Below are 57,671 nucleotides of genomic sequence, written 5' to 3'. Positions count from 1 at the left end.
GGATTTTTATTTAGAAGAATTGAGTGAGAATGTCTCCAAAAGAGGCGGTCATGTCTACTTTGCGCAGACAGCAGAAGAAGCAACGGAATATATTCAAAACGTGGTAAAACAGAAAAATGCAAAGAAAATTGTTAAATCCAAGTCGATGGTGACAGAGGAAATCAACTTGAATGCGGGTCTGGAGAATTTGGGCTGTGAAGTTATTGAAACAGACCTTGGCGAATACATTCTGCAAGTGGATGACCAGGAACCGCCGTCACATATAGTAGTTCCTGCTTTACATAAAAATAAAGAACAAATCCGTGATGTCTTTAAAGAAAAACAAGGCTACGATAAAACGGAACAACCAGAAGAGCTTGCCTTGCATGCTCGTGAAAAACTGCGTCAGGAATATCTAACCGCTGATGTAGGGATTACAGGGTGTAATTTTGCCATTGCCGAAACAGGTTCTATCACATTAGTAACGAATGAAGGGAACGCTGATTTAGTTGCCGCTTTACCGAAAACCCAAATTACGGTGATGGGCATGGAGAGACTTGTTCCTACTTTTGAGGAAATGGAAGTTCTTGTGAGTTTATTGACAAGAAGTGCAGTGGGGCAAAAACTGACGAGTTATATTACGACTTTAACAGGCCCAAAAGAAGAAGGAGATGTCGACGGTCCGGAAGAGTTTCATCTGGTCATTGTTGACAATGGCAGATCTGATATTCTGGGCGGAGAATTCCAATCGATTCTGCAATGTATCCGTTGTGCAGCGTGTGTGAATGCTTGTCCGGTTTATCGTCATGTGGGAGGTCATTCTTACGGTTCCATTTATTCGGGTCCTGTCGGAGCCATCTTATCACCGTTGCTTGGCGGGTATGATGATTATAAAGAATTGCCTTACGCTTCTACCCTATGTGGCGCGTGCACAGAAGCCTGTCCAGTAAAAATCCCATTGCACGAACTGCTTCATAAGCATCGCCAAGTCATCGTAGAGAAGGAAGGACGTGCCCCGGTATCTGAAAAGTTAGTCATGAAAGCTTTTGGTCTTGGCGCATCCACACCCGCATTATATAAAATTGGTTCAAAAATGGCGTCACCTGCCATGTCGCCCTTTACAAAGGGAGCTAAAATTTCCAAAGGTCCCGGTCCTCTAAAAGCTTGGACAGAAGCGAGAGAATTTCCAGCACCAAACAAAGAAAGATTCCGGGATTGGTTTCATAACCGTCCAAAAGGAGGGGAATAATCATGAACGGCATGATACAGAATCGTGAAGCCTTTTTAGGAAAAATCGCCAATCGTTTGGGCCGTGACCGAAAAAAGGTTGTAAAAAGACCCGAATGGAAATTCCAACCTCAAGACGAAGTGCTAAAAAATGCTACACAAAATGACTTAGTCGATGTTTTACGAGAACAATGTAAAAATATCCATACCAATTTTGTGCTCACTAATTTAGCGGAGCTCTCCGGCTCATTGAAAGAAGTAGTAAACAACTACGGCGGAGGCCCGGTCGTTTCATGGAAAGATGAGCGCTTTGCTCAATATGGTTTAGGCAAGTTAATGGATGAAGAATGGCCGCAGGACGGCATAGGTCTTCATGTGTGGGACCATACAAAAAAGGAAGTAAATATAGATAAGGCTAATGTTGCAAACGTCGGAATCACGATTAGTGATATCACCCTAGCGGAATCAGGAACAGCTGTCCTTTTTAGTAGTAAAGATAAAGGAAGAACGGTCAGCTTTTTGCCGGCCAATTCTGTCATCATTATTCCGAAAAGCAGCATCGTTCCTCGAATGACACAAGCCGCTCGTCTCATTCGCGAAAAAGTAAAAAGTGGAGAGCAAGTAGCCTCTTGCATCAACTTTATTACAGGACCCAGCAACTCTGCAGACATCGAAATGATCCTCGTTGTGGGTGTTCATGGGCCGATCAAAGCGACCTATATCGTTGTTGAAGATTTATAGAATGGAAAAAGACCTTTAAATCAGATGGTGCATTTTAGCGTTGATGGCACGTTTCACTTGTTGAATTTCTTGGATTTCTACTTTTGTGAATGGCTTTGGATTGAACCAGTTCATGAACGCATTGTCGTAGAGCCCGTTATAGACTTGTTCTTCATAGGAAATGGAGTATGAAAAGCGTTCATGGATTTGGTTTTGGATAAATGCTTTTAAAGTTTGAAGTTGGGTCAACATTATGATTCCCTCCATTATTTGTGTGATGCCGGCCATTGTCTTTCTGTAGTTATAGTGTACTGTTTGTAAATGAAAGACTGATGAGACAAAGATTAGAAATGGATGAGAAAAGAAGTTTGAGGGTCTTAAAAAAAAATAGTAGGGTCATTTCAGGGGACAAATTTTAAATTTGTCTCCTTTTCGAATGGCAAAATTCCATTATCGAAGTGTATATACATTTGCAACAATTTACTTTTAATTGGAAGTGTAATAGGGTAAGGATAGAAGTCAGACAATTCGGTGAGGGGGTGTTGTGGAAGTATGGTGGGGGCGCTAGTATGGGAAAAGTCAACTGATTATAAGGCGGATGTCGTCGATCAGGACGGGCTCTGGAAGAAAGTGATTGGGGAACTGTTTGAAGACTTTTTGTTATTTTTCAAGCCGGATCTGCATGCGCAAGTCGATTTTACGAAAGAAGCGGAGTTTTTGCAACAAGAGCTTTTTCAGAAAATCATGGATAAGAAAAAAGGACGTCAATGGGCGGATCAACTGGTGAAAGTACATTTAAAAGACGGTGAGGAAAAGTGGGTTTTGGTGCACGTAGAAGTGCAAAGCGACAATGAAAAGGACTTTGCCAAGCGCATGTTTCAATATTTTTATCGGATATATGATCGCCATGACAAGGAAATTGTCGCAATCGCTGTCATGACATCGCCGCATGAAAGTACGTTTCCGACTCAATTCAACTACTCTTATTTTGGCACGGAGCTACACTATGCGTATACTAATTGTAAGCTTAACAATTATGACAAAGAAGAGCTGGAGAAATCGGATAAGCTCTTCAGCAAAGTTGTCCTTGCGGCAAAATATATGAACGACACACGGGAAGATGTAGACAAACGATATGCGTTTAAGATGAAACTAATGAAGAAAATTATTACCGATAATAAAAATTCCCGTTCAGAGATTCTGGCTGTACTCTACTTTATCGACTATTTACTACGTTTACCAGAGGAATTATCCAAAAAGTTTCATGAAACAATGATCCCGATAATACAGAAGGAGGCGAACGACATGGTTCAATTTAACGGGGAAGAGTTATCCCCTACAATGGAGGCAATTTTTGCACACTTTCAAGAAGAAGGGAAAAGAAAAGGAATTGAACAAGTAGCGCTTGAAATGTTAAAAGAAGGTTCTTCCGTTGAATTTATCGCCAAAGTGACACGCTTGGATAGAGAGGCGATTGAGAAATTGAGAAAATTGAATGGATAGGAAGTATTGGCATGCTTAATTAGCAAAGGATCCGTTTTAAGGGGCAAATTTTAAATTTGTCTCCTTTTCGAATGGCGAAATTGATTTAGAAGTGTACTATTGTAAGCATGATGATTATAACAATGAAGAGGTGATCATGATGAAAATGATCGTAGCACCGGATTCTTTTAAAGGGAGTCTGACCGCGGTGGAAGCAGCAGAAGCAATGGCTGCTGGAGTGAGGGACTATGATGCAACCATTACGACTGTTTTATTACCGGCAGCTGATGGTGGAGAAGGAACGATGCATAGTTTGGTGGGGGCCACGCAAGGGAAAGAAGTGACTTGCGCTGTCCAAGACCCGCTTGGTAGAACTATTGAAGCAAACTATGGTGTGCTTGGGGATGGGGTAACATGTGTCGTTGAAATTGCAGAAGCTTCGGGTCTTACGCTTTTACATGAAGACGAAAGGAATCCACTCGTTACGTCGTCTTATGGAACAGGAGAACTTATCCGACATGCACTTGCTGCTGGCTTTCGTAAATTCATTATCGGGCTTGGCGGTAGTGCGACGAATGACGCAGGGGCCGGGATGTTACAAGCACTTGGCATGAAATTCCTCTCCAGAGAGGGCGTGGAGCTGAATCCAGGAGGCGGTGCTCTCAATGAACTACATACAATGGACAGTTCTCATTTTGATAAGCGAATTGCGGAAAGCCATTTTCTCATTGCTTCAGATGTTAAAAATCCTTTTGTCGGTCCTACAGGTGCGTCTGCTGTTTTTGGTCCGCAAAAAGGAGCGACGCCTGCAATGGTGGCCCATCTTGATCAAGCACTCAACACATTTGCGAATGTCGTCGAACAACAAACAGGCGTATCACTACACGCGAAAAAAGGGGCAGGGGCAGCTGGTGGAGCAGGTGGTGCATTTCAAGCATTTATGCCAGGGGAAATGCAACAAGGCATTCATGTCGTACTACAAGCGATTGCATTTCACGAACAGCTAAATGAAGCGGATCTGATTTTAACGGGAGAAGGCAAAACCGATGTACAGACGCTATCGGGGAAAACTCCCTTCGGCATCGCGGAAATGGCACGAAAGGAAGGCAAGCCGGTGCTGTTGATTTCCGGGATGGTGGACCAAGAGAGCAGAGCTGCTTTGCAACCGTATTTCACTGAGATACATGAGATATCGGATGGAATCCGTTCGGTAGATGATTTAATGAAGAATGCTACTTATTATTTACAACAAAAAACAAAAGAAGTGCTGGAACAATATTTGACTAGTTAGCCCCCAAAAAGAACGTGGATCAAAACAATTATGATTTGATCCACGTTTTTTATTTATATCTAGTGAAATTAGATTCTAAAATTGTAATAGGTCTGCACAAAGGTTCAGAAAATAGTTTGTACTCTGCGAATTTTTGTGTTAAACTAATTTCTATTCAATTATGAAGTTTACACTTCATTTTGCTAGATAAAAAATGCTGATACTTCAAATGGTGATCAATGATGAAACTAAAAGAGCTCGTGCATGAGCATTTCCATAACTTATCGAAAAGTCAAAAGAAAGTTGCCACCTATGTGTTGGATCATCCCCGAAATGTCGCGGTGTCTTCGGCACAGGAAATTGGCGCGATGATCGGAGTAAGTGAGACGACGGTCATCCGCTTTTGCTATAGTCTCGGGCTTTCCGGTTATTCTGAACTGCAAAAGACCACGCGGGAACAGTTGCTCTTTCAAGAAAGCAGTTTGCACACTTATCAGCAATCCAAGCTTGAGTTGGAACAAGCGCCTAATTTTTATGAACAGGTGATGGAACAGGACTGTCGTACAATCCAGGAAACGATTAAGCAGATCAATGAGACGGATTATGAAACGGCGATCGACCAACTTTCAAAAGCGCAAACGGTATATATATTGGGGCTTCGTTCTTCCCATGCCGCGGCTAGTTGGCTTTCCTATTCGCTTGGGCTGGTCAGGCATGACGTCCGACTCATCCGCACAGAAGCAGAAGATGTCATTCGAACGTTAAGTACGATGAATGATCAATCCGTTTTAGTCGCTATTTCTTTTCACCGCTATTTAAAAGAAACAATCCGCATCGCTGAATTGGCCCGTGATCAGCAAGCCTATGTCATCGCGATAACAGATTCGTTGTTAGCGCCTATCCAAGCGCATAGTGATGTACTGTTTCCCATTTACTCACCGAATAAATCCACACTTGATGCGACGACTTCTTTGTTTTCGTTTATGAATGCGCTGGTTGCCGGTGTGTCTGTGAAAGAAAAGGAGCACTTCGAAAAACGTCAACAAACCTATCAATCATTGAATAGCGATTTTTTATTTGTGGAAGGGGCGGAGAAGCAATGAAAACGGTATTGCAAGAGGTGAAACCGATTGTCGAGAAGGTGTTCGCGCATTTACACGCTCACCCCGAAATCAGTTGGAAGGAAATCGAAACAACGAAGTATTTACAACAATTCATCGAGAATGAAGGATACGAGGTCACGACATTTGATGATTCAACAGGGCTTGTTGTAACTGCGGGAGCTGGAGACTATTGCGTTGGTCTCCGTACGGATATCGATGCACTTTGGCAGGAAGTCGACGGCGTGTACCAAGCGAATCATTCATGCGGACATGATGCGCATATGACGATGGCAGTCGGGACATTACTCGCACTGAAGAAGCTGGGCTATCCGAAGAACGGTCGACTGAAAGTGCTCTTCCAACCCGCCGAGGAAAAAGGGACGGGGGCATTGTCGTTTGTCGACAAAGGACTAGTCGATGACGTCGATTACTTGTATGGCGTCCACCTTCGCCCAATCCAGGAACTCGGCCTTGGTTACTCGGCACCCGCGATTATGCATGGCGCGGCGAAAATGTTGAAAGGGACCATAAGCGGCACCGACACGCACGGGGCTAGGCCGCATCTCGGACAAAATGCCATTGAAGTGATGGCTTTACTTGTACAAGCAATCCGCTCCATCCATGTCGATCCGATGGTACCCCATTCGGCGAAAATGACGATGTTCCAAGCGGGCGGCGAATCGGCCAACATCATCCCGGGAAATGGCGTCTTTAGCATTGATATGCGTGCGCAAACGAATGCGGTCATGGACAAGCTGTTTGATCACGTACAGACTGCAATCGAATCGGTTGCTAAGATGACTGGTGTAGAAATCCACTGTGAATTGCTCGCAGAAATTGCAGCAGCCGAAGTGGATGAAACGGCTGTCGACATCATGGCGCAAGCCATTACCGAAACGGTAGGCGAATTAGGTTTAGTTCCACCGATTGTCACGCCAGGCGGGGAGGATTTTCATTTTTACACATTGAAGCGTCCTTCCGTAAAAGCGACGATGCTTGGACTCGGTTGTGACCTTGCACCCGGCCTCCATCATCCAAAGATGACATTCAACCAAGACGGTATTTTGACCGGTATTGAAATTCTAACACGGGCAGTGATCGAAACGTTTGAACGGTTAGAACAAAAGGAAGTGGCACAATGAATCGAACGATTACAACACGTAAACTGGAAACAATTGAAGAGATGCGTCTCGTCCAATCCCTTGAAACAACCGTATGGGGATCGGAACCGATTCCGGTCCATCAAACCTATACGGCGATCACCAATGGAGGGCTGATGCTCGGTGCTTTTGATGGGGAGACAATCGTCGGCTTCTCCTATGGATTTACCGGATTTGCAAATGGAAAAACTTATTTATGTTCCCATATGCTCGGGATCCATCCGGATTATCAGCTGATGGGAATCGGCAAAACATTGAAAGAAGAGCAACGCACATATGCCATTGAAATGGGTTACGATTTGATCACCTGGACATTCGATCCTTTGGAAAGCCGGAACGCATATTTGAATGTATCGAAGCTATCCGGAATTTGCAGTACTTATTTAGAAAATTGGTACGGTGAAATGGAAGATGGGTTGAACAAAGGATTGCCTTCGGACCGTTTTAAAATCGAATGGTGGATCAAGAGCGAACGAGTGGAAGAGCGCTGGGTTCCGACGATTGACCGTTTTGATCGTCCGTTTCCAGTAGGGAAATCTGAACAAGGAAACCCGATGCTAAATTTTAATGAAGAAGAAATACCGACCAACAGTGCCGGTATCGAAATTCCGATACCCGAACATTTTCAGGTGATCAAGAAAAGTGAGCCGCAACTTGCACTGGATTGGCGACTAAAAATCAGGACGATTTTCCAAACGCTTTTCCGTGAAGGCTATGCATTGGTAAACGTCAATCGGACAACAACTGGCGTCCACTATTATCAAGCGGTCAAAAAAAATACAATTCCATTGAATACGAGTGAAAGAGGAGAAGACGAATGATTATTCAAGAAATTACTATCCGAAAAATGAAAATGATGATGAAGCATCCATTTACGACAAGTTTTGGAACGATGCAAGAAAAGGATTTTCTATTACTGGAGGCAAAAGACGAACTCGGCAATAGTGGTTGGGGCGAGTCGGTTGCATTCAGCGCGCCTTGGTACAACGAAGAGACGCTTGAAACGAATTTGCATATGCTTCAAGATTTTCTGATCCCACTCATACTAGGAAAAGAAATTGGGCATCCCGACGAAGTGAATGGCCTTTTCAGTGCCATCCGCAAGAATAATATGGCGAAATCGACCATTGAAGGAGCCATTTGGGACTTATACGCCAAGCGCAATAAAATGACATTGGCGCAAGCTTTAGGCGGGGAACGTGACAAAATCGAAGTCGGTATCAGTATCGGGATCCATGAACGAGTCGAAGATTTGATTGCCACCGTTCGTGGTTTTGTAGAGGAAGGCTATAAACGCATCAAGGTGAAAATCAAACCGGGCTATGACGTTGAAGTGATGCGCGCGCTTCGGGAACAATTCCCGGATGTTCCGCTCATGGCGGACGCCAACTCGGCTTATACATTGAACGATATTGAATTGTTGAAACAGCTGGACGCGTTTGACTTGACGATGATTGAACAACCACTTGCGTCCGATGATATTATCGACCATGCGACATTGCAGAAACAGATGACGACACCGATCTGTTTGGACGAAAGTATCCATTCGCTGGAAGATACGCGGAAAGCAGTGGAACTGGGAAGTACAAAAATTATCAATATTAAAATTGGCCGGGTCGGGGGCTTGACGGAAGCGAAGAAAATTCATGATTACTGTATGGAACAAGGTATCCCTGTTTGGTGCGGCGGCATGCTGGAATCGGGTATCGGGCGTGCGCATAATATCGCTTTGACGACATTGCCGAACTTCGTATTGCCAGGCGATACGGCCGGTTCTTCGCGCTATTGGGAAGAGGATGTCATTGCGCCGGAAGTCGTCGTAGAAGAAGGCTATATTACCGTACCGACCGCATATGGTATCGGCTATGAACCGAATTTCCGTGCAATGGACAAGTTTACAGTTGACACATATCATTTTAAAGCCGAATAATCAATTACGCCTTGGCGTAATTGCGTCCAGATTTTGAATCGAGCTTGCTCGATTGAATCCTTTCAAAATCTGTGACATCCGCCGGAGGCTTTATCTTCGTTCAGCCGGTGTTTGAACACCTACTGAACAGGAGAACAAAATCGCGTTCGCTTCTTTACCTATAGAGGTGAATTCTTCGGCTGAATGAAGATAAAAGTCGTGTGGGTGGATATCTGCCCACATGGTTTCTTTCGGGGTATTAATTCAGAATATTATAACATATAAACAGCTAGCAATTAGCAGGGGGAACATTTATGAGAAAGAGTTTTCAAATGGGTGCAGCCTTTATCGGTGTTATCGTCGGTGCCGGTTTTGCATCAGGGCAAGAGATTTTACAGTTTTTCACGAGCTTCGGTGCAATCGGCATTGCCGGTTCGATTGTCGCAACGTTATTTTTCGCTTTTATCGGGATGAATTTGACACAGTTGGGGAGCCGTTTACAAACCACTTCTCACCAGAAAGTCATCTATCATATTTGCGGCCGCTATTTAGGGGTTGTTGTTGACGTCATTATCACTTTTTTCCTGTTTGGTGTGACGGTCGTTATGTTTTCGGGAGCTGGAGCCATTTTTGAACAGCAATTTGGCATCCCGAGTGTCATTGGAAGTATACTGATGACCGTTATCACGATTATTTCCGTGACCTTCAGTGTCCAAAAAGTGATTACGCTTATTAGTGCATTTACGCCTTTTCTGTTGTTAATCGTCATCATCATTACGGTTTATTCGGTTATGAATTTCGATTTTGCATCCGCGGATTTGCAAGCGGTCGCCGCGAGCCAAAGCCGTGGGGCATCCCACTGGCTGTTAGGGGCAGTGTTATATGTGTCTTATAATATCGCAGCCGGTGCAGCCATGCTGACTGTCATGGGTGGAACGGTCAAAGATGAAAAAGTGGCGGCATGGGGAGGCATCATCGGTGGATTGGGTCTCGGTCTTCTCATCATCCTTATCAACGTTTCAATGTTAACGCAGTTGAAGGAAATTGCATCCGTACCGATGCCGATGCTCGTGTTGGCTAATAGCATGAGCCCAGTTATGAGTACGATCTTTTCGATTATCTTGCTTGGGATGATTTACAATACCGCGGTCGGTATGCTCTATGCTTTTACAGCCCGTACCGTGAAACCGGAAACGAAGAAATTCAAAGGTGCCGTTGTGTTATTCGGGTTAGCCGCATTCGGAGCAAGTTTCGTAGGGTTTATTACGCTTGTCGGAACGGTCTATCCAACAATGGGCTACTTAGGCTTCACGCTGATAGGCGCTATTATCTTTGCGTGGGCAATGAAAAAACGAGCACCCCAAAAAGTAGTAGAATCGTAATCATTAATTTCAATTGTTTACGATGAAATGCTGTCGGAATTGTACTTCAGCAGAACCATAACCCAAGTCTAGACGGCTTAAACAGCTCTTCAAATGACGTCACTGTCATTTAAAGAGCTGTTTTTTCATGATTTAACTTGATTCAGCAGAAGTCCCCCACTTCCATAAGTGGCGGGATGAATGCCAGAATGCACTTGAATCAGCAGGGAGTTCAAACTCCCTGCTGATTAGAGGAACTCAGGCTAAGGCACCAGCCATTGGAAAGCGCAATTCAAAATCTGGACGCAATCACGCCGAGGCGCGATTGATTTTGTACAACTGAAAGCCGTTGTGCAATTTCTTCGGCAATCTTCAAGCCGTGAAAGCGCCCATCTTCAATGTAAACACGATTGGTGATACCGCCTGTGACGACGCCCGAAAGGAAGACGTTTTTAACATTCGATTCATACGTTTCCGGATGAAAAGAAGGGACCAATGTAGCGGGATCGGTTTCGATGCCGAGTTGTTCCAACATCGATAGATCGGGTTGATAGCCGATCAAGGAAAAGACATAGTCATTCTCTATTAAGACGGTTCCTTCAGGCGAATGGATTTGAATCGTTGTTTCATCAATCGTTGCAACACTGGAATAAGGGTAAAATGCGATATGCCCTTTTTTCAAGAGATTGCGCATATCCAATAATAAGGACGGTTTGATCCCTTCCAATACGGTTTCCCCCCGGTGGACAAGGGTCACATGGGCGCCGTTTCGATAAAGATCAATGGCGGCTTCTACTGCGGAGTTTTTCCCGCCGACGACGGTGACATGTTGTCCGTAGTAAAGATGTCCTTCTTGATAGTAATGGGATACTTTTGGTAAATCGTCTCCGGCTATACCAAGTTGCCGTGGAGTATCAAAAATACCTGTTGCTAGGACAATCATTTGCGCTTCATAAGGAAGTTGGTTGCCATGTCGATCTTCCGCGTGGACTGTGAAGGATTCGCCGTTTTTTATCACTTTATTCACTTTTTGATAGCATTTGATATGCAGTTCTTGCCTTTCTGTTACGAGGCGATAATATTTCAGTAGTTCTGTTCGGTTGGGGCGCACATCTTGGGATACGAATGGGATCTTCCCGATTTCCAAACGATCTGAAGTGCTGTAGAATGTCATATGTAAAGGGCAATTGACAATGGAATTAACAATCGCCCCTTTTTCAAGAATGACATAAGAGAGTCCTTTTTTTTGTAGGGCAAGCCCTGTCGCTAATCCGCAAGGCCCTCCACCGATAATGACAACGTCATATAATTGATTCAATTTAACTCCTCCTCATCGATCATTGGAAAATATGAGCTTCTGCGGAAGTATGTTCAAGCAAATCCTCAACTATACTCATTCCGAGAACTGTGAATACATTTACTTATTGCTTTTGTAAGCACCGTTCCATATAATTAGTATTTGGATGGATTCAAAAATCGTAGGAGTTCGCTCCGTGCATCATGCCGGATGATTGCAGTCAGTCACTTGTCTATCCCACGTCAAGGGAAACGATCGTCTTCCCGTTATTAAAAGCCGAATTTGTCAAGGCTTCCCCTTATCTGGCCTGTGAAAGGTCCACTTCGTTTCATTCTGTTTTGAATTTATTAATTTTCGTGTATAAAAGAAGACTAGAGGATAAGCCGATAAAACAACGTCAGATGATGTTTTATCAGTGGCTAATCTTTTTTTGTTTGGAGACAAGCGTGTTACGTTTTTGATTAAAAGTGGCACGATGGACCTGTCATACATTTAACAAAGACTGCAAAAACAGGCGACATGGTGCGTAATCGTGTTACGAATTATGTGAAATGTGTCACTACTTCAGGAGAGGATGAAAGGTGGTTGCATGATGCAAGACTCAACATTAAAAAGATTTGGCGTTTCGATGGATGGAAATTTGCTGAGGAGGTTTGATCATTTTGTTAAATTGAGAGGGTATGAAAATCGTTCCGAAGCCGTTCGTGATCTTGTCCGGGAGGCGATTATCAAACAGTCTTGGGAAGATGAGGAACAAATCATTGCAGGAAGCATTCTTTTATTTTATGACCATCATCAACGGCACCTGCTTGAAGAAATGACCCATATTCAGCATGGCATGCATGATCTGATCCTTGCAACGACACATTTCCATCTAAACCATGACAGCTGTCTGGAGTTGATTGTTGTCAAAGGAAAAGTGAAGGAAATCCAGGAGTTAAGCCATAAATTGACGAGTTTGAAAGGCGTGACGTATGGAAACTTCACTGTGGCACCAGTAGAACAAATCTGATCTAGAAGGAAAAATTGCATTGCCAATGGAATGTCAATTACTCGGATAAAGGAGTTTTGTAGATGAAATATGGAAGATACATGGTCGCATTACTAGCGATATCACTGTTATTGGCAGGTTGTTTTTCACCAAAATCGAGTCAAACGAGTAAAAGTGAAGACAAGCCGAAAGACGAGCTCGTGCTGGCGTTCGGCTCTGAACCTGAAACGGGGTTTGATCCGATCACTGGATGGGGACGGTATGGATCTCCCCTTTTCCAAAGTACCTTGCTAAAACGGGATGACAAACTGAACATCGTCAATGATTTGGCGGAAAGTTACGATGTCAGTTCGGATGGGAAAACCTGGACCGTTACGTTACGTGACGATGTTACATTTTCGGATGGAGAACCGTTGACGGCGGAAGATGTTCAATTCACATTTGAAAAAGCGGCAACGAGCGGATCAATCGTTGACTTGAATAATGTGGAGAAAGTGGAAGCGGTCGATGCAACAACTGTGAAATTCATGTTGAAAGAAGCTCAATCAACATTTGTCAATAATCTGGTGGCTACGGGGATCGTTCCTAAACATGCATATAATGAAACCTATGCGGAAAATCCTATCGGTTCAGGTCCTTATCAGTTTGTCCAGTGGGATAAAGGCCAGCAGCTAATCGTTCAGGCAAATCCTTCGTATTATGGTAAAGAACCTTATTTTAAAAAGATCACTTTTCTATTTTTGAGTGAAGATGCTGCCTTTGCCGCGGCGCAAGCGGGAACAGTCGATCTTGCAGCGATTCCTGCAGCCTTCAGCAAAAAAGAAATACCGGGCATGAAGTTGGAAGCGGTGAAAACGGTGGACAATCGTGGAATCGTTTTTCCATTTGTGAAGTCAGGTGAATTGACGGAAGATGGGTATCCGATTGGGAATGACGTCACTGCTGATCCGGCCATTCGCCATGCAATTGATCAGGCTGTAGATCGACAAGCATTGATCGATGGGGTATTGGAAGGATATGGTTCGCCTGCTTATACATCTGTGGATGGTCTCCCTTGGTGGAATCCGGAGACGGTCATTGAGGATGCTGATTTGGACGGAGCGCGTCAATTGTTGGAAGAAGCCGGATGGAAAGATACAGATGGCGACGGCATTCTTGAAAAAGGTTCTTTGAAAGCCGAATTCAGCTTGTATTATCTGGCGAGTGATAGTGTTCGTCAATCATTGGCTATTGCTGTTGCAGATATGATCAAACCGCTTGGCATCAATATTAAAGTAGAAGGCGGAAGCTGGGATGTCATCGGTCAGAAAATGTATTCCGAAGCTGTGTTGATGGGCTGGGGAAGTCATGATCCGCACGAACTCTATAATATTTATAGTAGCGAGAATGCAGGGATCGAATATTATAATACCGGTTTTTATCAAAATGAAACCGTAGATGAGTATTTTAAAAAGGCACTACAAGCGAACAGTGAAGCTGAAGCGATTGAGTTTTGGCAAAAAGCGCAATGGGATGGCACGACCGGCTTAAGTGGAAAAGGCGATGCAGCGTGGGCATGGCTAGTGAATATCGACCATCTTTATATCATGAAAGAAAACCTCGATATCGGCGAACAACGGATTCATGTGCATGGGCATGGCTGGCCGGCAACAGATAATATAGCTGAGTGGAAATGGAGTAACTAACGTGCATAAACAGTTCGGTGCAAGGATCGGAATCTTTTTACTTATGAAAGGCGTAAGAATGCTGACATTATTGTTCGCCATCTGCCTGATTTCGTTTCTGTTAATTAAAAACTCTCCGATCGATCCGATTCAAGCTTATATCGGAGCCGATATGATGAAAGTGGGACCCGAACAGCGTGAGAAGATTGCAGCCTATTGGGGGCTCGATCAGCCTGTGATGGTGCAGTTTTTCAATTGGGGTTCCGCTTTGCTGTCAGGCGATCTCGGCACATCCATGATTTTCCGTCGTCCGGTCTCTGAAATCATTGGGGAACGGTTCTTGAATTCGCTAGCACTCATGTTAACTGCATGGGTGTTATCGGGAGTTATCGGTTTTGCGATGGGTGTCGTGTCCGCTATGAAAAAGGACACGTGGATCGATCGGATTATTAAATGGTATTGTTACACATTGGCATCGACACCGACTTTTTGGATGGGGCTGCTCATGCTTATCGTCTTTGCTGTGTGGCTCGGTCGGTTTCCGATCGGTTTGGGTGTACCGGCGGGTGTGTTGGCGGGGGACGTCACTATAGCGGATCGCCTCCAGCATTTATTCCTTCCTGCAATGACGTTAAGCATTGTCGGCGTCGCGAATGTAGCTTTGCATACGCGTCAAAAGCTGATCGATGTGCTTGCAAGCGATTATGTACTGTTTGCGCGGGCAAGAGGTGAACGTGGTTTCATGTTATTTTGGCGACATGGGTTACGGAATGTCGCGTTGCCTGCCATCACCTTACAATTTGCTGCCTTCAGCGAATTATTTGGTGGGGCGGTGCTTGCTGAGCAAGTCTTTTCCTATCCCGGCCTTGGACAAGCGACAGTTGAAGCCGGGTTAAGGGGAGATGTCCCACTCTTATTGGGATTGGTGCTATGTAGCACATTATTTGTTTTTATCGGAAATTTACTAGCCGATTTGATCTACTTCATCGTGGATCCGAGGACGAGGGAGGGACGGTCGTTATGATGCCCCACTTCGATAGCAGGAAGAAAGAAAAGGGATTGAAACGATTTTCATTGAATCGCAGGCAAAGGACGCTCTGGACAATACTAGTAGCAACAGTGTTTCTACTCCTCGTTGTCATGGGCGGCGCTTTGCTGGATGAAGATAGAATAGCAACGAATCTGGGTGCGCGTAATTTGATGCCTTCACTCGATCATTTCTTTGGAACGGATTGGTTAGGGCGGGATATGTTTACCCGTACGATGATGGGGCTCAGTTTAAGTATGGGTGTCGGATTATTGGGGGCAGTCGGAAGTACATCCATTGCGCTACTGCTTGGGATGGCTGCGGCTTCTATGGGGAAAATGGCGGATCGCTTCATATCGTGGCTCATCGATCTCTTCTTGAGTGTCCCCCATTTGGTTACCTTGATTTTGATTGCTTTTACATTAGGGGGAGGGTTCAAAGGGATTGTCATCGGGCTGATGCTCACGCATTGGCCAAGCCTTGCCCGTGTCATCCGGGCGGAAGTGATGCAAATCCGTTCAGCCGATTATGTCCGGATTTCCAGACAGATGGGGAAATCCCGCTGGTGGATTGCATTGCATCATATTTTTCCACATTTGATCCCACAATTGCTGATCGGTTTTATGTTGATGTTTCCGCATGTGATTTTACATGAAGCGGCCGTTACATTTATCGGGTTAGGATTATCGCCCCACGAGCCGGCAATCGGCATCATCTTGTCGGAGTCCATGAAATATTTGTCATCGGGGATGTGGTGGCTCGCCTTTTTCCCAGGGCTTTGTCTGCTAATCATTGTGCGGACATTTGAAACGATCGGGGAAAGTCTCCGATTGCTCATCGATCCGACGAGAGCCCATGAAAAGTAAAAAGGTGCGTGATCTATTTTGGAAGGAGGTCACCAATGTCGATATTAGAAGTGAAAGATTTATCGATCGCATTCAATCAATATACAACGGGTTTGAAACAGGAAACGATCAAGGTCATTTCCAATTTGAGTGTCGCGCTGGAAGAAGGTGAAATCCTAGCGGTCGTTGGAGCGAGCGGTTCAGGGAAAAGCTTGTTGGCGCATGCGATTCTTGGGATTTTGCCAAACAATGCGAATGTCAGCGGGACCATTGCGTATAACGGAGAAGCGTTGACGGCGAAACGCCAGTCTGCCTTGCGCGGCACGGAAATTGCATTGATTCCACAATCGGTCAACTACCTCGATCCATTGATGCGTGTCGGGAAACAAGTCCGTACGTCGGCAAGGGAGGGAGATGCGGTCGTGTCGCAACGTGCGGTTTTTGAACGCTTTCATTTGCAGCCGGATGTGGAGCGCATGTTTCCTTTTCAGCTGTCTGGAGGCATGGCGAGAAGAACGCTTCTTTCTACAGCAATCGTCAGTGGAGCGAAAGTGATCATTGCAGATGAGCCTACGCCGGGACTTGATCCGGCAGTCATGCGAGAAGCATTGAGCAATTTCCGGGAATTTGCGGATCAAGGCTGTGCGGTGATGCTCATTACGCATGACATTGAGTCGGCTTTGACAATCGCCGATAAGATTGCGGTGTTTTATGCGGGGACTACTGTGGAAATAGCGCCGGTAGAGGATTTTACTGGCAATGGCGAAGCACTTCGGCATCCGTATAGCAAGGCGTTATGGCGAGCATTGCCACAAAACGATTTTATCCCGATACCGGGATCGCAACCCCGGCCGGATCATTTGCCACCGGGCTGTCTGTTTGCGCCGCGTTGTCCATTAGCGACTCATACTTGTGATCAAGCACAACCCGAAATGCGCAATTTGCGGGATGGGGTGGTGAGATGTATTCATGCAACTTGAAGCAAACAATATTGGATTTCGCTACGGAGATGGACCATGGCTTTTCCAAGGATTGGATTTGTCCGTTGAGTCAGGGGAAATTGTTGGTCTGACGGGTCCAAGTGGATTAGGAAAAACAACTTTTTGCCGGATTTTAGCGGGATTTGAAAAGCCTTTGACGGGAAGTGTTACGATCGATAGTTTACCGATTTCCCCGAAAGGATTTCACCCGGTCCAGTTAGTTTTTCAGCATCCGGAAAAAGCCGTCAATCCACGTTGGAAGATGGCAAAAGTGCTGAACGAAGGATGGGCGCCTGATCAGGAGTTGCTCGATTTGTTAGGCATTGAACAGGAATGGTTGACCCGCTGGCCGAACGAGTTATCAGGGGGAGAACTGCAACGGTTTTGTGTGGCTAGAGCGTTATCTCCACATACCCGTTTTCTAATTGCCGATGAAATGACAACAATGCTCGACGCCATCACCCAAGCTCAAATCTGGCAGGCCGTCCTTGAAATCGCTAAACAGCGCGAAATGGGCATCATTATTGTCAGTCACGAAGAAAAATTGGTAAAAAGACTTTGCCATCGGGTCATTGATTTAGGAACTAGATGAAAACAGCCCGCCGAATTACACATCTGGTAATTCGGTGGGCTGTTTTATGTTTATTCCTAGTATGAAAGAATTTGAAGTGATCAAAGTCGTTGGGTGTGCGCTCATAAAGTTACGGGAGTGCCCAAAGTGGTTGCGTGGCGCTCATAAAGTTATGAAAGTGATCAAAGAATTTGTTATGCGCTCATAAAGTTACAAGGGTGCTCAAAGAATTTGCTAGGCGCTCATAAAGTTACGAGAGTGCTCAAAGTAATTGCCAGTCGCTCATAAAGTTGTGGGAGTGCTCAAAGTAGTTGTTATGCGCTCATAAAGTTGTGAAAGTGCTCAAAGAATTTACTAGGCGCTCATAAAGTTACGGGAGTGCTCAAAGCCGTTGTTATGCGCTCATAAAGTTGTGAAATTGCTCAAAGAATTTGTTATGCGCTCATAAAGTTACGGGAGTGCTCAAAGCCGTTGTTATGCGCTCATAAAGTTTGAGAGAGCTCAAAGTAATTGCCGGGCGCTCATAAAGTTGTGGGAGTGCTCAAAGTAGTTGTTATGCGCTCATAAAGTTGTGAAAGTGATCAAAGAATTTACTAGGCGCTCATAAAGTTACGGGAGTGCTCAAAGCCGTTGTTATGCGCTCATAAAGTTGTGAAAGTGCTCAAAGAATTTGCTAGGCGCTCATAAAATTACAAGAATGCTCAAAGCCCCTTACCAAGCGCTCATAAAACTTCCGCTTGTGCAAACGCATGCATCTCTACATGTCCAATTTAAATCCCCGGAAAATACAAAGTAGTGTACAATTTCGTAGTAGGGAGATCATTGATAGTTCTTCCTATTCCCTCATTTCATAAGTCGTTCTTAATGCTTTCAACTCGTTCACTAACTTATCCCCGATTGAAGCTGCCAGTGTATCATAGAGGGGATCGAGTTTCGTTTTCCATTGTAGCTTTTCCTGGGCACTCAGTTCATGAATTTGTATGGATGAGTTTTGTTTGATAAGTTCGAGTTGTTCTTCGTTTATTTTGATGGCTTGCCGATCGTTCCAGGCGGTTGTTTCTTCCATCGCTTCAAGTAGGATCTGCTGGGTATTTTTTGATTGCCGGTCCCACACTTTTTGATCCATCATGACGACGTAGCCTAAATAGCCATGATTGCTGATCGTTAAATGCTTTTGGACTTCATAAAATTTTTTGGAATAAATATTTGAAATCGTATTTTCTTCGCCATCGATTTTCCCAGCTTCGATTAAGTGATACGTATCATTAAAGGATTCGGGTTGCGCCTCAGCACCGAGTAACTCATATTGGGCACGGAGAATGTCGCTGGTCATAATGCGGATCGTTTGTCCCTGTAAATCTTGGGGTGAACGGATAGGGCCGGTATTGGACGTGATTTGTCTAAAGCCGTTTGACCAGTGAGCCAGTCCTAAAATGCCCTCTTTTTGTAATGAATCCAATAAATGTGTACCGATCGGACCGTGTATGCCTTCTTCAATCGCTTCATAAGTCGGAAAGGCAAAAGGAAGATCGAGCACAGCCCATTCCGGAGAAAGGCCACCCATTTTTGCGGTGGAAGTCGCGATGAAATGGACTTGCCCTTCTTTTAAAGCTGTAATATCTTCAATATCAGAGAACAAGCTGCCGTTGGGAAAGACAACAATCTTGATCTTGCCGTTCGATTTTTCATTGACGAGTTCTGCAAATTTGTCTGCCGCCCGTCCTTTCGGTGTATTTTCTGCGACAACATGGCTGAAGGTGAAAACGATTTGCTCGCTCAGCCCTTCTTGTTCATCGTCAAAAGGAAGTTCTTCGTCAGGGGAAAGATAACGGTAGCCTACTATGCCTGCAAAAATAATGCCTAGAAGTAATAGAATCACAATTGTATTTTTCACCAATAAACCTCCTCGCTTATTGTAAGCATACTGAGGAAATTACAGTTCGTAAAGACGAAAAGAGTGTATGCAGATTGAAACCTTTATCGATTCGATGGAAAATTATGCTGTTATCGTATATTGTCGTGATCTTTTCGTTATTGATGGGTGGGATTGTCATCATTTCGAGCATCCAGCAAAACGAGGAAAAAGAATTGCGCATCCGGTCGATGAATACGGCGCGGACAGTAGCCGAGTTGACGGATGTGCGAAATGCCATCCAGGAACCGCAGGGCTGGGAAAGCTTGGACCCGATCATTGAAGAAATTAGCGTCATTAATGGAACGGATTATATTGTCGTCATGAATATGGAGCGGATCCGGTATTCCCATCCTGTAAAAGAGAGGATTGGCAAAGTATCGCAAGGGGAAGATGAAAAAGCGGCTTTTGCAGAACATATTTATTTTTCTAAGGCGGAAGGAGAAATCGGTACCTTCATCCGGGCATTTGTCCCAATTAAAGATGCGGAGTTAAATCAAATCGGTGTCGTTGTTGTTGGAAATAAAATTCCGGCATTTCTCGATATCATGATGAATGTATCCAAAGATATCCTATTTATCGTTGTGTTGACATTGCTTTTCGGACTGCTCGGCTCGATCTTGTTGGCCAACCATATTAAAAAGCAGATGTTCCAGTTGGAGCCCTATGAAATTAAACGCATGCATGAAGAAAGAATCGCCACTTTCCATGCGATGAATGAAGGCGTCATTGCCATCGACAATAAAGAAATTGTAACGGTATTCAATGACAAAGCGAAGAAGATTTTTAATGTAAAAGGAAAATTTGTCGGTCAACCGATTCGAACGGTGCTAGCGGATACAAGACTTCCGGAAATTGTCGAAAGGGATCAGGCGGTCTATAATGAGGTCATCCAAGTAAGTGGCAAGGTCATTTTAAGCACCCGCGTCCCGATTCATAAAGATGATGAATTAATCGGGGCTGTAGCCATTTTTCAGGATCGGACGGACGTGGCCAAGCTGGCAGAAGAATTAACAGGTGTAAAAAACTTTGTAGAAGCATTAAGGGTGCAGAGCCATGAACATATGAATAAGCTGCACACGATCGCAGGCTTGATCCAGCTTGGAAAGCCGGAAAAGGCGTTACAACTTGCATTTGAGATTTCAGAAGAACAGGAAGGCGTCACGAAATTTCTACATGAAAAAATTAAAAATGATGCCCTTGCAGGTCTTCTGTTAAGCAAAGTGGGAAGAGGGAAGGAATTAGGGATTTCGGTGGAAATTGATAAGAACAGCTTTTTTTCAACCTTTCCCAATCAATTGGATCAACATGATTTCGTCGTATTATTGGGCAATCTCATTGAAAATGCCTTTGGAGCTTTCGAACAGGTTGGGGTGGAGGATAAGAAAATCGAGTTGAGTATTGAACAGAACGAAAATGTCTGTGCCCTATTAGTGGAAGATAACGGGGCTGGGATTGAGGAAGCTTACTTGCCGAGAATTTTTGACAAAGGCTTTACGATGAACAAATCCGAAGGGACAGGGTATGGACTCTTTCTCGTGAAACAGATTGTTGAAAAAGGGAATGGCTGCATTGAAGTTTCAACCGATAAAGGTGGAGGCACTTCAATACTGATTACTTTCCCGATGGAAATGGGGGCGATATAGGTGGGGAAAGATGAAATCAAGGTGCTGTTGATCGAAGACGATCCAATGGTGCAGGAAGTGAATCGAGAATTTATCGAAAGTGTGAAAGGCTTTCGAATCGTAGGCGTTGCGAACAACGGTGAAGAGGGCATTGCGCTTGTGAAAAAATTGAGTCCGGATCTCGTCATATTGGATATCTATATGCCGAAAAAAGATGGAAAGAAGACGTTGCAGGAATTCAGAAAGCTACAATTGAAGGCTGACGTGATTGTTGTATCAGCTGCCAAGGACAGCGAAACCATTAAACTGATGCTTCAAAATGGAGCGATGGATTATATTATTAAACCGTTTAAAATCCATCGCATCCAACAAGCATTAGAGAAGTATCAGAAGTATAGAAACAGCTTACGCGAGACTGAAACGATATCGCAGGAACAGCTGGATTTATTGCTGCATGCTCAGTCTTCAAACCGCAACACGGGCAATCATTTGCCGAAGGGGTTGAATGAATTCACCTTAAATGAAATTACACATTATATCGATCGTCAAGACGAGCCTCGTTCTGCCGAAGAGGTGGCAAACGCAATCGGCATCGCCCGAGTCACCGCCCGCCGTTACTTGGATTATTTAGAAAAAAGCGGCGGGATCACGCTTGATGTGCAGTATGGTGGCGTCGGGCGACCTGTCAATCGTTACGTCCGCAATAATGATCATAAGTGAGACCAAAAAGACCAAAATAGCCGTTATGACCAGAAACTTCTCACCTCTTGTTGGAAGCGTTATCATTCTAATTAATTAGTGAAATGTTCAGCTTTCAAAAGGGGGAGAAAATATGAAGTTACTTAAGAATCTAACGGTTCAAGTTTTATTAGCAATCGTTATCGGGGTCATCGTCGGGCTTGTCTGGCCAAATGTCGGAAAAGAGATGAAACCGCTCGGAGATACATTTATCAATGCTGTTAAAATGGTTATCGCGCCTATCATATTCCTAACGATTGCTTTAGGAATCGCCAAAATGGGGGATATGAAAAAGGTTGGGAAAGTTGGCGGTAAAGCGCTCATTTATTTTGAGATTGTGACAACGATTGCACTTGTCATTGGTTTAATCGTCGTGAATCTTGTGAAACCAGGAGCAGGTCTTAACTATGATGAGCTGGAAAAAGGGGATGTATCCAAATATACGGCCGAGGGCGGAGCGAGTATTAACTGGATTGAGTTTGTTACACAGATTGTCCCGTCCAATATGGTCGATGCATTTGCTAAAGGGGATATTTTACAAGTATTATTCTTCTCTATTTTGTTCGGAGTCGGTCTTGCAGCACTCGGGGAAAAAGGGAAAATTGTTATTGAGTTTTTGGATAAGCTATCACTTGTCTTCTTTAAAATTATCGGCTATGTGATGAGAGCCGCTCCGATTGGGGCATTCGCGGCGATGGCGTATACAATCGGCCATTACGGGCTCACTTCGCTCGTCCCGCTTGGCAAATTAATGATGTCCGTCTATATTACGATGTTTTTATTCATTTTCATCGTCTTGAATATCATTTGTAAGATGAATGGCATCAGCTTATGGAAATACTTGAAATTCATCAAAGACGAATTATTGATTGTGTTAGGAACGAGTTCTTCGGAATCTGTTCTTCCTAGAATGATGGAAAAAATGGAACGTTACGGAGCTTCCAAATCGGTCGTCGGTCTTGTCATCCCGACAGGTTATTCCTTTAACTTGGATGGTACATCGATTTATCTATCCATGGCAGTCGTCTTTTTGGCACAAGTCTTCGGTGTAGATCTAACAATCGGGCAGCAAATTACAGTCATTCTCATTCTGATGTTAACGTCTAAAGGAGCTGCGGCTGTTACGGGCGGCGGATTTATCGTACTAGCGTCCACATTGGCCGCCCTCCAAATCATTCCGCTTGAAGGGTTGGCATTGCTGCTTGGCGTGGACCGTTTCATGAGTGAAGGTCGTGCGATTGTGAATCTGATTGGAAACGGAATCGCTACATTGGTAGTCGCGAAAAGTGTAAACGAGTTTGATGAAACGAAACATAAGGAAGCCATCACAGAAATGAAAGCATTGAAGAAAGCAGGTCAAGCTGCTGTTTTGAATACGACAATCAAATAAAGAATGCAGTGCTACTATGTATGTTGGCTACCCGCCCGATCACTATGTTGATTGGGTGGGTAGCCTTTTTAAAGCAATAAGTGGAACAAGCCGCTGAACGAGTATCCTACGCCAAAATAGGTTAGAAAAGCTGGTAAAGGCACGGTTCGTATGTATTGCCCAATAAACTCCTTTATACTTGTACAGCCGATTAGACTGATGGACACACCCATGAGTATGCTTTGAATCTTGAGTGATAGAGAGGCTTGTTGACCGATCCAAATGAACGACGCGAAACAAATGGATAAGCCAATAAAACAAAGCGTCAAACTTCCCCATTTATTCCCTGTGGACAGGGCAACTGTCGCAAGGGCAAAACCTTCAGGTAGGTGATGCAGGATGGTGGAAGTTGTCATTGTTAAGCCAAGAGCCGGATCATCCAGTAAACTTCCGATTGTCACGCTGAGCGGAATCGTATGGATGAACAACGCGACGGTTAGCAAATAGAGCGAGGAAGTATGGGAATGATTGCACATGGAATGGAGGACAAGGAAAAAGAAGAAACCGAGAAGTCCTCCAAGCAATAAGCCGAACGGGGAGTAAGCACCCCAAGCGGATGGAATGATATCAAGTGTTAATAAGCCTATTAAAAATCCCCCACATAACAGTGAACATCCTCCAATTTTGTCTTTGAATAGCCCTGCTAACGTCCAGGCGATTATACCTCCGATACTTACACTGAGGAAGAGAAATATACCTAGTACGATGATTGTCAATTTGATCATTCCCAACCATTGTCGTTTTCAAATTATATGCACTGAGTTCCGGTGCACATGCACAAGGTGGGAACAATAGAGATTTAACAATAAAAAACCAAGATCGGGAAAAGCGTTCGATCTTGGCCTTTTCATTTTATTTTTTATAACGCTTGTCATAAGGCCGCACCATGAGCCCCATTTCTTTTCGTTCCTTATCCAGCGCTTTATAAAACGCGATCATCATGAAAATGATGACGAAAGAGAACGGCAATGCGGCTATGATCAGTGCATTCTGCAGTGCGGTCAGCCCATTGGCGGAAAGTAGGATAATGGCAACCGCCGCGGTGGAAACGCCCCAGGTCAATTTCACACCGTTAGGCGGTAATAGCGATCCATAGGAGGTCTGCATCCCAAGCACGAACGTGGCTGAATCCGCGGACGTGATAAAGAAAATCGCGATAAGGATGACAGCTATGATCGACAAGACCATCGACATCGGCATTTCATTGAAAACCGCGAAAAGGGTCTCTTCTGTCAGTAAACCGGACAAGTCTGTTCCTTTCATTTGGACATCCATTGCGGATGCACCGAAAACGGAAAACCAAAAGAAGCTGAGCAATGTAGGTAGCATCAATACCACTACCAGGAACTCACGGATGGTTCGGCCACGGGATACACGGGCGATGAATATGCCGACGAAAGGTGCCCATGAAATCCACCATGCCCAATAAAAGATGGTCCAACTATTGATCCATGCACGATTTTCATCATCAAGCGGAGCGGCACGGAAACTCATGCGCGGCAAATTTTGCAAATAGCTCCCGATTGTATCGGTGAATGTATTGAAAATCAGTAAAGTGGGACCAAGAATGACAACTAAGGCAAGTAGAATGACTGCCAGAACCATATTGAAGTTGGATAAATATTTAATTCCTTTACTTAGTCCTGACCAAGCGGAAGCAATGAACAAGATTGTGACAACGACGATGATGACAATCTGAACGGAAAAACTATTCGGTATATCGAAGAGATAAGCCAGTCCACCATTGATTTGAATGGCACCGAAACCTAAAGTCGTTGCCACACCTACGACTGTTGCAACAACGGCTAATACATTGATCAATGTACCAAATGGGCCGTTCATCCGTTCGCCGAAAATCGGTTTCAATGTTGCAGAAATTAAACCGGGTTCTTCTTTTCGGAACTGGAAATAGGCCAGGCACATGGCAACGACGCCATAGATGGCCCAAGCATGGATGCCCCAATGGAAAAAGGTGAAACGCATCGATTCTTTGAACGCCTCATCGGTTCCCGGTTGTGCGGTCGCCGGATTGATGACGAAATGGGATAACGGTTCAGCTGCACCCCAAAAGACGAGCCCAATGCCCATCCCCGCCGAAAACAGCATTGCGAACCAACTCATTCGGGAATATTCTGGTTCTTCATCCGGTTTTCCAAGAGTAATCTGCCCCATCGGACTGACGATAAAAAAGATGCAAAATAGGACAATCCCAGTGACGACGAGTAAATAATACCAACCGAATGAAGAGGTGATGAAGTTTTTCATATTGTTGGTCACTTCTTCGAAGCTGCTTGGCGCAAGTGCCCCATACGCAACAGCAATGATGACAATAAAGACTGAAATCCAAAATACACTTGAAATTTTTTTCATTTGATCACCTGAGTTCCTTTGGTTGTTTGGTCCCGAACTTGCATAATTATCATGCTCAACTTTATGAACAGGCATGCACATACCTTAACTTTCCATTCCCTTTTTAAAATTTAATAAACTGCAAAAATCGAAAAAGCGATTCCATCATGAGGAAATCGCTTTTTCGAAATTTTATTTTTTAAAAACAAGAGAACCTGTCGATCTGGTCAAGGGAGATCCCTGTATACTCCCATCTTCTTTGTCGATTGCGCCATCTCCAGCCTGCGACAGAATTTCTACCTACAAATACTGGATAGAACCAAAAACCTTGTCTTCTTGAAATCCAAACAAATGTGTAACGGTAGAGACAACCGCGAATGGCACCTGGATCTACTGCGAACAACTGATGAGATGGGTATTCAGGTGTAAATGACGGAGGTGGAGATGTCGGTGCTTGCCCGCCTTGTTGTTGTCCCGGTGGTCGGCCAGGCGGTCCTCCAGGTCCAGGCGGAAAACCTGGCCCAGGCGGTCCTCCGTGCCCCGGTGGGAAACCTGGTCCCGGCGGGAATCCTGGCCCTGGTGGTCCCCCGTGTCCCGGTGGAAAACCTGGCCCCGATGGGAATCCAGGACCCGGCGGGAACCCCGGCGTGCCTGGTCCGAAGGGATTACGCTGTGCTTCATAATGGCCCATACTATCCTGCGGCCCATACGCTTCATAACCTCCGTATTCCGGCATGCTTTGCGTATGGTTACCTTCATATCCTTCGGGTAATTTCGGGAACCAATACGGATCCCCTTGATTACCCGGCTGCATATTAACCATCTACTCACTCCTTCCAAATGTTTCATCATATCCTATGCAATCATCATGGGGAATGCGTGGACTTTTCATAGGGGAAGGCAATTTCAGAAATTTATTGGTAGCGGACGGGACTGGGGCACTTTCCCGCTTTATTCCACTAAAACAGCATCACTTTACCACAGAACAAGTTTTCGGGGAAATGAACATTTCGTGGCAACCTTCGTGTACGATAGAAATATAGAATACGGAATATTTACGCGAAAGGGTGATTGCCGTGATCGAGTTAAATGGTTCGTCCTTACGAATCGATCAGATGCGTGCGATTTTATATGAAGAGAGTGGAGTGACATTAAACGATGAGGCATTGATCCGGGTCACGCAAAGTCGTGAAGCAGTGGAGAAAATTGTCCGGGAAGATCGTACGGTTTACGGTATTAACACCGGTTTCGGCAAATTCAGCGATGTGAAAATTGATGAGAAAAATACAAAGGCATTGCAGCTACACCTCATTCGCTCGCATGCTTGCGGTGTCGGGGAGCCGTTCCCGGAAATCGTTTCGCGAGCAATGGTTGTACTTCGATTGAATGCACTACTTAAAGGGTTTTCGGGAATCCGTGTGGAAGTACTGGAGCGCTTCGCTTATATGGTGAATCATCGCATTCACCCGATCATTCCCCAACAAGGCTCGCTCGGTGCATCGGGGGACTTGGCTCCATTATCGCATCTTGCGCTCGTTTTGTTAGGAGAAGGGTTTGTATGGCAAAACGGACAGTCGGTTCCTGCGATGGATATTTGGAAAAAGCATCGTTTGCAGCCGATTGTGTTGGAAGCGAAAGAAGGGCTTGCGCTCATTAACGGGACACAGGCGATGACTGCACAAGCCGTTGTCAATTATTTGGAGGCGGAGTCGCTCGCTTACAACAGTGAATGGATTGCTGCTATGACGATGGAAGCGCTTTACGGGATTACGGATGCGTTTCATCCCGCTATCCATGAAGCGCGCGGTTATCCGGAACAAGTAGATGTCGCGAAGCGAATGCTGGATTGGCTGGAAGGTAGTCAGTTAACGACGATTCAAGGGGAAAAACGTGTGCAAGACGCTTATTCCATCCGTTGTATCCCGCAAGTGCACGGAGCGAGTTGGCAAGTGCTTGGCTATATCAAAGAGAAAGTCGAGATTGAAATGAATGCAGCGACAGACAATCCGCTTATTTTTGATGAAGGCGAGACGGTTGTTTCAGGCGGGAATTTCCATGGGCAGCCGATTGCTTTTGCGATGGACTTTTTAAAGGTAGGTGTAGCAGAACTGGCCAATATTTCAGAACGGCGTTTGGAGCGGCTCGTCAACCCGCAGTTGAATGAAGGGCTACCGCCGTTTCTAAGCTCCGAACCGGGTTTGCAATCAGGCGCGATGATCTTGCAATACTCGGCCGCGAGTCTCGTTTCGGAAAATAAAACACTCGCTCACCCGGCCTCCGTCGATTCCATCCCATCATCCGGGAACCAAGAAGACCATGTGTCGATGGGGACAATTGGTGCCCGACATGCGCAATCCATCATTAAAAATACTAGAAACGTCTTGGCGATTGAAGCGCTTTGTGCCATGACAGGCTGTCATATCCGAGGGGTCGAACAGATGGCTCCGAAGACAAAGGCGAAATTTGATCAATTGAAAGAAGTCGTTCCGCCGATTGGAGAAGACCGTATTTACGCTCCGGATATTGAGAAAATTGCACGGTACTTAACGAGATGAATGACAAATAGCTGAGACCGAATCATGGGTTTCAGCTTTTTATCATTGTCACAACTCCGGTTTCAGTTTGAATCCAAAAGGACTCTTCTTTCGTAGAAGTAGACATGGAACTGAAAGGGGGAAATCATGTTGTCTAAATGGACAGCCTATCAATTGTTGGGTGCTGCAGGGTTATTAGCACTCTTAACATTCATCAATCTATGTAGGGAGCAAGTTTCAACGCTTTTCACTTTTGTTGATTCGTTCATCCCTTCAAGCATACTTGTTATATTTTTTACCATTATTCTGGTTATCTGGGGATTGGCGACTTTGCTATTCTTGCAGGAGAAAAAGGGTAAGCCGCTTTTTGTACATAAGATCTGGCGAATTATGCCTGGCATCATGAGTGTAGTTCTATTCCTTTCTATCGTCATTTTTATAGCCCTTGGTATGACGGTGCTAGCCGATTTGAATGACGCTATGAAATGGATTATCGATGTGTTGGTCATCTATTTTATGAGCGTATTTTATATGCTCATTTTATCGATTGTTATCCGCTACGGCAAAAATGATACAAGCAAAGGGAAAATCCTGACATCCGCAAACGTCTCTGTACTGATTCTGATTTTCGTCCTGTTGTTTATCCCGCCGATTGTCTGATAGATCATTATGCAATGACAGTCTTTCCCTCTATGCCGGGGGATTTTGCCCTGCTAAGTCGGACAATTTGTGCATCAGGGTGATCCTGACCGGTCATAAGAGCTGCTATGATTTTTGATCCTAGCATGCTGTAAACCGTACCGTTCCCGCCATAGCCAAGCAAATAGTAGTGATTCTTCTTTGTCGGATGTTCACCGATGAAGGGTAAATTGTCGATCGACTCCCCGAACGTTGCACAGTATGCGAAATCGATGTCTACCGAGAGATCCGGGAAAAGGGCCAGCAGCTGGGCTTTCAATTGTTCCCCGCGTTTCATGATCAGTTCGTCTGAGATGGGTACTTCCGGTTTCTCTTCATCCAGTCCTCCGATGATGACCCGGTTGTCTACTGTTCTTCGCATATAAAGATAGGGACGTTTGGATTCCCAAATCAATGCATTTTCATGCCAAATCGGAGAATCATCAAGCGGTTCGGTAACCATTACATATGAACGGTTAATGTCAGCGCCAATCCGTTTCCCGATTGGAAGTGTTTCGTATCCTGTTGTGAAAAGCACTTTGTCCGAACAGAATTCACCCGCGGACGTTATGATGCGTAACGTTTCATGATCATCGATGACATCATTGACCTCCGTGAATTCAAACAGATGGACGCCCCTCGATTCCAATAAAGAAATCAGTCCATTGACGAATTTATAAGGGTTCACTTCGGCATCCCCATAAGTCTGGATCGCTCCCGGTTTTGAAAAGGGCAACTGCTTGCTCATCTTTTCCCGAGTCCAGTAATCACAAGGAAACCCATATTTACTTAATGTCTTATACTCTTTCAAAATGCGTTCGGCATCTTGCTCATCGCTAGCATAATAGATGCTTGAGCGGTAAATGAAATCGGAATTGATTGGTATGCGATTTGCCGTTTCCTTTAGATCTTTCAGCGCTTCAAAGCATAATTGGTAAAACCTCACCGCATCTTTTTCGCCAATTTGTTCAATTAATTCATAAAGCATGATGTCATTTGAATACTGGAGTAATCCTGTGTTTGCCATGGTACTGCCCGTGGCCATTTGCCGCTTATCCAGGATGGCGATACTCAGCCCTTTTTCCGCTAATGCCAGTGCGGAAAGTGCGCCGGACATTCCGCCTCCTACAATGATGGCGTCATAATGCTCGGCTTTTTGCGGCTGTTTCCGTTTTGGTACAATTGGCATCGTAGTCGGCCAATAGAGTGAACCTCCGTGTATATGCATACGTTCTCCTCCCATTGTGTTCTATCATTCTCTACCCACAAATGTCAGGGGAAAAGCATTCCTATTGATCCCGAAATAGGATTTTTGTTTTGTGAATGGAAAAGGTGTATTATGGAGGCTGGCATGATAACGAATTGAAAATACAACTGTTTAGGGAGAATGACAATGTTAGATACGAATGAAAAACCACATATTTTATTAGTCGACGGAATGGCGCTTCTGTTCCGTTCTTTTTTTGCGACGTCCGCAATGGGGCATTATTTTCCGAATGAGGCGGGCGTTCCGACGAATGCGGTCCAAGGGTTTGTGCGTCATACGATGACGGCGCTGTCGATTTTCAAGCCGACGCATATGGCAGTTTGTTGGGATATGGGGGCGCATACGTTCCGCAATGACTTGTTTGATGGATATAAAGCGAATCGTCCTGAACCGGCCCCGGAACTGGCCCCGCAATTCGATATGGCGAGAACTGTTTCCGAAGTGATTGGCTGGAAAAATTATGGAGTACCGGGAATGGAAGCGGATGATCTGATCGGCTCATTCGTTCAGTCATGGCAAGGGAAAGCGGATATTACAATCGTCTCGGGGGACAAAGATTTATTGCAATTATTGAGACCAGGTGTCCAAATCGCCTTCACTAAGAAAGGCTACAATGTCTATGATATTTACTCAGATACCCGCTTTGTAGAAGAGTACGGGATCACGCCGTTCCAGTTCATCGACCAAAAAGCATTTACGGGCGATACAAGTGATGGCTATCCTGGCGTTAAGGGAATCGGACCAAAAGGCGCACTGAAATTGATTCAAGCATATGGTTCTGTAGAAGGCGTTATTGAAGCTTTGGACGATTTAACACCGGGGATGCGTAAGAAAATCGAAGAGGATATGGACATGCTCCATCTCTCCAAGAAGCTCGCAGCCATTCATTGTGAGTTGGACATCAACGATCCGCTCGAGGAGTTGGCGATACCTTTATTCGGAGAAGAGGTAAGGGCAGCGATGGAGCAAGAAGGCTACTCCATGATCATCAGACACGCAGATTCTCTTTTAAATAAATAATCAATAAAAAAATCTCTCTATGGAAAAACATAGGGAGATTTTTTCATTCAACTTTTTGGTTCAACCTTCACAAATGACAGTACGGGCTTATTCCGATTATAGGAAATCTGCCGCACTTGGCTTGGGCGATTCCTTCCTCCGTTGTCGTGGATGATCAATCGCAGATCATCGGACACCTTTTCATAACCGATTACAGGCACCCAGTGGTAATCAAATGCAAAGCCACCTCGCCAGCGGAAATTGAACCACTTATCAAATTTCGCAGCAACGATCCGTCCATCATCGATTTGTCTCATCACTTCTTCGATATTGCATTCTGCCACAGTCCATCGGGTTCCTAGCAGTTTGCGCATATTGCGGATAAACCGCCATTTGAAGAGCCCGATTTTCGTTCCGCCAAGCAGGCGATACAGCTCATTGACGTCGTAAGGGCATGCGGATGGAAAATGATACTGTAGCATCACGAAGGCGGTGACGGGTCCGCATGCGGAAGGTTGGTATGCAGCTTGGATATCCTGGTCGAATTGCGATTTTCCACGGATGTTCAGGAGCGCTCTCATGTACCCGTCACCTCCTTTTTTATGGCAAAGAATGCACCGATTTTTCTGCTTTGTCCAATAGCGTAGCTAATGCGGTCTTGAAATTGACGTATGTTTCGATATGAACATGGACGCCAGCATGGACAATTTCCTTCACAAGCAAATAGTTGAAGCCAACGAAAATGGGACGTACGCCCATCAGCTTCAAAGAGGAGTCAAGCTGACTGATTTCATGTGCAAGGATGTTATAATCCAAGTCCTGGATCTGATCTGTTCCAACACCTGTAAAATCACAAACGGTACAATTGATATCCCGGTGCTCTCCTAAATAGTCAAGAATCCGGTTACGAATGTTTTCAAGGCGATCTTGCGTAGTATATCCGGAAATCGGTACAAGAATCGTATTATCCACAATGGATGGAATTATAGGGACGGCTATTTCATTTATCATCTTTTCATAAAAAGCGATCTTCGTTTTCAATGCTTGAATTTCGTTTTCCAAATCCATCATTGGCACCCCTCACCTCATTTTCTTTAGTATACTTCATTTGGAAAATAAGTGCAGAAAAAAATGGATGAAGGTTGATCATATCAGTTGGATTACATAAATAATTTTACGCCCCTATCTCCCATTGCTTAGCTTTTGTCCGCAAAAGCCAATCTGTACGCCAATCAACTAAGAAAGTAAGTGGAATTATAACTTTAACTTAATATAGACGTTTTCGTACAAACAGAATTTTTAAATGTGAATTTATGGTCTGAAATTTTACAGAACAACAATAGCTAACATGATAGTCATAAACTATAATTTAACAGTTATTATTTTCATTCGAGCTTACAAAAGATATATATATGAAAAATATAATGCATTAACCCATCACCTGAGGTAAAATTGCATCAGTAAAGACTGAGAAAAGAGTGATTTCGTGTAGTTTTGTATTAAATATAGATTGGCACGGAACTTGCATTATCCATGATAGTAAGAAAATGAATGATTAGGAGGAGCGAAATGAAGGAAGGGAAGATTGTTGGCTTTATCCATAGTGGGATCACGGTCAAAAATTTGGAAACGGCGCTTGAATTTTACGTAGATATATTGGGATTAAAGCTTTTGTCGACACAGGTGGCAGAAAGCGATTATATTTTCGATATTGTGGAGATTCCCGGTTTGAAAGAAATCAAAATTGCTTTTGTGGAAGTGCCTGGAGGGCATGTTTTCGAAATTTTGGAGTATGTTGGCGTGGATACATATCCCGGAAATGCACGATCTTGCGATTATGGAACGGGACATATTTGTTTACAAGTTGAAAACTTAGAGGAAATGTTTGGATTCTTAACCGCAAAAGGCGTTTGCTTTAAGTCAAAAAAAGTCGCAAATATTACGGCAGGAGCCAATAAAGGATCAAAAGCAGTCTACATGCTTGATCCGGATGGCTACATCATTGAATTAATGGAAAGAGGAAAATAAAATTTCGTATCTGAATGTAAGCGAATTCAAATGGAGGGCAAGAAATGAAAGACTTAAACGGTAAAAAAGCGATTGTCACAGGGGCTGCGCAAGGTCTTGGCTTAGCAATGACAGAAGGTCTCTGTTCATATGGTGTGCATGTTTGCATCATTGATGTGTCACCAAACTTACCCGATGTTGTCGAAGCGTTAAAAAAGAAAGGTTATCAAGCGGAAGGTTTGCAAGCAGATTTATCCGATCAGGCGCAAATACCAAACGTTTTTCACCAGGCGCTTGAGTTATTAGGAAGTGAACTTGATATTTTAGTGAATAATGCTGGTATTCATAAGCCTATGCCGGCAATGGATATCCCTATTGCGGATTTTCAACGAATTTTAGAAGTCAATGTGACGACGGTCTTCCAGTTAAGCAGACTTGCAGCACAGAAGATGAGTGAAAAAGGAAAAGGGAAAATTATCAATATTGCTTCTGTATTGGCAACACAAGGCGGTTTTAATGCGGTGGCCTATTCAACGAGTAAAGGGGCCGTCGCGCAGTTGACCAAGTCATTGTCGAATGAATGGGCGCAAGGCGGCATTAACGTCAATGCCATCGCACCTGGTTATTACGAAACCGAGTTGAATCGTTTCATTTTAAATGATGAAGAGCGGTTCGCATCCCTAGTGAGCCGTATTCCGGCTGGACGTTTTGGTCAGCCGGAGGAGCTTGCAGGAACCGTACAATTTTTAGCTTCCAATAAATCGAATTATATTAACGGCGCCATCATTCCGGTCGATGGCGGCTTTTTAGGCAGATGAGGAGGGTGTTTAGCATGAAATTGAAGCCAATCTTACTAGTGTTAATGGCGGTTGTCTTATTGCTTTCAGGATGTGGAGCAGCGAAAGAGCCTGGTACGGTAGGTGCAAACGGTGAAAAAGTGGTCATTCGAATGGCCAACTTAGTGTCTGCAGACAACTTTTTGAACATCGGTTATGAAAAGTTTAAAGAGGTTGCAGAAAGAGAAAGTAATGGTCAAATTGAAGTGCAAATTTATAGCAATGGAACATTGACGCCATCAGAAGATATTGAATATGAAATGCTGCAGACAGGTGTTTTGAATGTCGTAACGAATGCAGGTTTCATCGTCGGTGCAAATGCGCAAATTCCTGCTTTTAACATTTTTGACGTCCCTTTTCTTTTTGAAAATGAAGAAGAAATGTATGAACTCATTGATGGCGAGTATGGGGAGCTTTTAAAGAAAAGCTTGGAAGAAAAATCGAATGCTTATTACTTAGGGACATTTAGCATCGGGTCTTTTGCAATCGCTAACAATAAAAAAAGCGTGCGAACACCTGCAGACTTGAAAGGACTGAAGATTCGTAGTACAACAACTCCTTTGCAAGCAAGTACGATTGCAGCGATGGGTGCGAATCCGACACCGATTTCTTATGGGGAGATTTTCACCTCGCTGCAGCAAGGCACCATCGATGGTGTACAAACAACGACACCATTAATCTTTGCCGATAAGTTTTACGAGGTTTCCAATCATTTAACATTAACACGCCATTTCCCATTGCCGCATATTTTGATGGTCAATAAAAATTTTTACGACAGTTTAACAGACGAGTTGAAAGCGGCAGTTGATAAGGCTGCGGAAGAACAAGTTCAATATGCAAGACAGCTGGCAACAGAAGCTGAAAAGAATGCCATTGAAAAGATGAAGGCAGATGGTGTCGATGTTGTAGAACTTACACCGGAAGAGCTTGAATTATTTAAAGAAGCGGTTCAGCCTGCGATTGATAAAAATATTGATAAAGTCGGCGAAGAAAACTATCAAAAAGCATTGGAGCTACTAGGAAAAAATTGACGAGCCGAAGTGCACAATTAAAAGAAGTTTGAGGTGAATGGAATGAACGAAGAAAAAATAAAGATTACATTTGAAGGATTGATCTGTGTTTTACTGCTCGTTGTCATGACGGTTCTTATGTTTACAGAAGTCGTCGCGCGTTATGTTTTTAGCTCCTCTTTCATTTGGATTGAAGAGCTTGTGCGCTATATGTTCATCTGGATGACGTTTATCAGTGCCTCCTATGTAACGGCGACCCAATCCCATATTCGGGTGGATGCAGCGTTATCGATTTTTCCGAAAGTTGCCCATCGGACGATTAAAATGATTGGCTTGCTCATCTGGCTTGCCTTTTCAGTTGTCATTACGTATGTCGGCTTCAATTATTCTGTTACGATGTTGCAAGTTGGTGGTAACTCACCAGCTCTTGGCATTGCAAAAGGATTTATTTACTTAGGCATTCCGATCGGCTACTTGCTAATGTCCAGTCGCTTGCTTATTCGAATTTATAAAGAATTGAAAAATCCGACGCTTCAAGATGTCGGTGCGTAGGGGGGAGAGTTTAATGGGGACAGTTACGTTAATGTTATTTGGGATATTGTTCGTTTTAATTTTATTGAATGTACCAATTGCCATTGCATTGGCTGCTGCAAGTATTTTAGTTGTTCTGATCGAAGGTTCAGTACCGTTAACGCTATTTATTCAAACATCCTTTAGCTCGATGGACTCGTTTCCGCTGATCGCTATTCCGTTTTTCATTTTAGCTGGGGATATTATGAGTCGAGGCGGTATGGCACGTAGATTGGTTGACTTTATTCAAAGCTTCACCCGCTCCTTAACGGGCAGCCTAGGTGTCATTACGATTATTACAAGCTTTATTTTTGCAGCCATTTCAGGTTCCGGAGCTGCAACCGTTGCGAGTGTAGGTGCTATTTTAATTCCTTATATGTTAAGAAGTGGATATGCACCGGGGTATGCAGCTTCCATTTCAGCTAGTGCTGGTGCATTAGGTCCGATTGTTCCACCAAGTATTGTGTTTATCCTTTATGGGGTCATGTCGAATACATCGATTAGTGATCTATTTATTTCTGGTATTATTCCGGGGATTTTAGTCGCGATTGCGTTGTTAATTGTTAACTATATTATTTGTAAAAAAGAAGGCTATGGGAAGCTGCAAGCACCGCCTGTGGTGAAAACTGAAAAAATCAGCTTTTGGAAAGCGCTAAATGAAGCGAAGTGGGCTTTGCTTGCACCGATTTTAATTTTGGGCGGTATTTACGGCGGGGTTGTAACACCGACAGAAGCCGCTGTCGTTGCGGTTGTTTATAGTTTAGTCGTTTGTATTTTTTCCTATAAGGAAATTGGCTTGAACGACTTCGTTGGAATCTTTTTGAAATCTGCACATACATCAGGTTCCATATTAATTTTCGTTAGTGCGGCATCATTTTTTGGACAAGTCCTTTCAATTGAAAGAGTTCCACAATTTTTGGCGGACACTATTGCGGGAATGACGACAAACCCATGGATTATTTTACTGTTAATTAATATTTTCCTACTGATTGTTGGGATGTTTATGGAAACGGTCGCGGCGGTCCTGATTTTTGTTCCGTTATTATTGCCAATTGTTTTACCGCTTGGTATCGATCCAATCCATTTCGGTATGATTATCTGTCTCAATTTAAGCTTGGGGCTTATTACACCACCGCTTGGCATTAACTTATTTATCGGCAGTAACATCGCGAACGTTCAGTTTGAGAAAACATTCAAATACGTTGCACCTATTTTCGGGGCGTTGCTCATCGTGTTACTCATCGTCACGTATGTGCCGTCCATTACATTATTTCTGCCAAATCTCTTAGGAAAATAATAATAAAACAAACATTGCTTCAGAGTATAGCGAAAAGGGTTGGAAATCGATTTGATTTCCAACCCTTTTGTTAATTGGCTCCAATTTTGATCGAGGGACCAACTGCTCTATGGTCAGCATTTCCAACTGTTCATTTCTCAATTTCGTATTTCTGAATCTTTCTCACTAGCGTCGATTGGTCGACTTTCAAGGCAATCGCGGCTTGTCGGATGCTCGGATAATGATTTAGTGCTTCTTTAATCAACTCGGCTTCAAAAGCCTCTAATTGCTCCCGTAAAGGCATTGTTTCTGCACCGTTTAAAGCGGAGTTGGCGGTTGGTGCGGTATCCAATTGTAGACCATTCGTAAATTGCAGCTCTTTCTGCAAATCTGTCATGCCTACCTCTGAATTGCTGCTCATTAAGGTAATTCGTTCTACGAAGTTTTGCAGCTCACGCACATTGCCAGGCCAATCGTAATTTGTAAAAGCATTTAAAGCATCGTTTGTAAATGACCGGTTCAGTCCGTATTTATGGTTAATGCCATTCAGGAAATGATAGATAAGCGGAATGACATCCTCTTTTCGATCTTTTAAGGCCGGAATGGAAATAGGGATGATGTTTAATCGATAGTACAAATCCTCACGGAAGGTGCCTTGCTGGATCATTTCCGGTAAGTTGCGATGCGTTGCTGCTACGACTCGGATATCTACGGGTGTTGGTTTTGTTCCACCAATTCGCGTAATTTCATGCTCCTGCAGTACGCGAAGCAGCTTCACCTGTAATTGGAGCGGCATTTCACCGATTTCATCTAAAAAGATCGTCCCCCGATGGGCTGCTTCAAACAAGCCGGCTTTTCCTTTTTGATTGGCACCTGTGAACGAGCCGGATTCATAGCCGAAAAGTTCGGATTCCAATAACGATTCGGGCAGGGCGCCGCAATTTATTTTAATTAAAGGATACTCTTTTCTTAAGCTGCGCTGATGAATCAGCTCCACAATTTTCTCTTTTCCAACCCCGGAAGCCCCATGGATGAGTACGCCGGAGTCGATTTGTGATACGCGGATCGCTCGTTCTAATACATCTTTCATCGCATCGGAATGAGCAATAATGGAAAGTCGCGGATCGTTTTGTTCCTTTAGAAATTCGAGTTCTTGATGGATTTGCTGGTTTTGCTGTTCAAGTAGCTTAATTTCCGATTCGAGGGTATTCAATTGAGTTAAATCTCGGACGTTGTTCACGATTTTTTCGATTTCCCCATTTTTATTTCGGATCGGGGCAGCAGAAACGAGAACAGTTGCACCTGTACTGATCTTTTGAATAATCGTTACTTCTTTCTTTTCTTCGAGTGCTCGCAAGGAAGCAGATGTGTCGATAATATGTTCCTCTTCCAATTCTTTGAGACTGCGGCCAATACAGTCTTTTGCGGACAATCCTGTAATTTGTTCGTACGAAGGGTTCTGGTGAATGATAATCCCGTCTTTGTCACTAATGACGATGCCGTCAAATGATGAATTGATCACTTCGTTGAGTTCGTTGCGGACGCTTTGCAAGGCGTCCGTTTCTTTTTTTAAACGAACCATTTCGTTTGTTGGGCTGATGAGCACAATCATTTGTCCGTTGTCCTGAAAACTTTCGATTTCGGCAGGATAATGGAACAAGCTGAAAGTGCTTGCACCGCTCAGTGCGGCTTCGGTGATTGCATCAATATAGTAGTTGTATTTTTTTGCAAGCGCATTGGAATAGAGAAGCCGGCCTTGGAGATCGATGACTAGAACGCCGACGCTATTAATTTTTGTTAAAAACGTATTCATATGTTCCTCCTTGCATCATTTTTCTTTTTTTGATGAAATTTTGCATCGATTTTTCTTAATTATACATCATTTAACATGGGAAAAGGCTGAAAACTGCAGAGGAATACTTTGGCATGAAACTTGCAATATAAATAGCGACAAGAGATTTTGATGAAAAATAGGAGGTAACGAGATGACAAACTTGTTAAAAGAAACTTCTCATACATCAGAACAATTAAAGACAATGTTGTATGACATGATGGTTATTAGAAGTTTTGAAGAAATGGTGGAAAAGTTATTTCAACAAGGAAAAATTCATGGAACGATGCATTTATGCATTGGGCAAGAAGCGACAGCTGTAGGTGCGTGTGTGCCCTTAACGATAGAAGATAAAATTACGAGCAATCACCGTGGACACGGACATAGCATCGCGAAAGGAACAAAAGTGAAAGGGATGATGGCGGAGTTATTAGGGAAAGAAACGGGCTATTGTAAAGGAAAAGGCGGCTCCATGCATATTGCGGATTTAGATGTCGGGAACCTTGGAGCAAACGGAATTGTGGCGGCTGGTTTACCACTTGGCGTTGGTGCGGCATTAACGTCAAAAATGAAAAAATTAGGCTACGTTGTCGTTTGTTTCTTTGGTGATGGCGCAAGCAATGAGGGTGCCTTTCACGAGGCGTTAAACTTAGCGGCGGTTTGGGATTTACCAGTTGTCTTTTTCTGCGAAAACAACTTGTATGGAATGTCCGCATCGATCAAGGAAATGACAAGAGTTGAAAATATTGCGGATCGTGGTGCAGCTTATGGCATCCCAGGCGTCATTGTAGATGGAAATGATGTACTGGCTGTTGCAGAGGCGACACAAAAAGCCGTTGAACGTGCAAGAACTGGCGAAGGGCCAACATTAATCGAAGCACATACGTATCGCTGGAGAGGGCATTCCCGAAGTGATGCGAGAAAGTATCGCACACGCGAAGAAGAAAAAGAGTGGCGAAAAATGCGCGATCCGATTGCCTTGTTCAAAGAGCAATTACTTAAAGCGGGCGTGTTGACAGGGGACGAATTTAGCGACATGGAGCAACAAGTAGCTAACGAAATGGATGAAGCGGTCGAGTTTGCAGAAAACAGCAAAGAACCAGATTTAGAGACATTGATGAAAGACATTTTTGCTTAAGGAAAGGTGATGAATGACATGAGAGAACTAACTTATTTAGAAGCGATTCGTGAATCGATGAGTGAAGAGATGAGAAGAGATGAAGACGTTTTCATTATGGGAGAAGACATTGGCGTTTATGGAGGTGCATTCGGTTTAACAAACGGCATGATTGAAGAGTTTGGACCAGAACGTGTGCGCAATACACCGATTTCTGAGGCGGCGATTAGCGGCTGCGCGGTCGGTGCTGCAATGACAGGCATGAGACCGATTTTAGAAATTCAGTTTTCCGACTTTGTCATGATTGCGATGGATAATATTGTCAACCAAGCGGCGAAAATGCGTTATATGTTTGGTGGGAAAACGAGCGTTCCGGTTGTTGTTAGACTTCCGGGTGGCTCTGGTGCAGGATTTGCAGCGCAGCACTCGCAAAGCTTGGAAGCATGGATGGCGCATGTGCCAGGTTTGAAAGTCGTTCAGCCTTCCAACGCCTATGATGCCAAAGGATTGATGAAAGCGGCGATTCGGGATAATAATCCAGTATTATTCTACGAGCATAAATTGCTGTACAACACGAAAGGTGAAGTGCCGGCGGAGGATTACGAAATCCCATTAGGTCAAGCGGACATTAAGAGAGAGGGTTCTCATATTACCATCGTCGCGACGGCCATTATGGTGAATCGTGCTCTAGAAGCAGCTGAAATTCTTGCAAAGGAAGGTATTGAAGTCGAAGTCATTGACCCGCGTACGTTAGTACCTTTGGATACAGAAACAATCTTAAACTCTGTGAAGAAAACAAGCCGTGTATTGGTTGTTTATGAAGCGGTAAAACGCGGGGGGTACGGGGCAGAAATTGCAAGTATGATCGCGGAAAGTGATGTCTTTGATTATTTAGATGCACCGATTCGCAGGTTAGGCGGCCTTGCAACGCCGATCCCTTACAACCCGACATTAGAAAAAGCAGCAGTGCCGCAAGTGGATGACATTGTGGTGGAATGCAGAAAACTCATGAATAAGTAAGGAGGTGCGCAGACATGGCTACAGAAGTTGTCATGCCGAAGCTAGGGGCAACGATGGAAGAGGGAACGATTGTTTCTTGGCTCGTTCCGGTTGGAGAAGTAGTAGAAGAAGGAGATCCGATCGCGGAAATCCAAACAGATAAAATTGTTATAGAAATTGAAGCAGAAACGACAGGCGTTTTATTAAAGACCGTTCATGACGCAGGAAATACGGTGAAAGTACATGAAGTCATCGCTTACATGGGCGAAGAGGGTGAATCGCTTGATGGGTTAGCAGTAACATCGCCTACGGGAAGTGAGTCTGTTGATCAACAGCAAGAGACAACCGTTGAAGCAGCGCCGGTAACATCTGCACAAGCGGGCGATAAAATTCGAAGAACGCCTGCGGCTAGAAAGTTGGCAGAAGAAAATCGAGTTAATTTACAAGAAGTGGTCGGCTCAGGTTCGAAGGGGCGTATTCATAAGGTGGACGTTGAAAGCTTCTTAGCGCAGAATGCGAAAAGAATTACCCCGCTGGCGAAGAAAATTGCGGATGATCAAGGAATGGATTATAAGCAAATCGATGGGACAGGTGTGCGCGGCAAAGTGATGAAGCAAGATGTGATCATTCCGCCTACAGACAGCGGGCAAACGCCTGAAGTCGAAAATAAACGTGTGCCATTTAGAGGCATGCGGAAAGTCATCGCAGATCGAATGGCGGAGAGCGCTTATACAGCACCGCATGTCACGCTTTACTCTGAGATTGACATGACGAATTGTGTATCGCTGCGTCAAGATTTGCTACCAGTCATCGAAAAAATCGAAGGACAGCGCATTTCATTTAATGAGATTATTATAAAGGCGACTGCCTTTACGTTAAAGCAACATCCAAATATGAACGTTTCTTTAGAAGGCAATGAAATTGTTTTCCATTCAGACATTAACGTAGGAATGGCAGTAGCTGTTCCTGACGGATTAGTCGTTCCAGTGCTTCGAAATGTGGATCAGAAAGGTCTTGCGGAGCTTACGGCGGAATCGAAGAAAATAGGGAAGCAAGCGCGCGAAGGAAAGCTTGCTCCAGATGATATGCAAGGCAGTACCTTTACGATTAGCAACTTAGGCATGTACGCAATCGACGGCTTTACACCAATTATCAACTTGCCGAACGCAGCAATTTTAGGCGTTGGGCGTATTCAGAAAAAGCCAGTTGTTGTAAATGATGAAATGGTGATCCGTTCCATGATGACTTTGAGTTTATCATTCGATCATCGCATTATTGACGGGGCTCCTGCGGCAGCATTTTTAACAGCACTAAAAGATGCACTCGAAAATCCGTTAACATTAATGATATAAGGTGGTGAACAAAGTTGGTCTATGATGTAATTATTATCGGTGGCGGTCCAGGCGGCTATGTTGCTGCGCTAAGAGCTGCAAAAAACGGGAAGAAAACAGCGCTTGTTGAGGCAGATCATTTAGGCGGAACCTGTTTAAATCGCGGCTGTATTCCTTCCAAAACATTGTTAAAGCATGCAGAAGTCATTGAAAGTATTGAAAAGGCGAAAAGCTGGGGCATTCATACGGGCGAATTGACTTTTTCATTGAAAGAAATGCTTGCGCGGAAAGATCAAGTCATTGAGACGTTAAGAACCGGGATTCAATTTTTATTAAAAAAAGGGCAAATTGATGTTTACAATGGATACGGCACAATCCATTCCGATAAAACCGTTTCTGTTCAGGCAAAAGAACAGTCTCAAAAAATTCAAGGCGAAAAAATCATTATTGCGACAGGAAGCCAACCGGTTGTGCCGCCGATTCCGGGAATCGATGAAGTGAACTATCATACAACCGATACGATCTTCGATATCGAAAAAATACCGCAGTCGATCGTCATTGTCGGCGGCGGCGTCATCGGTGTCGAATTCGCCAATATTTTTGCGAGTTTGCAAACGAAGGTTACCATCGTGGAGCTTGGAGACCGGATCATTCCAACAGAGGATGAGGACGCGTCGAAGGCATTGCTTTCGAACTTGAAGAAAAAAGGCATTCAAGTATTGACGAAGCACCAAGTAGCAGCCATTGCGGAAAATGAAGCCGGGAAATCGGTGAGCATTATAACCGACAATGGAACAGAAGAGACGCTCGTTGTTGATGATATTCTTCTGGCGGTAGGAAGAAAACCTAACGTATCAGCTGGCGCTGAACTAAATTTGAAGATGAACGGTCCACATATCGAGGTTGATGATTATTTGGAGACGAGCGTTCAAGGTGTTTTTGCAGTTGGGGATGTCATTGGCGGCTTACAGCTAGCACATGTGGCGAGTGCTGAAGGATTAACGTCAGTTGCTAATTTGGATATCAAGCAAAAGCGAATGGATTATACGGTGATACCGCGCTGCATTTATACAAATCCACAGGTTGCAAGCGTCGGTATGAGCGAAGTAGAATTAAAGCAAAAGGGCATTGTCTATAAAGCGCACCAATATTCCTTTGCTGGCAATGGAAAAGCATTGGCAATGGGGGAAACAGAAGGGTTCTCCAAAGTTTTCATCGATGAGAAATACGGTGAAATTTTAGGGGTTGTAATGGTCGGTGCGCATGTGACGGAAATGATTAGCCAATCTTCCGCTTACCTTTATCTAGAAGGGACAGTGGATGAGCTTGCCCAAATGGTTCAGCCGCATCCAGCATTATCTGAAGTGCTTATGGAATCGGCGAATGCATTAATCGGAAAAGGGATTCATTCTTAAGAAGAGGGTGGAAGTATGTTTAATTTACGTGGAAAAAAGGCGATTATTACGGGCGGTGCACAAGGTCTAGGATTTTCAATGGTAGAAGCTTTTCATCAAGCTGGGGTAGAAGTTGCGGTCATCGACATTTCAGACAATGTGGAATCGTTGGCAGCTAAATTTAACGAAAAAGCCGCTAAAGTACATGGCGTAAAAGGGAATCTGTTAGACATGGACAGCTTGCAGCAATCTTTTCAAGAAGCGTTAGAGAAGCTTGAAGGGAAGGTCGATATTTTAATTAACAGTGCCGGTTTGATCAAAAGAGAACCTGCTTTTGACGTATCGCTCGAAACATGGCATCGCATCCTCGGTCTAAACGTCACGGCAGTCTTTGAACTATCTCGGCTCGCGGCAGCGGAAATGAAAAAACAAGGGTCTGGGAAAATCATTAATATGGGATCCATTCTTTCGGTACTCGGCGGTTATAACGCGGTCGCCTATTCAACGAGTAAAGGCGCCATCCTTCAATTGACAAAGTCATTATCCAATGAATGGGCGGCATACGGCATCCAAGTGAATGCGATTGCGCCGGGCTATATGCTAACAACGATGAATACCGACTTAATGAATGATCCCGTTCGCGCACCGCAAGTAGAAGCGAGAATCCCGGCAAAGCGCTGGGGCACGCCTGAAGATGTTGCGGGTGTTGCGTTATTTTTAGCTGCACCAGCTTCGGACTATGTGACTGGGACGTTAATACCTGTCGATGGCGGAGTATTAGGGAGATAACTAAGGGGGATAACAATGAAGGAAAAGTTGTATATAAACGGAGAGTGGGTCGATGCAGAGCAATATGCGGAGTTATTTTCACCGTATTCACAGGAGAAAATAGCGGAAATTCCACAAGCATCTGACGGACAAGTAGATTCTGCCATTGATGCAGCTTATGCGACACGAGAAGCGATGGCTAATTTAACGGCTTATGAAAAAGCGGAAATTCTTGAAAAGCTCGTTGTTCTTTTCAAAGAAAATCGAATGCGCGCGGCTCAAATCATCTCTTTGGAATCGTCAAAGCCTTTGAAGTTTGCGTTAGGTGAAGTGGACCGCACGATCGAAACGTATAAATTTGCAGCGGAAGAAGCGAAGCGCATCCACGGCGAAATGATTCCTTTAGATGCAGCGAAAAACGGTGCCAATCGTCTTGCCTATACAGTAAGGGAGCCAATTGGTGTTATTGCGGCCATTACGCCGTTTAACTTCCCTATGAATTTAGTGGCGCACAAGATCGGACCTGCAATTGCAGTAGGGAATCCGGTGGTTTTAAAGCCAGCATCCCAAACACCTTTATCAGCCTTTTTCCTTGCAGAATTATTAGAGCAAGCAGGATTGCCAAAGGGAGCTTTAAATGTTGTGACGGGAAGCGGCCGCAAAGTTGGCGATCGCCTCGTAACGAGTGACAAAGTAAGTATGGTAACATTTACTGGAAGTCCTGAAGTCGGTATTGGCATTCGCAACAAAGCAGGCTTAAAAAGAGTAGCGTTGGAGCTTGGCTCGAATGCGGGTGTGATTATCGACGATGGTGTTGACCTTGATAAAATCGTTCCGAAATGTGTTGTTGGAGCATTTTCAAACCAAGGACAAGTTTGTATTTCACTTCAGCGAATTTATGTGCATGAGAATCTCGTAGAAGCGTTTACTGCTAAGTTTAAAGAAGCGACTGAGAAACTCGTATTAGGTGATCCGTTAGACGAAAAAACAGATATATCTGCGCTGATTTCAAGAAAAGAACAGGATCGTGCGAAGGCGTGGATTGATGAAGCAGTGGAGGCGGATGTCCAACTCGTGACAGGCGGTAGGATCGAAAACGACTTGCTGTTGCCAACGGTTCTTTTCGATGTTGCACCCCATTTAAAAGTATCTTGCCAGGAAGTCTTTGCGCCAATCGTCTCTATTAATGCGATTCAGTCGGTAGATGAAGGGATTACTGCAATTAACGATTCCAGATATGGGCTACAAGCAGGTATTTTCACAAATGATATTGCTACAGCTATGCATGCGTCTAAAAAACTTCATGTCGGCGGTGTTCTCATAAACGACATCCCAACGTATCGCGTTGACCAAATGCCTTATGGCGGCGTGAAAGAAAGTGGTAATTCGCGTGAGGGCTTAAGATATACAATAGAAGAAATGACAGAAATGAAGCTTGTTATTTGGAATCAAGAATAATGACTTATCTGAGATGCATCGCATATGTGAACAGTTGTTCCTTTTATTAAGAAGTAGCCGTCAATCCTTACGAATGGAAGGATTGACGGCTACTTCGTTTATTTACTTTTCTACGTTATCCAGGAAATCTGTGACTTGTTCCGGTGATTTTGCGTTGGCACTATGCAAATGCGCTTTCTTTTCACCATTTTGGAAAATCAATAGGCTAGGAATGCCCATGACGTCATATTTTTCTGCGATTTCGGGTAGCACATCGCGATCGACATCATACCATGTGTACATATCATATTTTTCAACGATCGGATCGATGAACATATCCATTCGCGTGCAATCCGGACACCATCCCGCCTGGAATTTGACGAGTGCTTTGGAGTCGCCTGAGATGACTTCGTTGAATTGTTCTGCAGTTGTAATTGATTTCATTATTAATCCCCCTCCTTCATAAGGTCAGTGTACAATGTTTTTGTTCCAGCCGGGTAGTAAAACGCTCTGGTAAGAGAAGATGAGAAAAACAGAGATTATAATATTGCGAAAACATACACAATGGATTACACTTAGAATAATAGAGAATGTTTCTAAATTTTTTTGTTTGAAAAATGAATGACCATTCATTCAAGGGTCAAAGGGAGGCTTCACTTGTGACTTATCAAATTAAAAAAGCGGCAGTTTTAGGATCTGGTGTCATGGGTTCAGGTATCGCGGCGCATCTTGCCGACATTGGGATTCCTGTATTGCTTTTGGATATCGTCCCTGAAAAATTGACGGATGAAGAAGCGGCCAAAGGACTGACGTTAGAAAGTGTACAAGTGCGAAACAAAATGGCGACAGGAGCATTGCAGAAGCTACTCAAGCAAAAGCCCGCTCCGCTCACGTGCAAAAATAATTTGAAGCTGATTGAAGCAGGGAACTTTGAGGATGATTTGGAGAAGTTGAAAGAAGTGGACTGGATTATCGAAGTCATTATTGAAAATCTTGATGCTAAAAAAGTGCTCTATGAAAAGATCGATGCGGTGCGTAACCCGGGAACGATCATCAGCTCCAATACATCCGGCATTAGCATCGAAGCGATGGCGGAAGGGCGTTCGGAAGATTTTCAAAAACATTTCCTGGGCACCCATTTTTTCAATCCTCCACGTTATTTGAAGTTGCTTGAGGTCATTCCAGCCAGTACGACGGCTCTGGAAGTGGTCGAGTTTATGAAGAAGTTCGGGGAGGATCGACTTGGTAAAGGCGTTGTCATCGCGAAAGATACACCGAACTTCATCGCCAATCGAATCGGCACATACGGTCTTCTTGTCACGCTTCGTGAAATGACAAAGCGGGGGTATTCGATCGGTGAAGTCGATTCAGTGACGGGGACGCTGATTGGCAGACCGAAATCGGCGACTTTCCGGACACTTGACGTCGTCGGGCTCGATACATTCATGCATGTTGCAAAAAATGTGTATGACCAAACGGAAGGGGAAGAGCAGCAAGTATTCGTCCCGCCAGCTTTCATGCAGAAAATGGTGGAGAATGGCTGGATCGGTGCGAAAGCGAAGCAAGGATTCTATGTGAAAAAAGGCAAGGAAATTCTTGAATTGAATCCGGAGACCTTTGACTATGAGCCGGCGAAAAAATTGCAAACGCCTTCCATTGAAATGGCAAAGCAACAAAAAGGGCTTTCCAACAAAGTGAAAACGCTTGTCTATGCAGAGGATCGGACGGGTGAACTCCTTTGGCATATCCTCTCGCCGACATTGCGCTATTCTGCACAATTGAACGGTGAAATTGCGGATGATATCGTCGCCATTGACCGAGCGATGAAATGGGGCTTCGGCTGGCAACAAGGACCGTTTGAAATTTGGGATGCGATCGGTGTCGCACAATCGGTGGAGAAGATGAAAAAGGAAGGGGCGGCAATCCCTCTATTTGTGCAGCAATTGCTGGGGAAAGGCTATGAAACTTTTTATAAGGAAGAAGACGGGGAACTTTATTTCTTTGATGGGGAAGCCTACAAGAAAGCCCCGGTTAATGAAAAAGTGATCGATTTAAAACGGTATAAAAAGAAACATGGCACCATTAAGAAAAATACAGGAGCTAGCCTGATCGATATGGGAGACGGCATCGCATTACTTGAATTCCATTCCCAATCAAATGCGATCGGATTGGACATTTTGCAGATGATCAACTTCGCTGTCGAGGAAGTCGAGCAGCATTACAAAGGCCTGGTCATCGGCAACCAAGGGAAAAACTTCTGCGTAGGTGCCAATTTGGGTCTCATTTTGATGGAGGCACAAGACGATAATCTCTTTGAACTTGATTTTGTCATTCGCACGTTTCAGAAGGCCATGATGAAAATCAAGTATTCCAAGAAACCGGTCGTTGCTGCACCGTTTGCAATGACGCTTGGCGGAGGAGCAGAAGTCTGTCTGCCGGCGGCGCATATTCAAGCATCGATGGAAACGTATATCGGACTTGTGGAAACAGGGGTCGGGCTCATCCCGGGGGGCGGTGGCAACGTCAATCTGTATGCGAGGCATTTAAAAGGCTTGCCGAACGGGGTCCATGTCGATTATCAATATGTGGCGAACAAGGTGTTCGAAACGATTGCCATGGCAAAAGTGTCCACTTCTGCGGAAGAGGCACGCGACCTTAACTATCTCGACTTTGCGGATGGGATCAGTGTCAATGCCGATCATTTACTCTATGATGCGAAACAAGCCGCGCTCGCACTCTATGAAAATGGTTATACAGCACCGAAAAAAGAAAAAATACCAGTTACCGGCGATTCGGGCTATGCAACGATGCTGCTCGGTGCGGAAGGGATGTTCCTTTCCGGCTTCATCAGCGAGCATGATTTAAAAATTGCTAAGAAATTGGCGTTCGTGTTGGCAGGCGGTAAAGTGCCATATGGAACGCTCGTTGACGAACAATATATGCTCGATTTGGAGCGCGAAGCTTTCTTAAGCCTGATTGCAGAATCGAAGTCCCAACAGCGGATGCAGCACATGCTGTTAAAAGGAAAACCGTTGCGTAACTGATCGATAAAGCAAAAGGAGGAATAGGGATGCGAGAAGCAGTACTTGTCGCCGGCGCACGGACGCCGGTCGGAAAAGCGGGGAAAGGGTCTTTGGTGACCGTCCGTCCGGATGATTTAGGCGCATTGACCATAAAGGAAACATTGAAGCGGGCGGGCGGCTATGATGGTCCCATCGATGATCTGATCATCGGCTGTGCCATGCCTGAAGCGGAGCAGGGTATGAACGTTGCACGGAATATCGGTGCACTTGCCGGATTACCGGACACGACACCGGCCATTACTATCAACCGTTTCTGTTCGTCGGGCTTGCAATCGATCGCCTACGCCGCCGAACGGATTATGATCGGGCATTCCCAAGCAATCCTTGCAGGGGGCGTCGAGTCGATGAGCATGGTGCCAATGATGGGTAATACAATCCGTCCGAACATCCAATTAGCGGAAACGGCGCCTCAATATTATATGGGAATGGGCCATACCGCTGAACAAGTGGCGGTGAAATACGGTGTCAGCCGTGAGGACCAGGATGCCTTTGCTGTCCGTTCGCATGAGCGGGCGGGAGCGGCCATCGTAGCGGGAAAATTCAAGGATGAAGTTGTCCCCGTCGAAGTCGTCAAACGTTTTGTCGATGAAAATGGCAAATATGGTGAACAGACATTCACATTCGAAATGGACGAAGGCGTCCGTCATGGAACGAGTATGGAAGGGCTAGCAAAATTGCGGCCGGCATTTTCAGTTACCGGTTCGGTGACGGCTGGCAATGCATCGCAAACATCTGATGGCGCAGGGACTGTTCTTGTGATGGACCGTGAAGTGGCAGAAGCGCAAGGTTTGAAACCGATTGCGAAATTCCGTGCATTTGCAGTAGGAGGCGTGCCGCCTGAAGTGATGGGGATCGGACCGATCGAAGCTGTGCCGAAAGCATTGAAAATAGCAGGGCTTTCCATCGACGATATCGATTTATGGGAATTAAATGAAGCATTCGCGTCTCAATCATTGCAAGTCATCCGCCATTTAGAGTTGGATCTGGACAAAGTGAATGTCAATGGGGGAGCAATCGCGCTTGGCCATCCACTCGGTGCGACCGGCACGATTTTAACGATCCGCCTACTGAACGAATTGAAACGCCAAGGGAAACAATTCGGTGTCGTCACGATGTGCATCGGCGGCGGAATGGGCGCAGCCGGCGTATTTGAAATGCTATAAAAGGAAGGCAGTCTAAGTGCGCCGCGTCCTGAAAGTGCCTTAATTTCCGCAAAGAACGCAGAAATACGGCAAATCAAACCCTGCGCTGTTTGATTGGCAACGGCTGCCTGACTCACATCCTGTGAGCCTCCGAGCATCTGAAGCCTGGAGTCTAGACAAAGAAAGAGGGAGGAATTCCAATGACTGAATTGCATACCGATGAACTGATCAAAGGCGGTGCCTTCTTAATCGAAGAGATTGCGGCAGATCGGGTATTTACGCCAGAGGACTTTACCGATGAACATAAAATGATTGCGAAGACAACGGAAGACTATGTGAAAAACGAAGTGCTCCCTGTCGTGGAAAAACTCGAAAACCATGAATTCGAAAACTCGTTAAGATTGCTTAAAACAGCAGGGGATCTAGGTCTTCTCGGTGCAGACGTACCTGAAGAATACGGCGGCCTTGGCCTGGATAAGATCTCATCTGCATTGATTGGGGAAAAAATGTCCGTAGCCGGAGGATTTTCGATTACTCACGGCGGGCACGTTGGCATTGGTACGTTACCGATCGTCCTTTTTGGCAATGAAGCGCAAAAACAAAAGTATTTACCGAATTCTGTTGCCGGCAACAAAATTTCTGCATACGCCTTGACGGAGCCGGGATCCGGTTCAGACGCTTTAGGTGCAAAAACGACCGCGAAGTTAAATGCTGAAGGAACACACTATATCTTAAATGGAGAAAAGCAGTGGATTACAAATGCCGGTTTTGCGGATGTCTTTATTGTCTATGCAAAAATCGATGGGGAGAAATTCACGGCTTTCATTGTAGAGAAAGAATTCCCAGGCGTCTCGGTCGGCGCTGAAGAGAAAAAAATGGGGATCAAATCTTCCTCTACACGGACGCTCATCTTACAGGATGCGCAAGTGCCGGTTGAGAACCTTTTAGGCGAAATCGGCCGGGGACATATCATAGCGTTCAATATTTTAAATATCGGACGTTATAAATTGGGAGCCGGAACAATCGGCGGTTCTAAACGTGCGCTTGAATTGGCCATTACTTATACCAATCAACGCCAGCAGTTTAAAACACCGATCTCCTCTTTTAATTTAACGAAAGAAAAATTGGCCACGATGGCAGCCAAGTTGTATGCGACGGAAAGTTTGATTTACCGAACGGTCGGTTATTTTGAGGAGCGGCAAAGTCGATTGAGCGCTGAAGAGCAAAAAGATGGGAAAGCCGTCGCGGCAGCCGTCGCTGAATATGCAATTGAATGTTCCATCAATAAAGTCGTCGGATCCGAAGTGCTCGATTATATCGTTGATGAAGCTGTCCAATTACATGGCGGATATGGTTTCATGCAGGAATATGAAGTGGAGCGCATGTATCGGGACTCCCGGATTAACCGAATTTTTGAAGGGACAAATGAAATCAATCGCCTGATCATTCCCGGGACTTTCTTGAAAAAGGCGCTGAAAGGTGAATTGCCACTCTTGCAACAGGCGCAAGCATTACAAGCGGAACTGCTCACGATGATGCCAGAGGAAATCGGTGAGGAAGCACTTGCACAAGAAAAATCACTCGTCCAAAATGCCAAGAAAATCGGTTTGCTTGTAGCAGGAATCGCCGCACAGCGTTTTGGGGCGAAACTAGAAGCGGAACAAGAAGTACTAGTCAATATCGCGGATATCGCCAATAACATTTTCGCAATGGAATCCGCTTTGTTGCGAACAGCAAAAGCGATTATTCGCAACGGGGAAGAGAAAGAACAGCAGAAGATTTTATATACACAAATTTTTTGCCAAGAAGCATTTCAGGAGATTGAAAAAGACGCGAAAGAAACACTCCTTGCCGCAACAGAGGGCGACAATCTTCGCATGATGCTCTCCGCCTTGCGGAAATTGACCCGTTCCACCCCTCATAATATCATCGCAAAAAAACGTGAAGCATCTGTCAAGCTGATTGATGCCGAGAAATATCTGGTTTAAGAAATAAACGATTCTTGCAAACCTTTCCATCCGATACCTTGAGGTCTTCGGATGGTTTTTCTGCTATAATGGCGAAAACGGAGGTGTTGAGCGAGATGAGTATTACATATTATGGCTACCCGAAATGTGGGACATGTCGAAAAGCGAAAAAATGGCTTGAAATGAATGGATTGGATTTTCAAGAGGTGAATATTGCAGAAAATCCGCCGACTGAAAAAGAATTGCAAGAAATGATTGCGGCGTCCTCATTAGACATTAAAAAGTTTTTTAACGTCTCGGGTAAAAAATATCGGGAATTAAACTTGAAAGATCGCTTGCCGAACATGACAGATGAAGAGAAAATCGGCTTGTTGGCATCGGACGGTATGTTGATCAAAAGACCGATTGTATTCGGGCGCGGCAAGGTGACAGTCGGTTTCAAAGAAGAAGAATTCGACACCGTTTGGGCAAATTGAATCCAATCTTGTCATTGGTCATGAAATATGCCAAAATTGAAGGGTATGAAACTATTTATTTGGAGGGGTTAAGGTATGAGCACACCAAAGGACCTACGCTATTCTGAAGAGCATGAATGGGTAAAAGAAGAAAGCGGGAACTACCGTATCGGTATTACACATTTCGCACAATCTGAACTTGGGGATATCGTTTTTGTCGAACTACCACAAGTTGGCGATGAAGTGAAATTGAACGAGCCGTTCGGAAGTGTTGAATCCGTTAAAACAGTATCGGAGCTTTACGCGCCAATCAGCGGTAAAGTACTTGAGGTGAACGAAGAGCTTGAGGACAACCCTGAGTTTGTCAACGAATCACCTTATGAAAATGCATGGATGATCGTTGTTGAGCCAACGGATGCTGCAGAATTAGATACGTTAATGTCTGCTGAAGAGTATGACAAAATGACAGTTGGAGAATAATTCAAACGAGACGCTGGTATAATGCCGGCGTTTTTTGAATCTTTGCTCAAAAAAGTAATTCGCAGGGGAGGCATTGGGATGGGGGAGAAAGTGATTATCGTAGAGGGTGGTTCGGACAGGAAACGGCTTGCCCGAATTCTTGCAGAGCCTGTCACAATCATTTGCACGAATGGGACGATTAGTCCCTATCGCCTTGAAGAGATGCTTGCTCCTTTTGAGGAACAGGAATTATTTGTCTTTGTCGATGCGGATGAAGATGGTGACAAGATACGTGTTTTATTTAAAAGGGATTATCCCGACGCCATTCATTTGTACACGGAAAAGGTTTATCGGGAAGTGGAAACAACCCCGTACAAAGTGCTTGCCTCCATCTTGCTTGGTGCAGATTTTGAAATACACCCCGAATTTCTTATTTGAAGGATGAGTTATCGATTATGGAAACATGGACACATAAACAATGGAAACAGGCATTAGAAGAGTTACCTGAAGCCGTCTATTATTTATATACACCGATGTGTGGAACTTGTGCAGTTGCCTCCAAAATGTTGGATGTCATTGCCGCTATGAAGCCGGATTTACATATGGGGAAGGCAGATTTGAACTACGTGCAGGAAGTGGCGGTTGAGTATGAAATTGAAAGCGTTCCTTGTCTGCTGATCCAAAAGGAAGGCAAAATACAGCATAAGATCTATGCATTTCATTCTGTCCCGTACCTCCTTGAAAAATTGAGTTGACAGAGCTTGTCGAACATGATAATATACGTCTGAACATATAGTTGAATAAGTAGCTCTTATTAAGAGTGGTGGAGGGACAGTGCCCTATGAAGCCCGGCAACCGTCACGAAAGTGAAATGGTGCCAAATCACGCAAAGCAATCGCTTTGACAGATGAGAGATCGGATGAACGTTGATGACAACTAACGTAATACCTTTCTGCCCGTCTGCAGGAAGGTTTTTTTTTATACAGGCGCCCTGCGCTTTACTTAATTATTAATGTCTAGCTGTAGTGGGGCGAGCATCTAATGCAGGCCACTTCTGCTTTTCAAGTGTTGAGGTGAAAGGAATGATCCGTTTAACGGATATTGATAAACAATACGGTGTAGGAGCAAATAGCATATCCGCAGTCGATGGTGTATCGCTGGAAATTGCGGATGGCGAAATTTTTGGTATTATCGGCTATAGTGGGGCAGGGAAAAGTACGTTGATCCGCCTGCTGAACGGTCTTGAAAAGCCGACTTCCGGCCGGGTGGAAATTGGCGAACTGGAGATTTCCGCGATTAAAGGCAAGGACCTGAGAGAAGCTCGACAAAAAGTGAGCATGATTTTCCAGCATTTCAACTTATTATGGTCGCGGACAGTGAAGGATAATATTGCTTTTCCACTTGAAATCGCAGGCGTTCGAAAAGCGGACCGGGAACGGAAAGTCGCTGAACTGATTGAATTGGTTGGTCTAAGTGGCCGTGAAGATGCCTATCCATCCGAATTGTCAGGTGGACAAAAGCAACGTGTCGGCATTGCAAGGGCGCTCGCGAACGATCCGGAAGTTCTGCTCTGTGATGAAGCGACATCAGCGCTTGACCCCGAAACGACGGACTCCATTTTGGAGTTGCTGACGGGGATCAATGAGCGGCTCGGTTTGACGATTGTGTTGATTACCCATGAAATGCATGTCATCCGCAAAATCTGCCATCGGGTCGCGGTCATGGAAGCTGGGAAAGTTGTGGAACTTGGGAATGTACTCGATGTGTTCCAAGCACCTCAAGCCCCAATTACGAAGCGATTCGTTTCCCAAGTGACAGAATCGGCAGAGGCGAAACAGGCAATTGAACATATAAAAGATGAGTTTCCAACTGGAAAGCTCATCAAACTTGTCTTTGTCGGCGATCGGACGGAGCAGCCGGTCTTGGCAAGCTTGATCCGGAAGTTCGATGTAGATGTGAATATTGTACAGGGGAATATATCCCATACTCGTGGCGGAGCATACGGTACGCTCATTCTCCAACTCGTAGGAGAGGCGGCACTCATTGACGAGGCAATCCACTACCTCCATGAACAAGATGTCCAGACGGAGGTGATCGGCAATGATTGAAAATCTATTTCCGAACGTGGATTGGGAAGTTATGTGGGAAGCAACAGTCGAAACGATTTACATGACCGCCATCTCAACATTTTTTACATTTATCATCGGTATTGCGCTTGGGGTAGTGTTGTTCTTGGCAAGTCCGGGTCAAATATGGGCCAATAAGGTGATCTATACCATCACGGGGGCATTCGTCAATATCTTTCGCTCGATTCCGTTTATCATTTTAATCATCTTGCTTATTCCCTTTACGAAACTGTTGGTCGGTACAATCCGTGGGCCAGAAGGGGCGTTGCCGGCACTCATTATCGGAGCGGCTCCGTTTTATGGGCGAATGGTATTAATTGCGCTGCAAGAGATCGATAAAGGTGTAATCGAAGCGGCCAAGTCGATGGGAGCCAAAACGAGAACGATTATCTTTAAAGTGCTATTGCCTGAATCGATGCCTGCACTTATTTCAGGCATTACGGTGACAGCTATCGCGCTTGTCGGCTATACAGCGATGGCAGGGATTATCGGAGCGGGCGGACTCGGTACGCTTGCTTATATGGAAGGTTTCCAACGCAGCCGGGAAGATGTGACGCAAGTGTCGACCATCCTCATTTTGGTCATCGTTTTCATCATTCAGGCCATCGGCGATTTTGCGGTGAAGAAGTTGGACAAGCGTTAAAAGATAGGGTCAACCAGGCGTTGCCTGCTAACTATAGAAATGATATAGAAAAGGGGAGTTATAGGATGAAGAAAATCTTATTTGGGTTATTATTGGCAGTGCTTTTACTTGCACTGGCAGCATGTGGGACGAAAAATGACACAAATGAAAACAGCACAAACGGGAGTAGCGGTGAAGAGGCTACTGGTGGAGAATTAACAAAGCTAGTTGTCGGTGCTTCCAACACGCCGCATGCGATCATTCTTGAAAAAGCGGCACCATTGTTAGAAGAAAAAGGCATTGAACTGGATATCCAAAAATACCAAGACTATATCTTGCCGAACCAAGACCTTGAAAGCGAAGATCTTGATGCAAACTATTTCCAGCATATCCCTTACCTTGATTTGCAAATCAAAGACCACGGCTATAAATTTGTCAATGCAGGCGGCATCCATATTGAACCGATCGGTATCTATTCAAAAGAATACAAATCATTGGAAGAACTTCCAGACGGTGCGACTGTGCTAATTAGTAATTCTGTTGCTGACCATGGACGTGTATTAGCGTTGCTTGAAGCAAAAGGGCTCATCAAATTGGCTGAAGGAATCGATAAAACATCAGCTGAACTGAAAGACATCGCCGAGAACCCGAAGAATCTTCAGTTTGACGCGAAAAACGATCCGGCGATCTTGCCACAGTTTTTCAATAACGGCGAAGGGGATATCGTTCTGATTAACACGAACTTTGCTATCGATGCCGGTTTAAATCCACTTGAAGATGCAATTGCAATGGAAGATTCGGAATCACCATACGTGAACATTATCGCTGTACGTGAAGGCGATGAAAACAAACCAGAAATCAAAACATTAGTAGAAGTGTTACAATCACAAGAAATCCAAGACTTTATCGTTGAAGAGTGGAACGGCGAAATCGTTCCAGTAAAATAATCAAATTGAAGCTCCGTTGATCTGAAAAGAATCAAGGGAGCTTCTTTAAGATAATTCTCAACCAGGAATAGATAATTGAAAATGCGGCGAATCTACTAGAGCAGGTATAACAAAGTCTTGATTTAAGTGTATTCTAATCAATCGATACGGTTCTCAATGATTTGCATGGGGATGCTTTATACGTTAAGATTAGAATGATACTAAATTGAGAATGGATATCCGTTCATCTTTAACATATGGAGGTATTGGAATGGCAACTTTGGAAATCAAAGGCCTTCACGTTGAAATTGAAGGCAAGGAAATATTGAAAGGCGTCGATTTGACGATCAATACAAATGAGATCCACGCAATCATGGGTCCGAACGGTACAGGAAAATCAACTCTCGCGTCAGCGATTATGGGGCATCCCAAATATGAAGTAACAGCAGGTACGGTGACGCTTGACGGTGAGGACGTACTGGAAATGGAAGTGGACGAGCGTGCACAAGCGGGTCTTTTCCTTGCGATGCAATATCCAAGTGAAATCACGGGTGTGACAAATGCTGACTTCCTACGTTCTGCCATCAATGCGCAACGTGAAGAGGGCGATGAAATTTCATTGATGAAATTCATCCGTGAGCTGGATAGCAAAATGGAATTCCTTGAAATGGACGAAGATATGGCTACTCGTTACTTGAACGAAGGGTTCTCGGGCGGGGAGAAAAAACGTAACGAAATCCTCCAACTGATGATGTTGAAACCTAAGTTTGCAATCCTTGATGAAATCGACTCTGGTCTTGATATCGACGCATTGAAAGTCGTTTCCAAAGGGATTAACGAAATGCGCGGCGAAGGATTCGGCTGCCTGATCATCACGCACTACCAACGTCTCCTTGACTACATTACGCCAGATCATGTCCACGTCATGATGCAAGGAAGAGTCGTCAAATCCGGCGGTGCTGAATTGGCGAAGAAACTTGAAGAACAAGGATATGACTGGATCAAAGAAGAGCTCGGTATCGAAGACGAGACTGTCGGGCAGGAAGTATAAGAAAGGGGGACGATTCAGAATGACGGTTGAAACAAAACTGGCATTGACCGAACAGGACGTCCGCTCCTATTCAGCGAAGGTGAATGAAGCAGATTGGATGGCGGATTTCCGCGCGGATGCATTAGCGAAACTGGACCAACTGCCAAT

At 44.5% G+C, this 57,671-nt stretch carries 55 protein-coding genes and 1 riboswitch (2 of these 56 cut by a window edge); of the genes, 44 read left to right on the top strand and 11 right to left on the bottom strand.

All coding sequences use genetic code 11. The features are described 5' to 3' along the window. Both MHZ95_RS12545 and MHZ95_RS12540 read left to right on the top strand, forming a co-directional pair. Positions 1-1,228, top strand: the 3' portion of a protein-coding gene (locus MHZ95_RS12545) for a LutB/LldF family L-lactate oxidation iron-sulfur protein (protein ID WP_239390962.1). 197 nt of this gene lie to the left of the window's left edge; the window shows 1,228 of its 1,425 coding nt (coding positions 198-1,425); the start codon falls outside the window, past its left edge; the stop codon is at positions 1,226-1,228. A gap of 2 nt (positions 1,229-1,230) precedes the next feature. Next, complete coding sequence (locus MHZ95_RS12540) at positions 1,231-1,947, top strand: LutC/YkgG family protein (RefSeq protein WP_255726767.1); 717 nt, start codon at positions 1,231-1,233, stop codon at positions 1,945-1,947. A gap of 15 nt (positions 1,948-1,962) precedes the next feature. Here the strand turns inward: MHZ95_RS12540 and MHZ95_RS12535 are convergent, their stop codons facing one another. After that, positions 1,963-2,178 (bottom strand): hypothetical protein, encoded by a 216-nt coding sequence (locus MHZ95_RS12535; protein WP_239390961.1) that lies wholly within the window; start codon positions 2,176-2,178, stop codon positions 1,963-1,965. Positions 2,179-2,478: 300 nt separating this feature from the next. Here MHZ95_RS12535 and MHZ95_RS12530 point away from each other — a divergent pair, with 300 nt between their 5' ends. From MHZ95_RS12530 to MHZ95_RS12500, 7 genes are all read left to right on the top strand, one after another. Next, positions 2,479-3,429: an Rpn family recombination-promoting nuclease/putative transposase gene (locus MHZ95_RS12530; protein ID WP_239390960.1), complete on the top strand. Its 951-nt coding sequence runs from the start codon at positions 2,479-2,481 to the stop codon at positions 3,427-3,429. Between the two features lie 139 nt (positions 3,430-3,568). Next, positions 3,569-4,699: a glycerate kinase gene (locus MHZ95_RS12525; RefSeq protein ID WP_239390959.1), complete on the top strand. Its 1,131-nt coding sequence runs from the start codon at positions 3,569-3,571 to the stop codon at positions 4,697-4,699. A 221-nt stretch (positions 4,700-4,920) separates the two neighbouring features. Further along, complete coding sequence (locus MHZ95_RS12520; protein WP_239390958.1) at positions 4,921-5,781, top strand: MurR/RpiR family transcriptional regulator; 861 nt, start codon at positions 4,921-4,923, stop codon at positions 5,779-5,781. Further along, positions 5,778-6,923, top strand: coding sequence for a M20 peptidase aminoacylase family protein (locus MHZ95_RS12515; protein WP_239390957.1), 1,146 nt, complete (start codon positions 5,778-5,780; stop codon positions 6,921-6,923). Before MHZ95_RS12520 ends, MHZ95_RS12515 begins: the two co-directional genes overlap by 4 nt. Continuing rightward, complete coding sequence (locus MHZ95_RS12510) at positions 6,920-7,762, top strand: GNAT family N-acetyltransferase (RefSeq protein WP_239390956.1); 843 nt, start codon at positions 6,920-6,922, stop codon at positions 7,760-7,762. Before MHZ95_RS12515 ends, MHZ95_RS12510 begins: the two co-directional genes overlap by 4 nt. Beyond that, complete coding sequence (menC, locus tag MHZ95_RS12505; protein ID WP_239390955.1) at positions 7,759-8,871, top strand: o-succinylbenzoate synthase; 1,113 nt, start codon at positions 7,759-7,761, stop codon at positions 8,869-8,871. The genes MHZ95_RS12510 and menC overlap by 4 nt, the downstream gene beginning before the upstream one ends. A gap of 293 nt (positions 8,872-9,164) precedes the next feature. Then, positions 9,165-10,232 carry a YkvI family membrane protein gene (locus MHZ95_RS12500; RefSeq protein ID WP_239390954.1) on the top strand — a complete coding sequence of 356 codons (1,068 nt, stop codon included), beginning with the start codon at positions 9,165-9,167 and terminating at the stop codon, positions 10,230-10,232. Between the two features lie 271 nt (positions 10,233-10,503). Here the strand turns inward: MHZ95_RS12500 and MHZ95_RS12495 are convergent, their stop codons facing one another. Further along, complete coding sequence (locus tag MHZ95_RS12495; protein WP_239390953.1) at positions 10,504-11,529, bottom strand: YpdA family putative bacillithiol disulfide reductase; 1,026 nt, start codon at positions 11,527-11,529, stop codon at positions 10,504-10,506. Between the two features lie 571 nt (positions 11,530-12,100). Here MHZ95_RS12495 and nikR point away from each other — a divergent pair. The 6 genes from nikR (at position 12,101) to MHZ95_RS12465 (ending at position 17,607) form a co-directional block, all read left to right on the top strand. Then, complete coding sequence (nikR, locus tag MHZ95_RS12490; RefSeq protein ID WP_239390952.1) at positions 12,101-12,520, top strand: nickel-responsive transcriptional regulator NikR; 420 nt, start codon at positions 12,101-12,103, stop codon at positions 12,518-12,520. Positions 12,521-12,582: 62 nt separating this feature from the next. After that, positions 12,583-14,184: an ABC transporter substrate-binding protein gene (locus tag MHZ95_RS12485; RefSeq protein ID WP_239390951.1), complete on the top strand. Its 1,602-nt coding sequence runs from the start codon at positions 12,583-12,585 to the stop codon at positions 14,182-14,184. Between the two features lie 43 nt (positions 14,185-14,227). Further along, positions 14,228-15,187: an ABC transporter permease gene (locus MHZ95_RS12480; RefSeq protein ID WP_255726774.1), complete on the top strand. Its 960-nt coding sequence runs from the start codon at positions 14,228-14,230 to the stop codon at positions 15,185-15,187. Next, positions 15,184-16,056: an ABC transporter permease gene (locus MHZ95_RS12475; protein ID WP_239390950.1), complete on the top strand. Its 873-nt coding sequence runs from the start codon at positions 15,184-15,186 to the stop codon at positions 16,054-16,056. The genes MHZ95_RS12480 and MHZ95_RS12475 overlap by 4 nt, the downstream gene beginning before the upstream one ends. A 35-nt stretch (positions 16,057-16,091) precedes the next feature. Then, positions 16,092-17,015: an ABC transporter ATP-binding protein gene (locus tag MHZ95_RS12470; RefSeq protein ID WP_239390949.1), complete on the top strand. Its 924-nt coding sequence runs from the start codon at positions 16,092-16,094 to the stop codon at positions 17,013-17,015. Next, the gene (locus MHZ95_RS12465; RefSeq protein ID WP_239390948.1) at positions 17,005-17,607 is read left to right on the top strand and encodes an ABC transporter ATP-binding protein; all 603 of its coding nucleotides are present in this window, start codon (positions 17,005-17,007) and stop codon (positions 17,605-17,607) included. The genes MHZ95_RS12470 and MHZ95_RS12465 overlap by 11 nt, the downstream gene beginning before the upstream one ends. Positions 17,608-18,421: 814 nt before the next feature. Here MHZ95_RS12465 and MHZ95_RS12460 read toward each other — a convergent pair. Further along, the gene (locus tag MHZ95_RS12460) at positions 18,422-19,480 is read right to left on the bottom strand and encodes a DctP family TRAP transporter solute-binding subunit (RefSeq protein ID WP_239390947.1); all 1,059 of its coding nucleotides are present in this window, start codon (positions 19,478-19,480) and stop codon (positions 18,422-18,424) included. Positions 19,481-19,584: 104 nt separating this feature from the next. On the opposite strand from MHZ95_RS12460, the gene MHZ95_RS12455 reads away from it, so the two are divergent. The 3 genes from MHZ95_RS12455 (at position 19,585) to dctP (ending at position 23,251) form a co-directional block, all read left to right on the top strand. Next, positions 19,585-21,144, top strand: coding sequence for an ATP-binding protein (locus MHZ95_RS12455; RefSeq protein ID WP_239391193.1), 1,560 nt, complete (start codon positions 19,585-19,587; stop codon positions 21,142-21,144). Next, the gene (locus MHZ95_RS12450) at positions 21,145-21,843 is read left to right on the top strand and encodes a response regulator (protein ID WP_239390946.1); all 699 of its coding nucleotides are present in this window, start codon (positions 21,145-21,147) and stop codon (positions 21,841-21,843) included. 112 nt (positions 21,844-21,955) lie between these two features. Beyond that, complete coding sequence (gene dctP, locus MHZ95_RS12445; RefSeq protein ID WP_239390945.1) at positions 21,956-23,251, top strand: C4-dicarboxylate transporter DctP; 1,296 nt, start codon at positions 21,956-21,958, stop codon at positions 23,249-23,251. 68 nt (positions 23,252-23,319) lie between these two features. On the opposite strand, the gene MHZ95_RS12440 is transcribed toward dctP, so the two are convergent. From MHZ95_RS12440 to MHZ95_RS12430, 3 genes are all read right to left on the bottom strand, one after another. Beyond that, positions 23,320-24,006, bottom strand: a complete 687-nt coding sequence (locus MHZ95_RS12440) for a ZIP family metal transporter (RefSeq protein WP_239390944.1) — start codon at positions 24,004-24,006, stop codon at positions 23,320-23,322. Positions 24,007-24,142: 136 nt separating this feature from the next. Beyond that, positions 24,143-25,660 carry a glycine betaine uptake BCCT transporter gene (locus MHZ95_RS12435; RefSeq protein WP_239390943.1) on the bottom strand — a complete coding sequence of 506 codons (1,518 nt, stop codon included), beginning with the start codon at positions 25,658-25,660 and terminating at the stop codon, positions 24,143-24,145. 178 nt (positions 25,661-25,838) lie between these two features. Beyond that, the gene (locus MHZ95_RS12430; protein ID WP_370643025.1) at positions 25,839-26,462 is read right to left on the bottom strand and encodes a hypothetical protein; all 624 of its coding nucleotides are present in this window, start codon (positions 26,460-26,462) and stop codon (positions 25,839-25,841) included. Between the two features lie 253 nt (positions 26,463-26,715). On the opposite strand from MHZ95_RS12430, the gene hutH reads away from it, so the two are divergent. Both hutH and MHZ95_RS12420 read left to right on the top strand, forming a co-directional pair. After that, complete coding sequence (gene hutH / locus MHZ95_RS12425; protein WP_239390942.1) at positions 26,716-28,194, top strand: histidine ammonia-lyase; 1,479 nt, start codon at positions 26,716-26,718, stop codon at positions 28,192-28,194. 129 nt (positions 28,195-28,323) lie between these two features. Next, positions 28,324-28,833: a hypothetical protein gene (locus tag MHZ95_RS12420; RefSeq protein ID WP_239390941.1), complete on the top strand. Its 510-nt coding sequence runs from the start codon at positions 28,324-28,326 to the stop codon at positions 28,831-28,833. A 7-nt stretch (positions 28,834-28,840) separates the two neighbouring features. Here MHZ95_RS12420 and MHZ95_RS12415 read toward each other — a convergent pair whose 3' ends face one another. Continuing rightward, the gene (locus tag MHZ95_RS12415) at positions 28,841-30,079 is read right to left on the bottom strand and encodes an NAD(P)/FAD-dependent oxidoreductase (protein ID WP_239390940.1); all 1,239 of its coding nucleotides are present in this window, start codon (positions 30,077-30,079) and stop codon (positions 28,841-28,843) included. A gap of 165 nt (positions 30,080-30,244) precedes the next feature. Between MHZ95_RS12415 and MHZ95_RS12410 the strand changes: the two genes are divergently transcribed. Continuing rightward, positions 30,245-31,138: a 5'-3' exonuclease gene (locus tag MHZ95_RS12410; protein WP_239390939.1), complete on the top strand. Its 894-nt coding sequence runs from the start codon at positions 30,245-30,247 to the stop codon at positions 31,136-31,138. A gap of 47 nt (positions 31,139-31,185) precedes the next feature. Here the strand turns inward: MHZ95_RS12410 and MHZ95_RS12405 are convergent, their stop codons facing one another. Then, entirely contained in the window at positions 31,186-31,698 is a 513-nt protein-coding gene (locus tag MHZ95_RS12405; protein WP_239390938.1) for a C39 family peptidase, read from the bottom strand. A gap of 19 nt (positions 31,699-31,717) precedes the next feature. Next, positions 31,718-32,185, bottom strand: coding sequence for an STAS domain-containing protein (locus tag MHZ95_RS12400; protein WP_239390937.1), 468 nt, complete (start codon positions 32,183-32,185; stop codon positions 31,718-31,720). 501 nt (positions 32,186-32,686) lie between these two features. Between MHZ95_RS12400 and MHZ95_RS12395 the strand changes: the two genes are divergently transcribed. The 5 genes from MHZ95_RS12395 to MHZ95_RS12375 are packed head-to-tail and all read left to right on the top strand — an operon-like array spanning position 32,687 to position 36,837. Then, positions 32,687-33,145 (top strand): VOC family protein, encoded by a 459-nt coding sequence (locus tag MHZ95_RS12395; RefSeq protein ID WP_239390936.1) that lies wholly within the window; start codon positions 32,687-32,689, stop codon positions 33,143-33,145. 44 nt (positions 33,146-33,189) lie between these two features. Beyond that, positions 33,190-33,942 carry an SDR family NAD(P)-dependent oxidoreductase gene (locus tag MHZ95_RS12390; RefSeq protein ID WP_239390935.1) on the top strand — a complete coding sequence of 251 codons (753 nt, stop codon included), beginning with the start codon at positions 33,190-33,192 and terminating at the stop codon, positions 33,940-33,942. Positions 33,943-33,956: 14 nt separating this feature from the next. Further along, positions 33,957-34,991, top strand: coding sequence for a TRAP transporter substrate-binding protein (locus MHZ95_RS12385; RefSeq protein ID WP_239390934.1), 1,035 nt, complete (start codon positions 33,957-33,959; stop codon positions 34,989-34,991). 42 nt (positions 34,992-35,033) lie between these two features. After that, entirely contained in the window at positions 35,034-35,522 is a 489-nt protein-coding gene (locus MHZ95_RS12380) for a TRAP transporter small permease (RefSeq protein ID WP_239390933.1), read from the top strand. Positions 35,523-35,535: 13 nt separating this feature from the next. Beyond that, positions 35,536-36,837 carry a TRAP transporter large permease gene (locus MHZ95_RS12375; protein WP_239390932.1) on the top strand — a complete coding sequence of 434 codons (1,302 nt, stop codon included), beginning with the start codon at positions 35,536-35,538 and terminating at the stop codon, positions 36,835-36,837. Between the two features lie 130 nt (positions 36,838-36,967). On the opposite strand, the gene MHZ95_RS12370 is transcribed toward MHZ95_RS12375, so the two are convergent. After that, positions 36,968-38,629 (bottom strand): sigma-54 interaction domain-containing protein, encoded by a 1,662-nt coding sequence (locus tag MHZ95_RS12370; RefSeq protein ID WP_239390931.1) that lies wholly within the window; start codon positions 38,627-38,629, stop codon positions 36,968-36,970. A gap of 172 nt (positions 38,630-38,801) precedes the next feature. On the opposite strand from MHZ95_RS12370, the gene MHZ95_RS12365 reads away from it, so the two are divergent. From MHZ95_RS12365 to MHZ95_RS12340, 6 genes are read left to right on the top strand one after another with little or no spacing between them, the layout of a single operon-like run. Then, the gene (locus MHZ95_RS12365; RefSeq protein ID WP_239390930.1) at positions 38,802-39,785 is read left to right on the top strand and encodes a thiamine pyrophosphate-dependent dehydrogenase E1 component subunit alpha; all 984 of its coding nucleotides are present in this window, start codon (positions 38,802-38,804) and stop codon (positions 39,783-39,785) included. Between the two features lie 18 nt (positions 39,786-39,803). Beyond that, entirely contained in the window at positions 39,804-40,784 is a 981-nt protein-coding gene (locus MHZ95_RS12360) for an alpha-ketoacid dehydrogenase subunit beta (protein ID WP_239390929.1), read from the top strand. Positions 40,785-40,798: 14 nt separating this feature from the next. After that, positions 40,799-42,115, top strand: a complete 1,317-nt coding sequence (locus MHZ95_RS12355; RefSeq protein ID WP_239390928.1) for a dihydrolipoamide acetyltransferase family protein — start codon at positions 40,799-40,801, stop codon at positions 42,113-42,115. A gap of 14 nt (positions 42,116-42,129) precedes the next feature. Next, entirely contained in the window at positions 42,130-43,509 is a 1,380-nt protein-coding gene (gene lpdA / locus MHZ95_RS12350) for a dihydrolipoyl dehydrogenase (RefSeq protein WP_239390927.1), read from the top strand. 15 nt (positions 43,510-43,524) lie between these two features. Beyond that, the gene (locus tag MHZ95_RS12345; protein ID WP_239390926.1) at positions 43,525-44,277 is read left to right on the top strand and encodes an SDR family NAD(P)-dependent oxidoreductase; all 753 of its coding nucleotides are present in this window, start codon (positions 43,525-43,527) and stop codon (positions 44,275-44,277) included. Positions 44,278-44,292: 15 nt separating this feature from the next. After that, positions 44,293-45,714: an aldehyde dehydrogenase family protein gene (locus MHZ95_RS12340; protein ID WP_239390925.1), complete on the top strand. Its 1,422-nt coding sequence runs from the start codon at positions 44,293-44,295 to the stop codon at positions 45,712-45,714. Between the two features lie 102 nt (positions 45,715-45,816). Here MHZ95_RS12340 and MHZ95_RS12335 read toward each other — a convergent pair whose 3' ends face one another. Further along, positions 45,817-46,137, bottom strand: coding sequence for a thioredoxin family protein (locus MHZ95_RS12335; RefSeq protein WP_239390924.1), 321 nt, complete (start codon positions 46,135-46,137; stop codon positions 45,817-45,819). A 215-nt stretch (positions 46,138-46,352) separates the two neighbouring features. Here MHZ95_RS12335 and MHZ95_RS12330 point away from each other — a divergent pair, with 215 nt between their 5' ends. From MHZ95_RS12330 to sufD, 12 genes are all read left to right on the top strand, one after another. Continuing rightward, positions 46,353-48,737, top strand: a complete 2,385-nt coding sequence (locus MHZ95_RS12330) for a 3-hydroxyacyl-CoA dehydrogenase/enoyl-CoA hydratase family protein (protein WP_239390923.1) — start codon at positions 46,353-46,355, stop codon at positions 48,735-48,737. Positions 48,738-48,763: 26 nt separating this feature from the next. Further along, positions 48,764-49,939, top strand: a complete 1,176-nt coding sequence (locus MHZ95_RS12325) for an acetyl-CoA C-acetyltransferase (protein ID WP_239390922.1) — start codon at positions 48,764-48,766, stop codon at positions 49,937-49,939. A gap of 179 nt (positions 49,940-50,118) precedes the next feature. Beyond that, complete coding sequence (locus MHZ95_RS12320) at positions 50,119-51,906, top strand: acyl-CoA dehydrogenase family protein (protein ID WP_239390921.1); 1,788 nt, start codon at positions 50,119-50,121, stop codon at positions 51,904-51,906. A gap of 95 nt (positions 51,907-52,001) precedes the next feature. Continuing rightward, positions 52,002-52,361 carry an arsenate reductase family protein gene (locus tag MHZ95_RS12315; RefSeq protein ID WP_239390920.1) on the top strand — a complete coding sequence of 120 codons (360 nt, stop codon included), beginning with the start codon at positions 52,002-52,004 and terminating at the stop codon, positions 52,359-52,361. Between the two features lie 75 nt (positions 52,362-52,436). Beyond that, positions 52,437-52,820, top strand: coding sequence for a glycine cleavage system protein GcvH (gcvH, locus tag MHZ95_RS12310; protein ID WP_239390919.1), 384 nt, complete (start codon positions 52,437-52,439; stop codon positions 52,818-52,820). Between the two features lie 78 nt (positions 52,821-52,898). Then, positions 52,899-53,237, top strand: a complete 339-nt coding sequence (locus MHZ95_RS12305) for a toprim domain-containing protein (protein ID WP_239390918.1) — start codon at positions 52,899-52,901, stop codon at positions 53,235-53,237. A 17-nt stretch (positions 53,238-53,254) separates the two neighbouring features. Then, a complete protein-coding gene (locus tag MHZ95_RS12300; protein WP_239390917.1) occupies positions 53,255-53,554 on the top strand; it encodes a thioredoxin family protein in 300 nt (99 codons plus the stop codon). 53 nt (positions 53,555-53,607) lie between these two features. Beyond that, positions 53,608-53,713: riboswitch (SAM riboswitch) on the top strand. Between the two features lie 168 nt (positions 53,714-53,881). Then, positions 53,882-54,907 carry a methionine ABC transporter ATP-binding protein gene (locus tag MHZ95_RS12295; protein ID WP_239390916.1) on the top strand — a complete coding sequence of 342 codons (1,026 nt, stop codon included), beginning with the start codon at positions 53,882-53,884 and terminating at the stop codon, positions 54,905-54,907. Then, entirely contained in the window at positions 54,900-55,568 is a 669-nt protein-coding gene (locus tag MHZ95_RS12290; protein WP_239390915.1) for a methionine ABC transporter permease, read from the top strand. The genes MHZ95_RS12295 and MHZ95_RS12290 overlap by 8 nt, the downstream gene beginning before the upstream one ends. Before the next feature lie 65 nt (positions 55,569-55,633). Continuing rightward, entirely contained in the window at positions 55,634-56,494 is an 861-nt protein-coding gene (locus MHZ95_RS12285) for a MetQ/NlpA family ABC transporter substrate-binding protein (RefSeq protein WP_239390914.1), read from the top strand. 250 nt (positions 56,495-56,744) lie between these two features. After that, complete coding sequence (sufC, locus tag MHZ95_RS12280; RefSeq protein ID WP_239390913.1) at positions 56,745-57,524, top strand: Fe-S cluster assembly ATPase SufC; 780 nt, start codon at positions 56,745-56,747, stop codon at positions 57,522-57,524. 19 nt (positions 57,525-57,543) lie between these two features. Next, on the top strand, positions 57,544-57,671 hold the beginning of the coding sequence (gene sufD, locus MHZ95_RS12275; protein WP_239390912.1) for a Fe-S cluster assembly protein SufD. Its footprint extends 1,180 nt past the window's final position; only the first 128 of its 1,308 coding nucleotides appear in the window; it begins with the start codon at positions 57,544-57,546; the stop codon falls past the right edge of the window.

Source organism: Sporosarcina sp. ACRSM (assembly GCF_022346545.1).
Taxonomy (GTDB): domain Bacteria; phylum Bacillota; class Bacilli; order Bacillales_A; family Planococcaceae; genus Sporosarcina.
Note: the sequence above shows the minus strand (reverse complement) of the source record. Positions and strands in the feature narration are given on the sequence as shown.

What these genes read in the sequence shown, in the direction of transcription:
- MHZ95_RS12540 (WP_255726767.1), top strand. Translation starts at nt 1,231, where the DNA reads ATGAACGGCATGATACAGAATCGTGAAGCCTTTTTAGGAAAAATCGCC.
- MHZ95_RS12315 (WP_239390920.1), top strand. Translation starts at nt 52,002, where the DNA reads ATGAGTATTACATATTATGGCTACCCGAAATGTGGGACATGTCGAAAA.
- MHZ95_RS12430 (WP_370643025.1), bottom strand. Translation starts at nt 26,462, where the DNA reads ATGGTTAATATGCAGCCGGGTAATCAAGGGGATCCGTATTGGTTCCCG.
- MHZ95_RS12465 (WP_239390948.1), top strand. Translation starts at nt 17,005, where the DNA reads ATGCAACTTGAAGCAAACAATATTGGATTTCGCTACGGAGATGGACCA.
- MHZ95_RS12435 (WP_239390943.1), bottom strand. Translation starts at nt 25,660, where the DNA reads ATGAAAAAAATTTCAAGTGTATTTTGGATTTCAGTCTTTATTGTCATC.
- MHZ95_RS12355 (WP_239390928.1), top strand. Translation starts at nt 40,799, where the DNA reads ATGGCTACAGAAGTTGTCATGCCGAAGCTAGGGGCAACGATGGAAGAG.
- MHZ95_RS12475 (WP_239390950.1), top strand. Translation starts at nt 15,184, where the DNA reads ATGATGCCCCACTTCGATAGCAGGAAGAAAGAAAAGGGATTGAAACGA.
- menC (WP_239390955.1), top strand. Translation starts at nt 7,759, where the DNA reads ATGATTATTCAAGAAATTACTATCCGAAAAATGAAAATGATGATGAAG.
- MHZ95_RS12365 (WP_239390930.1), top strand. Translation starts at nt 38,802, where the DNA reads ATGACAAACTTGTTAAAAGAAACTTCTCATACATCAGAACAATTAAAG.
- MHZ95_RS12285 (WP_239390914.1), top strand. Translation starts at nt 55,634, where the DNA reads ATGAAGAAAATCTTATTTGGGTTATTATTGGCAGTGCTTTTACTTGCA.
- MHZ95_RS12470 (WP_239390949.1), top strand. Translation starts at nt 16,092, where the DNA reads ATGTCGATATTAGAAGTGAAAGATTTATCGATCGCATTCAATCAATAT.
- MHZ95_RS12295 (WP_239390916.1), top strand. Translation starts at nt 53,882, where the DNA reads ATGATCCGTTTAACGGATATTGATAAACAATACGGTGTAGGAGCAAAT.
- MHZ95_RS12500 (WP_239390954.1), top strand. Translation starts at nt 9,165, where the DNA reads ATGAGAAAGAGTTTTCAAATGGGTGCAGCCTTTATCGGTGTTATCGTC.
- gcvH (WP_239390919.1), top strand. Translation starts at nt 52,437, where the DNA reads ATGAGCACACCAAAGGACCTACGCTATTCTGAAGAGCATGAATGGGTA.
- MHZ95_RS12340 (WP_239390925.1), top strand. Translation starts at nt 44,293, where the DNA reads ATGAAGGAAAAGTTGTATATAAACGGAGAGTGGGTCGATGCAGAGCAA.
- MHZ95_RS12415 (WP_239390940.1), bottom strand. Translation starts at nt 30,079, where the DNA reads ATGCATATACACGGAGGTTCACTCTATTGGCCGACTACGATGCCAATT.
- MHZ95_RS12485 (WP_239390951.1), top strand. Translation starts at nt 12,583, where the DNA reads ATGAAATATGGAAGATACATGGTCGCATTACTAGCGATATCACTGTTA.
- sufC (WP_239390913.1), top strand. Translation starts at nt 56,745, where the DNA reads ATGGCAACTTTGGAAATCAAAGGCCTTCACGTTGAAATTGAAGGCAAG.
- MHZ95_RS12480 (WP_255726774.1), top strand. Translation starts at nt 14,228, where the DNA reads ATGAAAGGCGTAAGAATGCTGACATTATTGTTCGCCATCTGCCTGATT.
- MHZ95_RS12520 (WP_239390958.1), top strand. Translation starts at nt 4,921, where the DNA reads ATGAAACTAAAAGAGCTCGTGCATGAGCATTTCCATAACTTATCGAAA.
- MHZ95_RS12345 (WP_239390926.1), top strand. Translation starts at nt 43,525, where the DNA reads ATGTTTAATTTACGTGGAAAAAAGGCGATTATTACGGGCGGTGCACAA.
- dctP (WP_239390945.1), top strand. Translation starts at nt 21,956, where the DNA reads ATGAAGTTACTTAAGAATCTAACGGTTCAAGTTTTATTAGCAATCGTT.
- MHZ95_RS12375 (WP_239390932.1), top strand. Translation starts at nt 35,536, where the DNA reads ATGGGGACAGTTACGTTAATGTTATTTGGGATATTGTTCGTTTTAATT.
- MHZ95_RS12325 (WP_239390922.1), top strand. Translation starts at nt 48,764, where the DNA reads ATGCGAGAAGCAGTACTTGTCGCCGGCGCACGGACGCCGGTCGGAAAA.
- MHZ95_RS12335 (WP_239390924.1), bottom strand. Translation starts at nt 46,137, where the DNA reads ATGAAATCAATTACAACTGCAGAACAATTCAACGAAGTCATCTCAGGC.
- MHZ95_RS12390 (WP_239390935.1), top strand. Translation starts at nt 33,190, where the DNA reads ATGAAAGACTTAAACGGTAAAAAAGCGATTGTCACAGGGGCTGCGCAA.
- MHZ95_RS12405 (WP_239390938.1), bottom strand. Translation starts at nt 31,698, where the DNA reads ATGAGAGCGCTCCTGAACATCCGTGGAAAATCGCAATTCGACCAGGAT.
- MHZ95_RS12455 (WP_239391193.1), top strand. Translation starts at nt 19,585, where the DNA reads ATGCTGTTATCGTATATTGTCGTGATCTTTTCGTTATTGATGGGTGGG.
- MHZ95_RS12290 (WP_239390915.1), top strand. Translation starts at nt 54,900, where the DNA reads ATGATTGAAAATCTATTTCCGAACGTGGATTGGGAAGTTATGTGGGAA.
- MHZ95_RS12320 (WP_239390921.1), top strand. Translation starts at nt 50,119, where the DNA reads ATGACTGAATTGCATACCGATGAACTGATCAAAGGCGGTGCCTTCTTA.
- MHZ95_RS12305 (WP_239390918.1), top strand. Translation starts at nt 52,899, where the DNA reads ATGGGGGAGAAAGTGATTATCGTAGAGGGTGGTTCGGACAGGAAACGG.
- MHZ95_RS12530 (WP_239390960.1), top strand. Translation starts at nt 2,479, where the DNA reads ATGGTGGGGGCGCTAGTATGGGAAAAGTCAACTGATTATAAGGCGGAT.
- MHZ95_RS12370 (WP_239390931.1), bottom strand. Translation starts at nt 38,629, where the DNA reads ATGAATACGTTTTTAACAAAAATTAATAGCGTCGGCGTTCTAGTCATC.
- MHZ95_RS12410 (WP_239390939.1), top strand. Translation starts at nt 30,245, where the DNA reads ATGTTAGATACGAATGAAAAACCACATATTTTATTAGTCGACGGAATG.
- MHZ95_RS12385 (WP_239390934.1), top strand. Translation starts at nt 33,957, where the DNA reads ATGAAATTGAAGCCAATCTTACTAGTGTTAATGGCGGTTGTCTTATTG.
- MHZ95_RS12300 (WP_239390917.1), top strand. Translation starts at nt 53,255, where the DNA reads ATGGAAACATGGACACATAAACAATGGAAACAGGCATTAGAAGAGTTA.
- MHZ95_RS12535 (WP_239390961.1), bottom strand. Translation starts at nt 2,178, where the DNA reads ATGTTGACCCAACTTCAAACTTTAAAAGCATTTATCCAAAACCAAATC.
- nikR (WP_239390952.1), top strand. Translation starts at nt 12,101, where the DNA reads ATGCAAGACTCAACATTAAAAAGATTTGGCGTTTCGATGGATGGAAAT.
- MHZ95_RS12525 (WP_239390959.1), top strand. Translation starts at nt 3,569, where the DNA reads ATGAAAATGATCGTAGCACCGGATTCTTTTAAAGGGAGTCTGACCGCG.
- MHZ95_RS12400 (WP_239390937.1), bottom strand. Translation starts at nt 32,185, where the DNA reads ATGGATTTGGAAAACGAAATTCAAGCATTGAAAACGAAGATCGCTTTT.
- MHZ95_RS12515 (WP_239390957.1), top strand. Translation starts at nt 5,778, where the DNA reads ATGAAAACGGTATTGCAAGAGGTGAAACCGATTGTCGAGAAGGTGTTC.
- MHZ95_RS12395 (WP_239390936.1), top strand. Translation starts at nt 32,687, where the DNA reads ATGAAGGAAGGGAAGATTGTTGGCTTTATCCATAGTGGGATCACGGTC.
- MHZ95_RS12510 (WP_239390956.1), top strand. Translation starts at nt 6,920, where the DNA reads ATGAATCGAACGATTACAACACGTAAACTGGAAACAATTGAAGAGATG.
- MHZ95_RS12360 (WP_239390929.1), top strand. Translation starts at nt 39,804, where the DNA reads ATGAGAGAACTAACTTATTTAGAAGCGATTCGTGAATCGATGAGTGAA.
- MHZ95_RS12380 (WP_239390933.1), top strand. Translation starts at nt 35,034, where the DNA reads ATGAACGAAGAAAAAATAAAGATTACATTTGAAGGATTGATCTGTGTT.